At 70.4% G+C, this 53174-nt stretch carries 71 protein-coding genes (2 of these 71 cut by a window edge); 22 read left to right on the top strand and 49 right to left on the bottom strand.

Features of this window, described 5'->3' with window-relative positions; translation table 11 throughout:
• From ACZ466_RS18400 to ACZ466_RS18390, 3 genes are all read right to left on the bottom strand, one after another.
• Nucleotides 1–902, bottom strand: partial view of a hypothetical protein gene (locus ACZ466_RS18400; protein ID WP_378280429.1) — the 5' portion only. 169 nt of this gene lie to the left of the window's left edge; only the first 902 of its 1071 coding nucleotides appear in the window; it begins with the start codon at nt 900–902; its stop codon lies beyond the left edge, outside the window.
• 160 nt (nt 903–1062) lie between these two features.
• The gene (locus tag ACZ466_RS18395) at nt 1063–1827 is read right to left on the bottom strand and encodes a crotonase/enoyl-CoA hydratase family protein (protein ID WP_378280427.1); all 765 of its coding nucleotides are present in this window, start codon (nt 1825–1827) and stop codon (nt 1063–1065) included.
• Nucleotides 1828–1835: 8 nt separating this feature from the next.
• Nucleotides 1836–2609 carry an SDR family oxidoreductase gene (locus ACZ466_RS18390; RefSeq protein ID WP_378280425.1) on the bottom strand — a complete coding sequence of 258 codons (774 nt, stop codon included), beginning with the start codon at nt 2607–2609 and terminating at the stop codon, nt 1836–1838.
• A gap of 135 nt (nt 2610–2744) precedes the next feature.
• Between ACZ466_RS18390 and ACZ466_RS18385 the strand changes: the two genes are divergently transcribed.
• Nucleotides 2745–3593, top strand: a complete 849-nt coding sequence (locus tag ACZ466_RS18385; protein ID WP_378280424.1) for an SDR family oxidoreductase — start codon at nt 2745–2747, stop codon at nt 3591–3593.
• Between the two features lie 111 nt (nt 3594–3704).
• On the opposite strand, the gene ACZ466_RS18380 is transcribed toward ACZ466_RS18385, so the two are convergent.
• The 7 genes from ACZ466_RS18380 to ACZ466_RS18350 all read right to left on the bottom strand — a co-directional run bounded on the left by ACZ466_RS18380 (nt 3705) and on the right by ACZ466_RS18350 (nt 8695).
• Nucleotides 3705–4073 carry a metallophosphoesterase family protein gene (locus tag ACZ466_RS18380; RefSeq protein ID WP_378280422.1) on the bottom strand — a complete coding sequence of 123 codons (369 nt, stop codon included), beginning with the start codon at nt 4071–4073 and terminating at the stop codon, nt 3705–3707.
• Nucleotides 4070–4462: a metallophosphoesterase family protein gene (locus ACZ466_RS18375; protein WP_378280420.1), complete on the bottom strand. Its 393-nt coding sequence runs from the start codon at nt 4460–4462 to the stop codon at nt 4070–4072. Before ACZ466_RS18375 ends, ACZ466_RS18380 begins: the two co-directional genes overlap by 4 nt.
• Complete coding sequence (locus ACZ466_RS18370; RefSeq protein ID WP_378280418.1) at nt 4459–4776, bottom strand: BON domain-containing protein; 318 nt, start codon at nt 4774–4776, stop codon at nt 4459–4461. Before ACZ466_RS18370 ends, ACZ466_RS18375 begins: the two co-directional genes overlap by 4 nt.
• Complete coding sequence (locus tag ACZ466_RS18365; protein ID WP_378280417.1) at nt 4773–5171, bottom strand: hypothetical protein; 399 nt, start codon at nt 5169–5171, stop codon at nt 4773–4775. Before ACZ466_RS18365 ends, ACZ466_RS18370 begins: the two co-directional genes overlap by 4 nt.
• 1043 nt (nt 5172–6214) lie before the next feature.
• Nucleotides 6215–6610 carry an SCO5389 family protein gene (locus ACZ466_RS18360; RefSeq protein ID WP_378280415.1) on the bottom strand — a complete coding sequence of 132 codons (396 nt, stop codon included), beginning with the start codon at nt 6608–6610 and terminating at the stop codon, nt 6215–6217.
• A 119-nt stretch (nt 6611–6729) separates the two neighbouring features.
• A complete protein-coding gene (locus ACZ466_RS18355) occupies nt 6730–8118 on the bottom strand; it encodes a family 1 glycosylhydrolase (protein ID WP_378280413.1) in 1389 nt (462 codons plus the stop codon).
• A gap of 331 nt (nt 8119–8449) precedes the next feature.
• Nucleotides 8450–8695 (bottom strand): hypothetical protein, encoded by a 246-nt coding sequence (locus ACZ466_RS18350; RefSeq protein WP_378280411.1) that lies wholly within the window; start codon nt 8693–8695, stop codon nt 8450–8452.
• Between the two features lie 277 nt (nt 8696–8972).
• Here ACZ466_RS18350 and ACZ466_RS18345 point away from each other — a divergent pair, with 277 nt between their 5' ends.
• Nucleotides 8973–9515 carry a C40 family peptidase gene (locus ACZ466_RS18345; protein WP_378280409.1) on the top strand — a complete coding sequence of 181 codons (543 nt, stop codon included), beginning with the start codon at nt 8973–8975 and terminating at the stop codon, nt 9513–9515.
• Nucleotides 9516–9628: 113 nt separating this feature from the next.
• Here ACZ466_RS18345 and ACZ466_RS18340 read toward each other — a convergent pair whose 3' ends face one another.
• Nucleotides 9629–10717, bottom strand: a complete 1089-nt coding sequence (locus ACZ466_RS18340; RefSeq protein ID WP_378280407.1) for an alkene reductase — start codon at nt 10715–10717, stop codon at nt 9629–9631.
• A 120-nt stretch (nt 10718–10837) separates the two neighbouring features.
• Here ACZ466_RS18340 and ACZ466_RS18335 point away from each other — a divergent pair, with 120 nt between their 5' ends.
• Nucleotides 10838–13738 (top strand): LuxR C-terminal-related transcriptional regulator, encoded by a 2901-nt coding sequence (locus tag ACZ466_RS18335; protein ID WP_378280405.1) that lies wholly within the window; start codon nt 10838–10840, stop codon nt 13736–13738.
• An 18-nt stretch (nt 13739–13756) separates the two neighbouring features.
• On the top strand, nt 13757–14653 hold the full coding sequence (locus ACZ466_RS18330; RefSeq protein ID WP_378280403.1) for an ADP-ribosylglycohydrolase family protein: 897 nt from the start codon (nt 13757–13759) through the stop codon (nt 14651–14653).
• Here ACZ466_RS18330 and ACZ466_RS18325 read toward each other — a convergent pair.
• Together ACZ466_RS18325 and ACZ466_RS18320 are read right to left on the bottom strand one after the other, a co-directional pair.
• Entirely contained in the window at nt 14643–15350 is a 708-nt protein-coding gene (locus ACZ466_RS18325; protein WP_378280402.1) for a dienelactone hydrolase family protein, read from the bottom strand. The two genes, ACZ466_RS18330 and ACZ466_RS18325, sit on opposite strands and share 11 nt — an antisense overlap.
• 16 nt (nt 15351–15366) lie before the next feature.
• On the bottom strand, nt 15367–15780 hold the full coding sequence (locus ACZ466_RS18320; protein ID WP_378280400.1) for a PaaI family thioesterase: 414 nt from the start codon (nt 15778–15780) through the stop codon (nt 15367–15369).
• A 24-nt stretch (nt 15781–15804) separates the two neighbouring features.
• Between ACZ466_RS18320 and ACZ466_RS18315 the strand changes: the two genes are divergently transcribed.
• A complete protein-coding gene (locus tag ACZ466_RS18315; RefSeq protein WP_378280399.1) occupies nt 15805–17070 on the top strand; it encodes a cytochrome P450 in 1266 nt (421 codons plus the stop codon).
• A gap of 27 nt (nt 17071–17097) precedes the next feature.
• Nucleotides 17098–17538 carry a hypothetical protein gene (locus ACZ466_RS18310; RefSeq protein ID WP_378280397.1) on the top strand — a complete coding sequence of 147 codons (441 nt, stop codon included), beginning with the start codon at nt 17098–17100 and terminating at the stop codon, nt 17536–17538.
• 667 nt (nt 17539–18205) lie between these two features.
• On the opposite strand, the gene ACZ466_RS18305 is transcribed toward ACZ466_RS18310, so the two are convergent.
• Nucleotides 18206–18403 carry a DUF397 domain-containing protein gene (locus ACZ466_RS18305; protein ID WP_378280395.1) on the bottom strand — a complete coding sequence of 66 codons (198 nt, stop codon included), beginning with the start codon at nt 18401–18403 and terminating at the stop codon, nt 18206–18208.
• A gap of 32 nt (nt 18404–18435) precedes the next feature.
• Nucleotides 18436–19374, bottom strand: coding sequence for a helix-turn-helix domain-containing protein (locus tag ACZ466_RS18300; RefSeq protein ID WP_464043885.1), 939 nt, complete (start codon nt 19372–19374; stop codon nt 18436–18438).
• Nucleotides 19375–19506: 132 nt separating this feature from the next.
• Between ACZ466_RS18300 and ACZ466_RS18295 the strand changes: the two genes are divergently transcribed.
• From ACZ466_RS18295 to ACZ466_RS18225, 15 genes are all read left to right on the top strand, one after another.
• Nucleotides 19507–19821 carry a hypothetical protein gene (locus ACZ466_RS18295; RefSeq protein WP_378280391.1) on the top strand — a complete coding sequence of 105 codons (315 nt, stop codon included), beginning with the start codon at nt 19507–19509 and terminating at the stop codon, nt 19819–19821.
• 216 nt (nt 19822–20037) lie between these two features.
• Nucleotides 20038–20229, top strand: a complete 192-nt coding sequence (locus ACZ466_RS18290) for a hypothetical protein (RefSeq protein WP_378280389.1) — start codon at nt 20038–20040, stop codon at nt 20227–20229.
• Entirely contained in the window at nt 20226–20489 is a 264-nt protein-coding gene (locus ACZ466_RS18285; protein WP_378280387.1) for a hypothetical protein, read from the top strand. The genes ACZ466_RS18290 and ACZ466_RS18285 overlap by 4 nt, the downstream gene beginning before the upstream one ends.
• Nucleotides 20490–20636: 147 nt before the next feature.
• Complete coding sequence (locus tag ACZ466_RS18280; RefSeq protein ID WP_378280385.1) at nt 20637–21104, top strand: DUF1707 SHOCT-like domain-containing protein; 468 nt, start codon at nt 20637–20639, stop codon at nt 21102–21104.
• Between the two features lie 34 nt (nt 21105–21138).
• Nucleotides 21139–21285, top strand: a complete 147-nt coding sequence (locus ACZ466_RS18275) for a hypothetical protein (RefSeq protein WP_378280383.1) — start codon at nt 21139–21141, stop codon at nt 21283–21285.
• Nucleotides 21282–22436: a DUF2637 domain-containing protein gene (locus ACZ466_RS18270; RefSeq protein WP_378280382.1), complete on the top strand. Its 1155-nt coding sequence runs from the start codon at nt 21282–21284 to the stop codon at nt 22434–22436. The genes ACZ466_RS18275 and ACZ466_RS18270 overlap by 4 nt, the downstream gene beginning before the upstream one ends.
• Complete coding sequence (locus tag ACZ466_RS18265) at nt 22436–22687, top strand: hypothetical protein (RefSeq protein ID WP_378280381.1); 252 nt, start codon at nt 22436–22438, stop codon at nt 22685–22687. The genes ACZ466_RS18270 and ACZ466_RS18265 overlap by 1 nt, the downstream gene beginning before the upstream one ends.
• A gap of 1 nt (nt 22688) precedes the next feature.
• Complete coding sequence (locus tag ACZ466_RS18260) at nt 22689–23003, top strand: hypothetical protein (RefSeq protein WP_378280380.1); 315 nt, start codon at nt 22689–22691, stop codon at nt 23001–23003.
• Nucleotides 23004–23012: 9 nt separating this feature from the next.
• Complete coding sequence (locus ACZ466_RS18255) at nt 23013–23384, top strand: hypothetical protein (protein WP_378280379.1); 372 nt, start codon at nt 23013–23015, stop codon at nt 23382–23384.
• Nucleotides 23384–25684: a DNA translocase FtsK gene (locus ACZ466_RS18250; RefSeq protein ID WP_378280378.1), complete on the top strand. Its 2301-nt coding sequence runs from the start codon at nt 23384–23386 to the stop codon at nt 25682–25684. Before ACZ466_RS18255 ends, ACZ466_RS18250 begins: the two co-directional genes overlap by 1 nt.
• 307 nt (nt 25685–25991) lie before the next feature.
• Nucleotides 25992–26132, top strand: a complete 141-nt coding sequence (locus ACZ466_RS18245; RefSeq protein ID WP_378280377.1) for a hypothetical protein — start codon at nt 25992–25994, stop codon at nt 26130–26132.
• An 8-nt stretch (nt 26133–26140) separates the two neighbouring features.
• Nucleotides 26141–26428 (top strand): PadR family transcriptional regulator, encoded by a 288-nt coding sequence (locus tag ACZ466_RS18240; protein ID WP_378280376.1) that lies wholly within the window; start codon nt 26141–26143, stop codon nt 26426–26428.
• Between the two features lie 26 nt (nt 26429–26454).
• Nucleotides 26455–26955 carry a hypothetical protein gene (locus tag ACZ466_RS18235; protein ID WP_378280375.1) on the top strand — a complete coding sequence of 167 codons (501 nt, stop codon included), beginning with the start codon at nt 26455–26457 and terminating at the stop codon, nt 26953–26955.
• Complete coding sequence (locus ACZ466_RS18230) at nt 26952–28055, top strand: tyrosine-type recombinase/integrase (protein ID WP_378280374.1); 1104 nt, start codon at nt 26952–26954, stop codon at nt 28053–28055. The genes ACZ466_RS18235 and ACZ466_RS18230 overlap by 4 nt, the downstream gene beginning before the upstream one ends.
• 14 nt (nt 28056–28069) lie before the next feature.
• On the top strand, nt 28070–28444 hold the full coding sequence (locus ACZ466_RS18225; RefSeq protein WP_378280373.1) for a DUF6221 family protein: 375 nt from the start codon (nt 28070–28072) through the stop codon (nt 28442–28444).
• 72 nt (nt 28445–28516) lie between these two features.
• Here the strand turns inward: ACZ466_RS18225 and ACZ466_RS18220 are convergent, their stop codons facing one another.
• Together ACZ466_RS18220 and ACZ466_RS18215 are read right to left on the bottom strand one after the other, a co-directional pair.
• Nucleotides 28517–28825 carry a hypothetical protein gene (locus ACZ466_RS18220; RefSeq protein WP_378280372.1) on the bottom strand — a complete coding sequence of 103 codons (309 nt, stop codon included), beginning with the start codon at nt 28823–28825 and terminating at the stop codon, nt 28517–28519.
• Between the two features lie 31 nt (nt 28826–28856).
• Nucleotides 28857–29114 (bottom strand): GntR family transcriptional regulator, encoded by a 258-nt coding sequence (locus ACZ466_RS18215; RefSeq protein ID WP_378280370.1) that lies wholly within the window; start codon nt 29112–29114, stop codon nt 28857–28859.
• 272 nt (nt 29115–29386) lie between these two features.
• On the opposite strand from ACZ466_RS18215, the gene ACZ466_RS18210 reads away from it, so the two are divergent.
• Complete coding sequence (locus ACZ466_RS18210; RefSeq protein ID WP_378280369.1) at nt 29387–29758, top strand: hypothetical protein; 372 nt, start codon at nt 29387–29389, stop codon at nt 29756–29758.
• A gap of 599 nt (nt 29759–30357) precedes the next feature.
• Here ACZ466_RS18210 and ACZ466_RS18205 read toward each other — a convergent pair.
• From ACZ466_RS18205 to ACZ466_RS18050, 32 genes are all read right to left on the bottom strand, one after another.
• Nucleotides 30358–30741, bottom strand: coding sequence for a hypothetical protein (locus ACZ466_RS18205; RefSeq protein WP_378280367.1), 384 nt, complete (start codon nt 30739–30741; stop codon nt 30358–30360).
• 147 nt (nt 30742–30888) lie between these two features.
• Complete coding sequence (locus tag ACZ466_RS18200; protein WP_378280365.1) at nt 30889–31677, bottom strand: CHAP domain-containing protein; 789 nt, start codon at nt 31675–31677, stop codon at nt 30889–30891.
• Nucleotides 31677–31832: a hypothetical protein gene (locus ACZ466_RS18195; protein WP_378280363.1), complete on the bottom strand. Its 156-nt coding sequence runs from the start codon at nt 31830–31832 to the stop codon at nt 31677–31679. The genes ACZ466_RS18200 and ACZ466_RS18195 overlap by 1 nt, the downstream gene beginning before the upstream one ends.
• Nucleotides 31829–32143, bottom strand: coding sequence for a hypothetical protein (locus ACZ466_RS18190; RefSeq protein ID WP_378280361.1), 315 nt, complete (start codon nt 32141–32143; stop codon nt 31829–31831). The genes ACZ466_RS18195 and ACZ466_RS18190 overlap by 4 nt, the downstream gene beginning before the upstream one ends.
• Before the next feature lie 13 nt (nt 32144–32156).
• Nucleotides 32157–32384, bottom strand: a complete 228-nt coding sequence (locus ACZ466_RS18185; RefSeq protein ID WP_378280359.1) for a hypothetical protein — start codon at nt 32382–32384, stop codon at nt 32157–32159.
• 66 nt (nt 32385–32450) lie between these two features.
• Entirely contained in the window at nt 32451–33623 is a 1173-nt protein-coding gene (locus tag ACZ466_RS18180; RefSeq protein WP_378280357.1) for a hypothetical protein, read from the bottom strand.
• A complete protein-coding gene (locus ACZ466_RS18175; protein ID WP_378280355.1) occupies nt 33620–34240 on the bottom strand; it encodes a hypothetical protein in 621 nt (206 codons plus the stop codon). The genes ACZ466_RS18180 and ACZ466_RS18175 overlap by 4 nt, the downstream gene beginning before the upstream one ends.
• A 46-nt stretch (nt 34241–34286) precedes the next feature.
• Nucleotides 34287–34826 carry a hypothetical protein gene (locus ACZ466_RS18170; RefSeq protein ID WP_378280353.1) on the bottom strand — a complete coding sequence of 180 codons (540 nt, stop codon included), beginning with the start codon at nt 34824–34826 and terminating at the stop codon, nt 34287–34289.
• Nucleotides 34826–35152, bottom strand: coding sequence for a hypothetical protein (locus tag ACZ466_RS18165; RefSeq protein WP_378280351.1), 327 nt, complete (start codon nt 35150–35152; stop codon nt 34826–34828). The genes ACZ466_RS18170 and ACZ466_RS18165 overlap by 1 nt, the downstream gene beginning before the upstream one ends.
• 10 nt (nt 35153–35162) lie before the next feature.
• Nucleotides 35163–36956, bottom strand: coding sequence for a hypothetical protein (locus ACZ466_RS18160; protein WP_378280349.1), 1794 nt, complete (start codon nt 36954–36956; stop codon nt 35163–35165).
• A gap of 3 nt (nt 36957–36959) precedes the next feature.
• Entirely contained in the window at nt 36960–37442 is a 483-nt protein-coding gene (locus ACZ466_RS18155) for a hypothetical protein (RefSeq protein ID WP_378280347.1), read from the bottom strand.
• Nucleotides 37439–38131, bottom strand: coding sequence for a hypothetical protein (locus tag ACZ466_RS18150; protein WP_378280345.1), 693 nt, complete (start codon nt 38129–38131; stop codon nt 37439–37441). The genes ACZ466_RS18155 and ACZ466_RS18150 overlap by 4 nt, the downstream gene beginning before the upstream one ends.
• Nucleotide 38132: 1 nt before the next feature.
• Nucleotides 38133–38489, bottom strand: coding sequence for a phage tail fiber protein (locus ACZ466_RS18145; protein WP_378280343.1), 357 nt, complete (start codon nt 38487–38489; stop codon nt 38133–38135).
• An 11-nt stretch (nt 38490–38500) separates the two neighbouring features.
• Nucleotides 38501–42052, bottom strand: coding sequence for a hypothetical protein (locus tag ACZ466_RS18140; protein ID WP_464043884.1), 3552 nt, complete (start codon nt 42050–42052; stop codon nt 38501–38503).
• Between the two features lie 207 nt (nt 42053–42259).
• Nucleotides 42260–42487: a hypothetical protein gene (locus tag ACZ466_RS18135; RefSeq protein ID WP_378280340.1), complete on the bottom strand. Its 228-nt coding sequence runs from the start codon at nt 42485–42487 to the stop codon at nt 42260–42262.
• Between the two features lie 68 nt (nt 42488–42555).
• Nucleotides 42556–43152: a hypothetical protein gene (locus tag ACZ466_RS18130; protein WP_378280338.1), complete on the bottom strand. Its 597-nt coding sequence runs from the start codon at nt 43150–43152 to the stop codon at nt 42556–42558.
• Nucleotides 43153–43176: 24 nt separating this feature from the next.
• Nucleotides 43177–43665 carry a phage tail tube protein gene (locus ACZ466_RS18125; protein ID WP_378280336.1) on the bottom strand — a complete coding sequence of 163 codons (489 nt, stop codon included), beginning with the start codon at nt 43663–43665 and terminating at the stop codon, nt 43177–43179.
• Nucleotides 43666–43674: 9 nt separating this feature from the next.
• Nucleotides 43675–43914, bottom strand: a complete 240-nt coding sequence (locus ACZ466_RS18120; protein WP_378280334.1) for a hypothetical protein — start codon at nt 43912–43914, stop codon at nt 43675–43677.
• Between the two features lie 15 nt (nt 43915–43929).
• The gene (locus ACZ466_RS18115) at nt 43930–44259 is read right to left on the bottom strand and encodes a hypothetical protein (protein WP_378280332.1); all 330 of its coding nucleotides are present in this window, start codon (nt 44257–44259) and stop codon (nt 43930–43932) included.
• Nucleotides 44260–44326: 67 nt separating this feature from the next.
• The gene (locus tag ACZ466_RS18110) at nt 44327–44758 is read right to left on the bottom strand and encodes a hypothetical protein (protein WP_378280330.1); all 432 of its coding nucleotides are present in this window, start codon (nt 44756–44758) and stop codon (nt 44327–44329) included.
• On the bottom strand, nt 44755–45198 hold the full coding sequence (locus ACZ466_RS18105) for an HK97 gp10 family phage protein (protein WP_378280328.1): 444 nt from the start codon (nt 45196–45198) through the stop codon (nt 44755–44757). The genes ACZ466_RS18110 and ACZ466_RS18105 overlap by 4 nt, the downstream gene beginning before the upstream one ends.
• The gene (locus tag ACZ466_RS18100; RefSeq protein WP_378280326.1) at nt 45195–45623 is read right to left on the bottom strand and encodes a DUF6093 family protein; all 429 of its coding nucleotides are present in this window, start codon (nt 45621–45623) and stop codon (nt 45195–45197) included. Before ACZ466_RS18100 ends, ACZ466_RS18105 begins: the two co-directional genes overlap by 4 nt.
• Nucleotides 45623–46021 (bottom strand): hypothetical protein, encoded by a 399-nt coding sequence (locus ACZ466_RS18095; protein ID WP_378280324.1) that lies wholly within the window; start codon nt 46019–46021, stop codon nt 45623–45625. The genes ACZ466_RS18100 and ACZ466_RS18095 overlap by 1 nt, the downstream gene beginning before the upstream one ends.
• Before the next feature lie 19 nt (nt 46022–46040).
• Nucleotides 46041–46283 (bottom strand): hypothetical protein, encoded by a 243-nt coding sequence (locus ACZ466_RS18090; protein WP_378280323.1) that lies wholly within the window; start codon nt 46281–46283, stop codon nt 46041–46043.
• On the bottom strand, nt 46283–46594 hold the full coding sequence (locus ACZ466_RS18085) for a hypothetical protein (RefSeq protein ID WP_378280322.1): 312 nt from the start codon (nt 46592–46594) through the stop codon (nt 46283–46285). The genes ACZ466_RS18090 and ACZ466_RS18085 overlap by 1 nt, the downstream gene beginning before the upstream one ends.
• A gap of 2 nt (nt 46595–46596) precedes the next feature.
• On the bottom strand, nt 46597–47781 hold the full coding sequence (locus tag ACZ466_RS18080) for a phage major capsid protein (RefSeq protein WP_378280320.1): 1185 nt from the start codon (nt 47779–47781) through the stop codon (nt 46597–46599).
• Between the two features lie 19 nt (nt 47782–47800).
• Nucleotides 47801–48178: a capsid cement protein gene (locus ACZ466_RS18075; RefSeq protein WP_378280318.1), complete on the bottom strand. Its 378-nt coding sequence runs from the start codon at nt 48176–48178 to the stop codon at nt 47801–47803.
• A gap of 1 nt (nt 48179) precedes the next feature.
• The gene (locus tag ACZ466_RS18070; protein WP_378280317.1) at nt 48180–49484 is read right to left on the bottom strand and encodes a hypothetical protein; all 1305 of its coding nucleotides are present in this window, start codon (nt 49482–49484) and stop codon (nt 48180–48182) included.
• Nucleotides 49485–49517: 33 nt separating this feature from the next.
• Nucleotides 49518–50063, bottom strand: coding sequence for a GIY-YIG nuclease family protein (locus ACZ466_RS18065; protein WP_378280315.1), 546 nt, complete (start codon nt 50061–50063; stop codon nt 49518–49520).
• Nucleotides 50064–50202: 139 nt separating this feature from the next.
• Nucleotides 50203–50760, bottom strand: coding sequence for an HNH endonuclease signature motif containing protein (locus tag ACZ466_RS18060; RefSeq protein ID WP_378280314.1), 558 nt, complete (start codon nt 50758–50760; stop codon nt 50203–50205).
• Nucleotides 50761–50829: 69 nt separating this feature from the next.
• Nucleotides 50830–51873 carry a phage minor head protein gene (locus tag ACZ466_RS18055; RefSeq protein WP_378280312.1) on the bottom strand — a complete coding sequence of 348 codons (1044 nt, stop codon included), beginning with the start codon at nt 51871–51873 and terminating at the stop codon, nt 50830–50832.
• On the bottom strand, nt 51873–53174 hold the 3' portion of the coding sequence (locus tag ACZ466_RS18050; RefSeq protein ID WP_378280311.1) for a hypothetical protein. The gene runs 318 nt beyond the window's last position; 1302 of the gene's 1620 nt are visible here — the last part of the coding sequence; its start codon lies beyond the right edge, outside the window; it ends in the stop codon at nt 51873–51875. Before ACZ466_RS18050 ends, ACZ466_RS18055 begins: the two co-directional genes overlap by 1 nt.

Genomic DNA, 53174 nt, shown 5'->3' with positions numbered 1-53174 from the left:
TGGGTGCGGGTGCCGGTGGTGATGGGGAGCATGACGACGCCGCCGCTGCCGTCCGGGGAGAGGCCGATCCCGGCGGCGTTCAAGGGGGTGTCGATGGTGCGCCAGGACGTGCCGTTCCAGTGCAGCAGGGCGTTGGTGACCTGGGCGTTCTGGCGGACCCGGAGGGCGTACACGTTGGTGGGCGAGAGGGCGACGATGCGGTGCAGGGTGCCCTGGTAGGCGGGGACGCCCATGTTCCCGGGGAGGTCGTGGCGCTTCCAGGACGTGCCGTCGTAGTGCATGACGAGTCCGGTGACGGCGGTGCCGTTGGAGGTGGTGCCGGCGAGCCACACGTCGTTCGCGGAGCGGACGTCGACCGCGGTGATGGCGGAGCTGGGCGGGAGGGGGACGCTGGTGTCGACCCAGGCGGTGCCGTTCCAGCGCATGATGGCGCTGAGGCCGCCGGCCGCGGCGTCGACGCCCGCGACGGAGTAGGCGGTGCCGTCGGGGGCGGCGGAGACCTGGGTGGGCAGGCCGACGAGGGGGTAGGGCACCTTCGTCCAGGTGGTGCCGTTCCAGTAGAGGCCGGTCATGCCGGTGAGGGAGTAGCCGACGACCCAGGCGCGGTTCGCGTTGCCGACGGCGATGTCGGTGGGGATGAAGTCGGCGGGGCTGGTCTGTGTGGCCCAGCCCGAGGTCGTCCAGCGCAGCAGCCTGGTCTTGGGCGTGAACAGCGAGCCGGAGGAGCCGACGGCCCAGCCGACGTCCTTGCCCGCGAAGTCGACCCGGTCGAGGGTGCCGTCGTAGGCGGTGGCGGAGGTGGGGACGTCGCCCCAGGACGCGGCGTGCGCGGGCGGTGCGAGGGCGATCGCGGTGCCGGCGGCGAGGGCGGCGGCGGACGCGAGCAGGGTGTTCCTCTTCATCGGCACTCCCAAGATCACCACAAGGTGTGCACGAGAGTAGGGGAATACTTACTCGCTAGTAAGAGGAGCGCCCCACCCGGCCCCGGCCGGATGAGGCCAGCCCGCGAGGGACACGGAACGCCCGGAGACGCGGGGTCTCCGGGCGTTCGCGAGGCGTCGCCTACTCGCCCTTCCAGACCGGCTTGCGCTTCTGGGCGAAGGCGGCCGGGCCCTCCTGCGCGTCCTTGGAGGTGAAGACCGGCAGGGTGATCTCGCCCTGCTTCTTCCACGCCTCCGCGACGTCCCAGTCGGACGACTCGACGATGATCTTCTTGGTGGCGGCCAGCGCCAGCGGGGCGTTCTCGGCCACCTTCAGCGCCAGCTCCTTGGCCGCCGCCAGCGCCTGCCCCGGCTCGGTGAGCCGGTTCACGAAGCCCAGCTCGGCCATCCGGTCGGCGCTGTACTTGTCACCGGTGAGCGCGATCTCCATGGCGATGTGGAACGGGATCCGCTGCGGCAGCCGCAGCAGCCCGCCCCCGGCCGCGACCAGGCCGCGCTTGGGCTCGGGCAGCCCGAACTGGGCGTCCCGGGACGCCACCACCATGTCGCAGCTCAGCGCGATCTCGCAGCCGCCGGCCAGCGCGTAGCCCTCGATCGCGGCGATCAGCGGCTTGGTGGTGGGACGCTCCACGATGCCGCCGAACCCGCGGCCCTCCACCATCGGGTTCTCGCCGGTGAGGAAGCCCTTGAGGTCCATGCCCGCGCAGAACGTGCCGCCGGCGCCGGTGAGCACGCCGATCGAGAGGTCCTTGCGGTTGTCGAGCTCGTCCATCGCGGCCGCGATGCCCTGCGCGACGGCGCCGTTGACGGCGTTCTTCGCCTCGGGACGGTTGATGGTGATGACGAGGACGGCGCCATCTTCTTCGGTCAGGACAGCGTCGGTCATTCAGCGCCTCACTTCGGCTGGAAGCGGATGCCACCGTCGAAACGGATGGTCTCGCCGTTCATGTAGTCGTTCTCGATCAGGGACTTCACCAGGTGCGCGAACTCCGAGGCCTTGCCCATCCGCTTGGGGAAGGGCACCGGCGCGTACAGCTTGGCCTTGAACGCCTCGGCGGCCTCGCCCTGGCCGTAGATGGGGGTGTCGATGATGCCCGGGCAGACGGTGTTGACCCGGACGCCGAGCGCGGCGAGGTCGCGGGCGGCCGGCAGGGTCATGCCGACGATGCCGCCCTTGGACGCGGAGTAGGCGACCTGGCCGGTCTGGCCCTCCAGCGCCGCGACCGACGCGGTGTTGATCACCACGCCGCGCAGGCCGTCCGCGTCCGCGGGGTCGGTCTTGCCGATCGCGGCGGCGCCGACCCGCATCAGGTTGAAGGTGCCGATGAGGTTGACCCGGATGACCGTCTCGAAGGCGCCCAGGTCGTGCGGCTCGCCGTCGCGGCCGACGGTACGGGACGCCCAGCCGATCCCGGCGCTGTTGACGACCACGCGCAGCGGGGCGCCGGTGTCGACGGCGGCCTGCACGGCGGCCCGCACCTGGGACTCGTCGGTGACGTCGGTCTTGACGAAGACGCCGCCGACCTCGCCGGCCAGCGCCTTGCCCTTGTCCTCGTTGAGGTCGGCGACGACCACCTTGACGCCTTCGGCGGCCAGGGCGCGGACGGTGGCCTCGCCGAGCCCGCTCGCACCGCCGGATACGACGGCGGAAACTCCGTTCAGGTCCATGGACAGCACCTTACGTGAGGGACCGAATGTGGTTCGGGCCGATGTTACCCAGGCGTCATGCGGGGGGTCACGTTTGCCCCCTCACCTCCAGGGCATGCGCGACGCGTACACCCGTCCGCCCGGGAAGGACCGAGGATGAGCGAGCCGCCCGCACAGAGCCAGACCTACCCCGGGCGCACGGCGGATATGGCACCGGAGCCGCACGACGAGATGCGCGGCTACGAGGGCCGCGGCCTGCTGTCCGGACGCCGCGCGCTGATCACCGGCGGCGACTCGGGGATCGGCCGGGCCGTGTCGGTGGCCTTCGCCAAGGAGGGCGCGGACGTCGCGATCACCTACCTGAGCGAGGACGACGACGCCCGGCACACCGCCGGCCTGGTCGAACGGGAGGGCCGCCGCTGCTTCACCATCGGCGGCGACCTGGCCGAGGAGCGGCACGCCCGCGAGACCGTCGCGCACGCCGCCCGCGACCTGGGCGGCCTCGACGTGCTGGTGCTGCACCACGGCACGCAGGAGCCCGTCAAGGACGTCCGGGAGATCGACGAAGCGCAGCTGCGGCGCACCTTCGAGGTGAACGTGCTGTCGCTGTTCTGGATCGTCCAGGAGGCGCTGGAGCACCTGGGCGAGGGCTCCTCGATCGTCATCACCGGGTCGATCAACGGGCTGCGCGGCAACAAGACGCTGATCGACTACTCGGCGAGCAAGGCCGCCGCGATGACGCTGGGGGAGTCGCTGGCGCAGAACCTCATGGACAAGGGCATCCGGGTGAACTGCGTGGCGCCCGGCCCGGTCTGGACGCCGCTGATCCCGGCGACGTTCGACGAGGAGCGGGTCGAGGGCTTCGGCAAGCAGGCGCCGATGGGACGCGCCGCCCAGCCCGACGAGATCGCCCCGTCGTACGTCTTCTTCGCCTCCGACCGGATGTCCTCGTACTACACGGGCCAGACACTGGTCCCGGCCGGCGGAGAGATCCACCCCGGCTGACCCCGCCGCAGTGGAGCCGCGGCCGCAGCGACCCGGGGGTGCAGGAGGTCGTCGGCTACCTGGGCAACACCCCGGCGGATCGTCGAGCCGCGCTACGGGACGGCGGCCCCGCTACCGCCCGCGCGCGCTCGCTCCCGCGAGCTCGGTCGCGTCCGCGAACCCGTCGATGCAGTAGACCGCGTACGCCTGCCGCAGCACCGGCAACGCGACGTTCCTGACCCGGACGCCGCCCGGCGTCTCCCCCTTCTCCGTGCCCTTGTGCGCGTGGCCGTGCACCGCCAGCGTCACGTCCGAGGTGTCGATCGCCTCCGCGATCAGGTAGCTGCCGAGGAACGGGAAGATCTCCGGCGGCTCTCCCGCCAGGGTGTCCTCGACCGGGGAGTAGTGCGTCAGGGCGATCCGCACGTCGGCGTCCAGGCCGAGCAGCGCGCAGCCGAGCCGTCCCGCGAAGTCCTTGGTGTGCCGGACGAACGCCTTCATCTCCGGCTCGCCGAAGTCGCCGGCGCACTTGCCGGCGAACCCGCCGCCGAAGCCCTTGCCCCCGCGACGCCCAGCCGGACGCCGCCGCAGTCGACGATCGTCCCGTCGCCCTCCAGCACGGTGATCCCGGCGTCCCGCAGCATGGCGGTGATCTCGTCCTGGGTGTCGGAGTGGTAGTCGTGGTTGCCCAGCACGGCGATCACCGGGACCCCGAGATCGCGCAGCTCGCCGGCCGCCACCCGGCCCTCCTCGGGCGTGCCGTGCCGGGTCAGGTCGCCGGCCACCAGGAACACGTCGGCGTGGTCGGGCAGGGCGCCGAGCCGCTCCCGGTAGGCCCCCGCCACCTCCGGGCCGACGTGCAGATCGCCGACCGCCGCGACTCGGATCATGACAGCGTCTCCTCCCCGTCCGGCTCCCGTACCGGGGTCACCGACACCTCGTTGCGGATCGTGCGGCCCTCCGCGGCGCCGCGGGCGGCCTCCTCGACCTCCCGGCGCCGCTCCTCGGTCACCACCTCCCCGCGCAGATAGACGACCTCGCCCCGCACGTCGACCTGGATGCCCAGCTCATGGGCGCGGGAGGAGAGCCGCTCCTGGCTGTGCGCGGCCAGATAGCCGGGCGCCCCCCACCGTCCGGCGCCGCCCGGGCTCTCGGAACGGACGGGGCCGGATCCTCGGTCCTGGTGTCCCTTCGGGTCGTTCACAGGAATCCCCCTTCGATGACGTCGAGCCTCGCCAGCAGCGTGAGGAACGCGTAGGCGTAAGGGGAGCCGGCGGTCTCCTTGCCGACGTGCGGCCAGTCGACCTGCTCTCGCAGCGCCCGGCACACGTGCAGGAAGTCGCCGAAGTCGCAGGAGGTCTCGGTGAACGCCAGCAGCCGCATGACCACCAGGTCGGTGGCGGTCAGCACCGGCATGAGCACGGCCTCGACCGACAGCGGGTCGGCGCGGCCCAGCAGCGCCCCGTCGACCGGGCGGCCGGACGGGGTGTGGATGAGATCGATCAGCCGCTCGCCGTCGTAGGCCTTGGCCAGCCAGTTCTCCGGGCTGTCGTGGCGCCGCATGCCGACGGCGGACAGCGCGTCCAGCGCGGTCTCCACATCGTCCTGCCGCAGGACGAAGTCGACGTCGTGCGTCGAGACGGCCGCCCCGCGCGCGTAGGCGGCGAACCGCCGGCCAGCGCGAACTCGATCCCGGCCTCTTCCATGGCGGCGGCGGCCCGCTTCAGGCTCCGCAGCAGGCCGTCCTCGGCCGAGCGGGCGCCCGAGGCGCCGGCCCCGATGTGCGCTTCCTCCACAGAATCCCCTGGTTCGTCGGTTTCGCGGAGGCGGTACCCGTATTACCCGGTGTCATTCGAGTCGCACCTCCACGTCCGCTCCCTGTGACCGCGCCCCGGGCAAGATCAAGAGGGGATGGAGCGGAGGCGTGTGAGAAGGGCGAGAGCGGTGCCGCGCGAGACAAACCGGGGCCCGACGAGACGAGCCGTCCGGCACCAACTGTGCGGGCCGGGAAGACCGCCCGTGACGATGCCTGCGGGACCGGAGAACGCGGTGCAAGCCGTGCGATGGGAGACGTGCGCTGCAAAGCGCCCGGCAAGGGACCTGCCGGACCGGGCGTGCGGCGGGGCGTGTGGAACGGGACCTGCTCGACGAGCATGCGGGACGGGGCGTGCGGCACAGGGTGTGCGGCATGGGCGTGCGCGACGGGGCTTGCGGACGGGGCGTGCTGGAGGGAGCTGCGGGACGAAGGATGCGCAAGGGGGTGCGGGACAGCGCACTAGGCGTGCCGGTTGGGGCCTGCGATGCGAATGCGTGCGTGGCGAAGCATGTGGGACGAGTCGTGACGGGACGGTGACGAGGCCATGGCAGGGCGTGCGGGACCGAGGCCTGCGGTACTAGGCGTGCTGGTTGAGCCTGCGGTGCGAAGCGTTCGGGACGGGACGAGGCCATGGGAAGGCGTGCGGGACGAGGCTTGCGGGACGACGCGGGCGAGTGGAGGTTGCGGGAGGGAGGCATGTGAATCGGGGCGTGCTGGCGAGGCGTGTGGGGTGGTGGGATGGGGCGTGCCCGCCCCCAGCGGCTTGGGGCGGGCACGCGCGGTGGGCAGGGCCCGGCGGTGGCGGTGGCCGTCGGGCGTGGGCGGGTCAGCAGTCCACGAGCTCCGGGGACTGGTTGAGCAGTTGCGCGCGCGGCGACACGAACGTGGCATGGCGTTCGGCGGTGCCCGCCGCGCCCGGCACGAAGGCCGCCACGCGGTGACAGTTCTGGAACGCCAGCCGCACACCGAAGTGGCGTTCCAGCGCGGCCCGCATCGCGTCGCTGGCGAGCGCGCGCAGCAGCTGGCCGCGTGCCTCCTCGTTCGGCGGCGGTGTCTGGTTGTCGGCGAAGCCGTCGTCGGAGGCCCGCGTCCGGACCACGACGTCCTCGATGACCTGCCAGGCGTACGGCAGCGAGTCGCGCACGCACGCCACGAACGCGGCGTCGTCCACCTCTCCGGCGCGCGCCTGCTCCAGCAGCCTGTCGTCCACAGTCAGGGACATGACCGTTCTCCCCTCTCACCCTCTTCGTGCGATCGGTCAGGGACCAGGCTTGCACGAAAATGATATTCATTCCATAGCGTGGAGGTGGGAGATTCTCTCCCTTTTCGGTCATTCCTCGATCAGTACAGGGCGCGGTACGGGGCGGGCGGGGCGGGCGTCCGGCCGAAGCAGGTCGCGACCGGGTCCTCGATCGAGCACCACGCGGGGCGGCGCACCGGCACGTACCCGGACGGCACGCCCCGGTTCGCGATCAGCGACCGGTAGGCGGCGACGCCCTCGGTGGGCCTGCGCTCCAGCGCCGGGTCGGTGAGCACGTCCACCCGGTAGAGGCCGAACCGCGGCCGGTAGCCGCCCCACTCGTAGTTGTCGGTCAGGCTCCAGTGGTTGTAGCCGATCACCTTCACCCCCTCGGCGAGGGCGCGCTGCACCCAGTAGAGGTGGTCGCGGATGTGGTCCGCGCGGGTGTAGCCGTCGGGACGGGGCCTGCCGCCGTCTGACGGCATGCCGTTCTCCACGATGTAGACGGGGAGGTGCGGCAGCCGGCGCTGGTAGTTCTTCAGCACGTGGTACAGCCCGTCGGGCTCGGGGTCGATCCGCCAGAACTCGCCGGTGAGGGAGTGGACGGCGGTGACGTTCTCCAGGCTCGCCCCGTAGTAGTAGTCGATCCCGATGAAGTCGATCTTGTCGGTGACGTCGTTGAACAGCGCGGCGTCGAACAGCCCGTTGAGCACCGAGCCGTAGGCCACGTTGTTGGACACCGGCGCCCCGGGGTCGACCCGGTGGATCATGTCGTAGGCGGCGCGGTGCGTCCGGATCAGCGCGTTCCGCATGGTGACCAGCTGGACGGGGTTCAGGGGGCGCGACATCGTCTCGTGGTAGATGTACTGGCTCGCCTCGTTGAAGGTGATCCAGATGACGCCCTGGCCGCGGTACCGCTCGACCATGGACCGCGCGTGCCGGAGCCAGTCGGACGGGGTGCGCGCGTTGTCCCAGGCGCCCTGGTCGGCCACCCAGCCCGGGTGGACCCAGTGGTCGAGGGTGAGCATGGGGCGCATGCCGGCGGCCCTGATCCGGCGGACGAGGTCGTCGTAGTAGGCCAGTTCCCGCTGGTCGCGAACGCCGCGGCGCGGCTCGATCCGGGCCCATTCGAGGGAGGCGCGGAAGACGTTGGCGCCGAGCCCCCGGGCGAGCCGGACGTCTCCGGGGTAGCGGTGCCGGAAGTCCACGGAGTCGCGGTAGGGGTCCTTGACCCCGGCCGCCTTCCTCTGGACGTACCGGGTCCAGTTGCTGTCGGGATACGAGCCTTCCGACTGGAAGCCCGAGGTGGACACCCCCCACATGAAGCCGGAGGGGAACTTGGCCACCGCCGGACCCGCGGCCTCGGCGGCCCCGGCGGGGGAGACCGCCGTGAGGGCGGCGGCGGAGGCGATGGACAGGATCCTGACGAGGACGGAGCGCGGGAGCGGGACGTGCCCTGCCCCGTGCGCTCGACCGGCCTTACCGAACACGGGTTCTCCCTCCGGGAGCGACAGGGATGTGATTTGGATCACATGTCCGGGAGGGGGTTCTGTCAAGGGCCGCCAGATGTCCATATCCGGAAGGCGATAATCCGTTTCGGCCTCCGATCTCGGCGCGGCCAATGTGTCGATCATCACAGATCGCTAAATGTGGTCACCGGAATGTATAAGGACAATAACCGGAAGTGACCATCCCATTCCCCGTCCGGTAGGCCGGAGGCGCGGGTTCGAATCGCCGCCAATCACCGTCGAAACGGGGTCCCGGACAGGCTCGGGTTACCAGTTGGCAAGGGTCTGAACGGCATTGTGCGGCAATAGTGACTCAGATCACTTTTTCCAGGAACGAACCGGAAAAAGTGCTGGCAGTGCGCTTATGTCGCAGATCTTTCGGACAGCTGTCCACCCCGGTTGATCTCCCCGAGATTTGCCGGGCGCCGAGATCCGTGGCTACCTTCATGCCGTTCCGAAGCGGCACAGGCGCCGCCCCAGATAACAGAACATCCACGCCGTCGCGCGAACGCGGCAGGGCACCCGGGTCCCGGACAAGCACATGGGTCTCGAGACGCACCGCCGCCACGCAACCCCCCGCGCGCACGGCCGGCCGCGTCCGTGCAGACGAGAAGCACGGAGCCGGAGAGCGCCCAAGGCCTGCGCCGCCCCTCGACATCCCCCCGGGGCATCGCCGTGCCGGAAAGCGCCGCAGTCACACACCGCCGGGCGGAGCCCCGCCCGCGGTGAGGGCTGCCCGGTAGGCACCACCCGCGAGGTCAGGAGCCGTCCTGAGTACGTCCCGTAACCCCTCGAAGACCAGCAACCCCTCGAAGACCCGAGCCTCCTTCAAGACCGTGCCGTTCACCGGTGGCATCGCGCTGACCGCGACGTCGGCGCTGGGGGTCTCGCTGCTGGCCGCCGGCCCCGTGACCGCGGCCGCCGCGCCGCCGGCCCGTACCGCGGCCGCTCCGCAGCAGGTGGCCCTGGTGAGCGCACAGGCCAAGGTCTCCCAGGCGCGCAAGGCCAAGCAGAAGCAGCGTGCGGCCAACGCCGTCTCCTACGCCTACAAGCAGATCGGCGACCCCTACCGCTACGGCGGCACCGGTCCGGGCTCGTGGGACTGCTCGGGGCTGGCCGGCGGCTCGTGGCGCAAGGCGGGCGTGAAGCTGCCCCGGACGACCACGCAGATCTACAAGGCCGTCAAGCACAAGGTGTCCTGGAAGGGCGCCGTCAAGGGTGACCTGCTGTTCTTCTACTCCGGCAAGAGCCACATGGGCGTCTACGTCGGGAACGGGTACATGATCCACGCCCCCAGCTCGGGCAAGCGGGTCAAGAAGATCAAGCTCAACGGCTACTACAAGCGGAACTTCAGCGGGGCCGTCCGTCCCGGCTACTGAGGTCACCGGAACGCGACCCGAGCAAACCGAGCAAGGCACTGACGACGCGGAGGCGCGCCGTGGGCTCCACGATGCCCACGGCGCGCCTCCGTGCCCCCGTCGCGGTGCCGAGCTCAGGCTCCTACGGCCTCTTCCAGGGTGGGGTAGTCGGTGTAACCGCGGTGGTCCCCGCCGTAGTAGCTCTCCTGGTCGGCCTTGTTGTACGGGCCGTCGGCCTTGATGCGGGCGGGCAGGTCGGGGTTGGCCAGCCACAACTCGCCGAACACCACCGCGTCCGCGACGCCGTCCCGCAGCGCCTCCACCCCGTGCTCGGGGCGGGACGGGAAGGCGTCCGGGGTCGGGTGCGGGTTGAGCAGGAGCGTCCCGGGCCACTCGGCCCTCAGCCGCTTGGTCAGCTCCCTGTTCCCCATCTCCATGATGTGGACGTACGCCAGCTCCAGCGGAGTGAGCTCGCGCAGCAACGCCGTGTACACCTCGGCCGGGTCGCTCTCGGAGATGTTGTTGGCGGTGGTCCCCGGGGAGACGCGGAAGCCGACGCGTTCGGAGCCGACGGCCTCGGCCACGGCCCGCGCGGCCTCCACGGGGAACCGGATCCGGTTGGGGACGCTGCCGCCGTAGGCGTCGGTACGGCGGTTGGTGCCGTCGGCCAGGAACTGGTTGATGAGGTAGCCGTTGGCGCCGTGCAGCTCCACACCGTCGAAACCCGCGTCGATGGCGTTGCGGGCGGCCGCGGCGAAGTCCTCGACCGTCTGCGCGATGTCGTCCACGGTCATCTCACGCGGCTCGGGCTGGTCCAGCATGCCCTCAGGGGTGAACAGCTGCACGCCCGAGGCGATCGGGGACGGGGCCAACGGCAGGGCCCCGTCCGGGTAGAGGACGGGGTGGCCGACCCGTCCCGAATGCATGAGCTGGACGAAAATGCGCCCGCCCTTGGCGTGTACGGCGTCGGTCACCTTGCGCCAGGCGGCGACCTGCTCCGCAGAGTGCAACCCGGGCGTCCATATGTACCCTTGGCCGATCTCGCTCGGCTGGGTGGCCTCAGTGATGATCAATCCGGCCCCGGCGCGCTGCGTGTAGTACTCGACGGTCAGCTCGGTCACCTGGCCGGCCTCCGGCGCGCGGCTCCGTGTCATCGGAGCCATGAAGACGCGGTTGGGCAGCTCCAGCTTGCCGACGTTCACGGGCTCGAACAGTTCCTTCATGACGTGCTCCCAGTGCAAAAGGTCGAGACGCGGGGCGTTCTGCCTGGGCTCGAAGGTACGGAGGGAAACGCGCCCACCGAATCCGTACGGTTTCCGTAGTCGGCCCCGTAGTTTTGAAGGGTGCTCTACGGGCGTGAAGCGGAACAGGCTCAGATCACGCGGGCCATCTCCCAGGCGCGGGATCTGCGGCGCAGCCGTGCCCTGGTCGTGCGCGGCGAGACCGGCATCGGCAAGTCGGCACTGCTCGACTGGGTCGTCCAGCACGGCCCCTGGACGGGCACGCAGTGCCCCGCCGACGGCGACTGCGGCGGTATGGGAGGGCTGTGGCTGCTGCGCGTCACCGGGTACGAGACCGAAGAGGACATCGTCTTCGCGGGGCTGAACCAGCTGCTCTGGCCCGTACGGGACCGCCTGGACTCCCTCCCCGAGCCCCAGCGCACCGCCCTGCGCGGCGCCCTCGGCCTCACCACGCCCACAGAAACCGAGAACGGGGCACGTGAGAACGGGGGAGGCACGCGCGGGCAGGACCGCTTCACCGTCGGGCTGGCCGTCCTCACCCTTCTGGCCGACCTCGCCGAGGGAGGGCAGGTGCTCTGCCTCATCGACGACGCGCAGTGGCTCGACACCGCCTCGTCCGAGGCGCTGCTGTTCGCGGCCAGGCGGCTGGCGGCCGAGGGCGTGGTGATGCTGTTCGCCGCCCGTGACGAAGGCTTCGAGGCCCGCGGCCTGGAAGAGATGCCCCTGGAACGGCTCGGCCCCGCCGACTCCGAACGGGTCCTGGCCCAGCACGGCGACGTCCCGCCCGCCCTCCGCGACCGGATCGTCCGCGAGTCGGCCGGAAACCCGCTCGCGCTCATCGAGTTCGGCGCGGCGCGTGGGCGGCGGTCGAACGAGACCACGCCGCTGCCGCTGGCCGACCGGGTGACCGCCGGGTTCCGCGACCAGATCGCCCGGCTGCCCGAGGCCGCGCAGTGGATGCTGCTGCTGGTGGCCGCCGAGGGGCGCGGCGACCTGACCAGCACGCTCGGCGCCGCGGAACGGCTCGGGGTGAGCCTCGCCGACCTGGACGAGGCGGAACGGGCCCGGCTGGTGGAGGTGCGGGGCCGCTCCATCGTGTTCCGGCACCCGCTGATCAGGGCCGCGGTGTACCAGGGCGCGCCGCTGACCCGGCGGCTGCAGGCGCACCGCGCGCTCGCCGAGTCCTCGCGGGAGCCCGAGTGCGGCGCGCGGCACCGGGCGGCCGCCGCGACGCGGCCCGACGAGGACGTCGCGGCCGGGCTGGAGCGCGCGGCCGAACGGGCCCGCGACCGCACGGGCTTCGGCACCGCCGCCCGGCTCTACCGGCAGGCCGCCGACCTCACCCCCGATCCGCGCGAGCGGGCCCGCCGGCTGGGCGCGGCGGCCGGCGCGACCCTGCAGGCCGGGGCGGTCGAGGACACCGAGGAACTCGTCCACATGGCCGAACGCCTCACCGACGACCCCGCCGAGCACGCCCGGCTGGTCCAGGTCCGCGCGGCGGTCGAGTTCGAGCGCGGCGACCCGCGCGCCGCGGCGAGGATGCTGGCCGACCACGCCGCCCGCGCCTGGACGCCCGGCCCCGCCGGCACGGGGGGCACGGCGGCCTCGGACGGCGGCGCGGCCTCGGACGGCGCGGCCGAGGACCGTACCGCGGTCCTGCGCACCGCGGCCGCCTACGCCTGGATGGGCGGGGAGACGTCCGTGCTCTGCCAGGCCGCCAAGCTGCTCCCGTCCACCGACAGGGCCGTCCAGGGGATGGCGCGGCTCATCAGCGGCGACTACGCCGAAGGGCTGCCGCTGCTAGCCGAGGCCGTCGCCGCGGCCCGCGCCGGCGCGAACGCGTCCCCGGCCGCCGTCCGCGCCTCCGTGGACGACCGGGTCCGCGCCGTCCAGGTCACGCTCGCCGCCCTGATCGTCGGGGACGACGACGCCGCCCTGGAACTGGCCTCCGCCGAGGCCGCCCACTGCCGTCGGCACGGCATGGCCGGCGCGCTGCCGGGCGTCCTGGAGGGTCTGGCCCAGGCGCAGCTCGCCACCGGACGGCACCAGGACGCGGAGGCGACCGCGGCCGAGGCGATCGCCCTCGCCCGCGACACCGGCTTCCAGCGGCGCGCCGGACGGCTCGGCCTCGTCCTGGCCAGGATCGCCGCGATCGAGGGCGACCAGGGCCGGCTGGAGGAGCTCGCCGCCGCCGCGCCCGGCCCCGACGACGCCCTCACCGGCGCGTTCGGCCTGCTCGACCTGGGCCTGGGCCGGTACGACGACGCGCTGCGGCGGCTGGAGCGGATCGGGCTCGACCCGCACCGTCCCACCGCCGACATCATGATCTCGGCCGCCGACCAGGTGGAGGCGGCCGTCCGCGCGGCCCTTCCCGACCGCGCCCGCTCCGCCCACGACCGCCTCCGCGCCTGGGCCGACGCGGGCCGGCAGAGCTGGGCGGGGGCCGTCGCGCTGCGCTGCGAGGCGCTGCTGAGCGACACCGAGCGCGAACCGTACGAGCGGGCCCTGGGCCTGTACGAGCGTGCCCTGGAGCTGCACGAACGGGCCGCCCGCGAGGCCGGTCCCGCCGGGCGTGGCGGGCGGCCGTTCGAGAAGGCCCGCACCGAGCTGCTGTACGGCGAGTGGCTGCGCCGGGCGCGCCGCCGCTCGGACGCCCGCGTCCCGCTGCGCTCCGCCCTGGAGACCTTCGAGCGGCTGCGGGCCGCGCCGTGGGCCGAGCGCGCCCGCGCCGAGCTCCGCGCGACCGGCGAGAGCGGCGCCGCGGCCGGCGGGCCCCGGCGGGACGCCGCCCCCGACCCGCTCGACCGGCTCACCCCGCAGGAGCTCCAGGTCGTCCGGCTGGCCGCGGACGGCGTCAGCAGCCGCGAGATCGCCGCCCAGCTGTTCCTCAGCCCCCGGACCGTCGAGTACCACCTCTACAAGGCGTATCCGAAGCTCGGCGTGTCGTCCCGCAAGGAGCTGTCGCGGCTGCGCGACGACCTGGAGCCCGCCGCGGCCCGCTGATCCTGCACAATGGCCACGATGCCGCTCTCCGATCCACGCGAGCGCGCCCGCGCCTCGCTGCTGGGGCTGGCGCTGGGGGACGCCCTCGGCTCGCAGTTCTTCGTCCCCGCCCACCGTGCCGCCTTCGAATCACGCACACCGCCCGACGGGTCGCCCTGGCAGTGGACCGACGACACCGAGATGGCCTGCTCCGTGGTGCACGTCCTGGAGCGGCACGGGCGCGTCGACCAGGACGCCCTGGCGGCGAGCTTCGCGCGCCACCACGACTTCGACCGGGGCTACGGGCCGTCCACGAACCGGTTGTTGCGCCTCGTGCGGGAAGGCGGCGACTGGCGCGAGCTGTCACGCGAGCCGTTCGACGGGCAGGGCTCCTGGGGGAACGGCGCCGCGATGCGCGTCGCCCCGCTCGGGGCCTGGTACGCCGAAGACCCGGCGGAGGCGGCCCGCCAGGCGGAACTGTCCGCCACCGTCACGCACCCGCACCCCGAAGCCGTCGCGGGCACCGTCGCCATCGCAGCGGCCGCGGCGATCGCGGCCTCCACCCCTGGACGCCTCGCACCCGGCGTGTTCCTGGACGGAGTGCTGGACCACGTCCCCGAAACCCGCGTGCGCCAAGGCATCACCGAGGCCAGACGCCTGCTGACCATCCGCGACCCGGGCACGGCCGCGTCCGTGCTGGGCAACGGCCGGCAGGTCGCGGCCCACGACACGGTGCCGTACACCCTGTGGGCCGCGTCCCTGCATCTGGACGACTACGAGGGCGCCTTCTGGACGACCTCCGCCGCGGGCGGGGACGTCGACACCACGTGCGCGATCGTCGGTGGAATCGTCGCCGCACGCGTGGGCGTCCAAGGGCTGCCCGCGGCCTGGCTGGCCACGTGCGAACCCCTCCCCGCCTGGGCCGCTACCGGGTAGGGAGGTGGCGGGCCAGGAACTCCTCGGTACGGCGCCAAGCGCGCGCGGCCGGCTCAGGGTTGTAGAACATCGGGGCCTTGCGGTTGTGGAACGCGTGGCCCGCGTCTTCCTCGACGTGCATGTCCACGTTCGCGCGCCCTGCGACGGCCTTTTCCACGGCCGCGACCTTCTCGCGAGGGATGTAGGGGTCGGAGCCACCGAAGTGGAACTGCAACGGGCACTGGATGCTGTCGAGCAACTCCAACTGGTCGGGAACGCCCGACCCGTAGAACGACACCACCGCCGAGACATCGTCAGCGCGCGCGCCGAGCAGGTAGGCGAACGTGCCCCCGAAGCAGAAGCCCAGGAGCCCGACCGGACCCGTCATCTCAGGAAGCTTCCGCAGACGCGCCAGCGACGCCTCCAGGTCTTCGAGCCCCTTCACAGGGTCGAACCCCGAAGACAACTCGATGGACTTCTGCAGGCCCTCGTCATCGTGCGCGGCGGCCCATCCCGGCTGGAGCCGCCAGAACAGGTCGGGCGCGGCCACCACGTACCCCAGCGCGGCCAGGTCTTCCGCGACCGCCTTCATATAGGCGCCGATGCCGTAGACCTCCTGGACGAGCAGGATCCCCGGCCCGCCGGCCCCTCCCTCCGGAGTCCAGACGTGCAGAGCGAACTCGCCGTCCGCCACAGCGACCGACTCGGTACGAGTCAACGACATCTCCTCCAGATCAACCCATGATCGCGTACACGGTGGTGGCGTGCGCGGCGGGCTCGTCCTCGCCCTCCGCCGTCATCGTGACGTCGGCGAAGGCCAGCGTCCGGCCCAGCTTGGTGATCCGCACCGCCACCAGCACGTCCCTGCCCACGACGGGCCGCTGGAACGTGGTGCTCTGCTGCACGGTCGTCATCGGCACGAACCCGTCCCGGGCCCCCGACACCGCGATCACCGTCGCCGTGTCGGCCGCCGCCATCAGCGCCTGCCCCGACATCCCGCCGCCCTCCCGGGCCAGCCGGTCCGACCACGGCAGCCGCAGCACCGCCCGCCGATCACCGACCTCCTCGACCCGCAGGCCCAGGTCGAGCACCCACGGTGCGAAGTTGTCCCGGAGAATCCTGTCGCCGTCCTCGGCCTTCACCGTCACCTCGCCATGATGCACGCTGGAGCCATGCGTGAGGAGATCTATCTGCCCGCCACCTACGCAACGGGCGTCCCGTACGGAACGTTCCGGCGCCTCCGCGCGGAGTCCCCGGTCTGCCGGATCCCCGAGCCCGCCGTGGGCCCCTGGCCGCCCGGCCCCGGCTACTGGGCGGTTTTCCGGCACGCCGACGTCAAGCACGTCCTCCGCACCCCGGAACTGTTCTCCTCCCACCTCGGCGCCACCCAGCTCCGCGACCCCGACACGCCCGCGGACCTGGAGTTCGTCCGGTCGATGATGCTCAACCAGGACCCGCCCGGCCATTCCCGGCTGCGCCGCATCGTCGCCGCCGCGTTCACGCCCCGGGCCGTGCGGGCGCTGGAGTCCACGATCGAGGACCGCGCCCGCGCACTGATCGGCTCCGCCCGCGGCGAGCTCGACTTCGTCGACGTGGTCGCCGACCTGCCCGTCTGGACGCTGGCGCACATCATGGGCGTCCCCTCGCAGGACCGCCGCCTGCTCTACGACTGGGCATCGCGCGTCATCGGCTACCAGGACGACGAGTACGCGGGCCTCTCCACGGCCGCCGCCGAATCCCTCAGCCCCATGGGCCGCGCCGCCGTGAAGCAGACCCCCACCCTGCGAGGCCCGGTGAACCCCCGCTCACCCGCCGCCCTCCGCGACATGTTCGCCTACGCCCACGCCCTGGCCGACGCCAAACGCCAGAAACCGGGCGACGACGTGATGTCGCGCATGCTCTCAGGCGGCCTGACCGACGCCGAATTCGAGAACATGTTCTTCCTTTTCGCCGTCGCGGGAAACGAGACCCTCCGCAACGGAATCCCGGGCGGCCTCCTCACCCTCCTGGACCACCCCGACCAGTTCTCCCGCCTCCGCGAAAACCCGGAACTCCTCCCCTCGGCCATAGAGGAGATGCTCCGCTACTGGCCCCCGGTCATGGACTTCCGCCGCACCGCCACCCAGGACCTGAATCTCGCCGGACAGGACATCAGGGCAGGCGACAAGGTCGTCGTATACCACGCCTCCGCCAACCGCGACGAAACCGTATTCCCCGCCCCCGACACCTTCGACATCGCCCGCACGCCCAACGACCACGTCAGCTTCGGTTTCGGCCCCCACTTCTGCCTCGGCGCCCACCTGGCCCGCGTCCAGATGCGCGCGGTCTTCCGCGAACTGCTCCCACTCCACATCGAAAGAACAGGACCTCCGACCCGCCTGACCTCGAACTTCCAGAACGGCCTCAAACACCTCCCCGTCCGCATCTCCGTGGCATGATGCGGTTCGTCCACCAAGGGGGGCCCTTTGCACCGCCGAATCGCCATCGGCACGACCGCGATCGCCCTCGCCCTGGTGGCCGCGCTGGTGTACGCGGGCCTCCGCTCCTCCCCCGAACCCCCGCCCCGCAGCCTCTCCGGCAAGGTGACGATCACCGACACCAAGGGATTCAGCTGGGACCCGGGCACCTGCACCGGCGGGGGACGCTTCGCCGACATCGTCGAGGGCGCCCCCATCGTGATCAGGGACCCGGACGGCAGGACGCTGGCGGCCGGAAAGCTGGGCAGCGGAATGCCGGAGAAGCCCACCCGCGACGCGTCCAGCCAGACCGCGGCCCACTGCACCTTCCTGGTCCCCGCGGCGGCCGTCCCGTCCCGCCCCGCCTACCGCGTCCAGATCGGCCGCCAGCCCCCGTCCGAGGTCGCGGGCCCGGACATCGAACGCCTGACCCTCCGTTTCGGCTCCTGACCGGAACTACTGAGATGCAGGGAGCCGCAACCTCCCTCTAGACTCGATCCCGACCCGGACGGTCCGGAGCCACCCGACCGTCCCACCCCAGACGGGAGAGACCACCACAAGATCAGCAAGCCCCAGGGTCGCTAGCTCAATTGGCAGAGCTCCGGACTTTTAATCTTCCTCCTGTTACCCATGGGCTGTCATCTGTTTGACCTGGACCGCAGGATTTCCGTACCACCCATGAGCTACACAATCCGTAGCTGAGGTGTCAGCGGACTTTTGGGCCCGCCTCTGATCTTCAAGGAGGCGCTCCCGATGCTCCCCAGCAACCGCTCCCCGTCCGCGGTTGATCTCGCCGATGGCCACGTGTTCCCCGACCTCAACGGTCCCCAGTCCCTCGGCCGTGCTTGCGTGGTCTGCTACGTGTCCTTCGTCAGCGTGGACCGCGCTTCGGTGCCCGAGCACGTGGTCGTCGGCCGGTCTGGTTCAACGGGCTTGGAGGTGTCTGCGTGTGTGGTGCGGTGTGCTCCGCTGGTGGGGTATGTGGCGCCGGTTGGGGAGCAGGAGGGTCTTTGGTGAGCGGGTGCTCGTCGGTATGGTGGGCGGCGGCTAGGTACTAGGTACAGCGGAGCCCCCGGGGAACTGGCATCATCCCCGGGGGCTCTGTCTTGGCTGGGTGTTACAGGTCGCCGGCGCGGATGCGGTCGGCGAGGGCGGCGAACCCTTCACGGCTCACGGCGAGGACGCCGGCGGCCGGGTTCTTGGAGTCGCGGACGCCGACGCGCTGGCCGAGGTCGGCGACCTCGACGCACTGCCCGGACTGCCCGGAGTGGGAGCTGGTTCGCCAGGCAGGCTGGGATGGCTGGGTGTGCGGCATAGGTACTGGCTTTCGTGTAGTGGGTGGACAGGTCAGGTCTCCGCCTTGATGGCGGCAATCATCGCCAGGCTATCGCCGGGGCTCAGGGCTGCTGCTCCGAGCCGTTGGAAGGCGAGTTTGAACCGGGCGACGTCCTCAGGATCCTCCAAGAGCAGCTCGCCCGCGTTGTTCTCGGAGTAGACGGCATCGGGGTCGAGCGGTTCGGGGAATTCAACGATGACGAACGGGCCGCCGAATCCGGCGTGCGCGCCGCGGGTGAACGGCACTACCTGGACGGTGACCTTGGCGAGCTCGGCCAGGTCGAGGAGGTGCTGGAGTTGGGCGCGCATCACGTCGGGGCCGCCGACCTGCCTGCGTAGTACGGCTTCGTCGAGGATGGCCCACAGGCGGAGCGGGTCGTGGGCGCGGGTGAGGAGTTCCTGGCGTTCCTTGCGGACGGCGATGCGGCTGTCGACCTGCTCTTGGGTGACTTCGAGTGGCCCGTTGAGGACGACGGTGCGGGCGTAGTCCTCGGTTTGCATGAGGCCGGGGACCATGAGGGCTTCGAAGTTGAGGATGGTGGCGGCTTCGGCTTCGAGTCCGATGTAGGTGGTGTAGGACTCGCTGAGCATTTCGCGGTAGGGGTGCCACCAGCCGCGTTCGCGTCCTTGCCGGGCGAGGGTGAGCAGGTAGTCGCGGCGGCGTTCGTCGGTGACTTCGTAGAGGTCGAGCAGGTCGGTGATGTCGCGTGGGTTGGGGCGTTGCCAGACGCCGCGTTCCATGCGGGCGAGCTTGCCTGGTGTCCAGCCGAGGTGCTTGTCGACCTGGACGGCGGTGAGGCTGCGGCCCTCGCGGAGGGCGGTCAGTTCCGCTGACAGGCGTCGGCGGCGGAGGGTGGGGCTGCGCCTGGGCTCGGTCATGGCGTCCTCGTGCGTTGCGGCTGGTGGGGTGATCGTAGCGGCATCACTTGTGCCTCCCGTGGATACGGACATGGGACCACCAATCCGACTATGCGAATTCGCCTATGGTATTTTCGCATGGGCTAGTGCATGCTGTGGAGGTACCTAGACCTCGAACTTCTAGCCGCACCCTGTCCGGGTGTGGCGACTAGGAGTGATCCCTCCATGACCGTTCCCGAGGCAACAGCCCCAGAGACCGCAGCGATGCCGATGGACATCTCCAACGCCGACGACCGCGCTCAGCGACTCGCCTACCTCCTCAAGGGCGTGATCCGCGAACTCACCGGCGGGTGGGGCGTCTGGTGCTCCGACACCGGCGTCCTCTACGCCACGCGCGACCGCACCATCACGCAGGAGGAGCTGGAGGACGGCCTGTCGCGGACCCTGTACGCCGACAGCCCGACGGCGCTGGTGGAGCGGCTGCGGCAGGAGATGCACCTGGAGGCCGGCCGCAAGGTCGACCGCCCGGCCGGGCTGTAGCCCCGTGTGGGTGTCTTCCGCGGAGCCGCCGCGTGCCATCTGGCTTGGGGAAGCAGGCACGCGGCGGCCCCACGGAAGACACCCGGAAGCCTTCGGCGGGCGCGGCCCCACACCAACCGTGTCCGCCCTTCCCGCGGGTGCGTGGCCGGGACGCTGGGAAAGTCGTCCCGTTCCGGTCACGCACCCACCAAACCCCCGCTGACCAGGAAGACGACGATGAGCAGCAGCACGGGATCAGACCCAGGCCGCGGCGAGTACACCACCATCGAGCGCACCGACTGGGCCCTGGCGGTCCAGGCCTTGACCTCCAACGACGAGGCCCTGCGGGACCGGGCGCTCCACCGGCTGCTGTCCATTGCCCCGCCCGGCTGGGGCGCCGACGACGAGCTGCGGGCAGGCAGGCCATGAGCGGAACCATCAGCGCCAAGATCTGGGACCGGACGCTGGAGTTCTTCGAGCCGTACCCCGAAACGCTGCCAGGCTTCTACAACGCCAAGGACGCCGACACGGGCGAGCGCGTGGCGATCCTGAGCCTCCTGCCTGACGACTGCTGGCACTGCGTCCGAACCGACCTGGGCGAGGACGAAAGAAAGCCCGTGGTCTTCGACGAAGTGGTCGGCGGTGTCGCGGGGGCGGCCCGGCTGCTGTTCGGCCAGGAAGAAGAGTGAGACCGCCGCGTCCCCGGGCGCCCGTCCGGCAGGGCCGGAGGGCGGAACCCCGTGGCCTGGGGCCGCGGCCCCGAATGTAGGACGCCCCCTGGTCGTGCGACTGCAACGCCGACCAGGGGACTTCATCGGAAACGGAGCTTCCGACGCATGACGAACCGTAGCGATTACCCGACAGTCACAGAAGAACCGCCCTACCCGTTCTGGATCCGCAACCCCCACGTCTTCGGCGTGGTCCTCATCGGAGGCATGGTCGCCCTTGGCGGCACCCTCGGCGTGCTGCTCGCCACCGAGGCCACCATGCCGCTGCTGATCCCCATCGGCGGCTGGGCGGTCGCCGGATGGCTGGGCCTGCGCGGCTGGCACCGCCGCCACATGGAGCGCGCACTCGCCAAGCCCCGCCGGGACCCCGCGATCCAGGCCGTCTACACGGCTCTCCAGGGCGCCGACGACGAGCGGATCGGCCGCCCCCAGCGCGACGCGATCGCCGACGCCCTCGCGTACTACTACGCCTCCGAGCACCTCACGCCTGCGGATCTGGAGGACCGGCAGCAGCGGCTGATGGTCTCCCGCACGCGCGCCGACCTCCAGCAGCTCGTCGCCGACCTGCCGCTCTAACCCCGCCGCCCCTCGGACCGAAGGAATCACCCCGATGGCGAAACTGCCCGGCCAGGACACCGAGGCGGCCCGCAAGTTCCGGGCCCTGCGCGACGCCGGATACGACGGCCCCATCGACCAGGACGGCAACAAGGCCGAGACCGGCCGGGCCGCCGAGATCCTCAAGGACATGCGCAAATGACCGAACCCACCAAGCGCCGCGTCACCGGCCGGCACGTCGGCTACACCACCGCCCTCGCCGCCGGCGTCGCCGTCTTCGCCAGCGGCACCGCCACGAGCTTCGCCAACCTCGCCCGCTACGCCCGCGAACACGGCTGGATCTGGGGCCCCGCCCTCCCTCTCGGCCTGGACCTGGGCATCTTCGCGCTGCTGCTGTTGGACTGGCTGCGGCCATCGGCATTCCTGCGCACCTCGGCGTGGGTGCTCACCGCCGGGACCGTGCTGGCCAACTACGCCGTCACCGACGGCGACCGCACCGACCGGGCCCTGCACGCCATTGTCATCCTGGTCGCGGTCATCATCTTCGAGGCGGCCCGGCACCTGCGGGACGACGATTCGACCCGCATGGGCAAGATCCGCCTGTCCCGGTGGGCTCTGTCCCCGATCCGCACGGCCCGCCTGTGGCGCCGCATGGTGCTGTGGGAGATCACCTCCTACAGCGAGGCGCTGACCCGCGAGTCCGCGATCCTGCACGCCAGGACCGTCCTCACGGCGCACTACGGCAAGCAGTACTGGATCACCGCCCGCCGCAAGGTCCCTCTCACGCTGCGGCACCAGCTCGCGACCGGACAGATCCCCTCCTCAGTCCTGCTGGGACTCGACACACAGGACGCGGTCAGAGCGTGGGTCCGCGAGGCCCTCGCCGAACTGACCGCCACGCCCTCCCCGGACCCCGTCGAGGGGGCGGGGTCCGGGGAGGTCCCGGCCGAGGACTCTGCGGCGCCCGAGCCGAACCGGTGGGACCTCATCTGGGACCTCCAGGACTCGCTGCGTCCCGACGGGGTTCCGGCGGAGGTTTTCGCGCAGGCGATCGGGCTGGCGCGGCACCACTTCGAGCAGGTGGGGACGCATATGCGGAACGAGGACTTGGCGGAGCGACTCAGGATCGCCAAGGCCCGCGCCAATGCGATCGGGAAGGTGATCCGGACCTCGCATTCCGAGGGGCCGGACCTCCAGGTCCGAACCCAGGACTCCGATCAGGTGCCCACCCCCGCCGTTGAGGCGTCGGCCGCGGAGGGCTGGGACCTGGGCGGGGAGTCGGGTCCCGAGTGGGGTCTGACCGGCCCGCTGACCAACGGCAGGGCGCTGGCAACGCGGGCCGGTGAGTCCTGATGCGCTTCGACTCCAGTCCTCGCCGCTACAGCGCGGTCCGAGCGCGCTGGCACAAGGTCCGCGCCACCGTACGAGGCGCCGCCGCGGTCCTCGGCTGCCTCGCCACCGCAGCCGACCACCTCGCCACCGCAGTCCTCGGGATCGGCCCCCTGTCGCCCCGGGTCCGCCGCCTAGGCCAGGTGCTCGCCGCCGAGTACCGCGCCGGCTACCTCGGTGCCATCACCATCCGCACCGACGAGGAGGCCCGCTGAGATGGCCCGCCGCAACATCACCGAACTGTCGGAGATCGAGTTCCGCGGTTCGCTCGGCGAGGCGTTCGCCCGCTACGGCGAGGAACTGGAGTCGCTGGGCCAGCGGTGGGCGTTCGAGTTCGAGCTCGCCGCCGGGGACGCCGAGGCCGCGATGGCGAGCCTGCACGGCCAGTGGTGGCTGCTCGGCCTGGACGTGCGGGTGAAGGCGCACCGGGTCGCCAAGCGGCTCAAGCGCGCCTCGGAGGCCGCCGACGGCATGGGCAAGCAGGGCGCCAAGTTCGTGCGCGCCTACGAGAAGAACTTCCTGAACGAGTGAGGCAGAGGCATGGGGACTGGTGAGCAGCGGATGAACGAGATCGGCGAGATCGCGTTCCGCGGCAGGGTCGGGCAGAACGTCGCCGACTACGCCCGCGCCAACCAGCGGTTCGCGCACGACATGGCGCAGGAGCTGGTGAACGGCGCCGAAGCCGCGGCCAGAGCGATGCGGAAGTTGGACGGGCATCCGGGCCTGTTCGGCGTTGACGTGCGGCTTCGCGCCCGCAGGGTGGCGCGCAAGCTCCGCAAGGCCGAGAAGCTCGCGCTCGGTGTCAGCGCGGAGGTCGTGAGGTTCAACCAGCAGTACCGCCGGGAGTTCCTGGAGCCCCGCTCCACCGGGGGCAGCAAGAACCGGCGGTGGCACGGGGGGGTCGATCTGTGATGGCGCGTAAGCAGCAGTTGGAGGTGGCCCAGCAGGAGGGCCTGGAGCGGATCGTGGTGTCCGCGGTGTCCAAGGTTGGCGTGCTGGTGCCGCCGTGGATCGTGCTGGTGCTGCTGTACGTGGTGGGGGAGGTCTCACATCAGGTGTGGGGTGAGGCGCCGGCGGTGACGTGGACAACGATGGCCGGTACCGCGTTGACGATGCTGCTCACTGCCCTGACCTGGGCGGTCTCGCACCATCGCAGCATGCTGGGCCGTTGGCATTCCACCCTCACCACCGGGGGCGCCGGCATGTGGTTCGTAACCGCGAACATCGTGGGCGTCACGCATCCGGTGACCGGCGGCATGGCGTTCTTCGGTGGCGGCGCCCTCGCGATCGCGTGGAACATCCGCGCGGTGATCCGTCAGAGCCCGGCCGAGGACGGCAACATCGACGCGCTCGGGTCGATGTTCGACAGGGCAAAGGCGTCGTTCGGGCTGTCGGGTGCGAAGGTGAAGACGACCGAGGTCAGCGAGCACAAGGTCAAGGGGCAGATGGCTCTCCCGGCCGGGGAGAAGACCGTCGAGGATGTGCAGAAGAAGACCGAGTACATCGAGTCGGGCATGCAGTTCCCGCCCGGCAGCGTCGTCATCACCAGGGACAAGACCGATGCGTCCAAGGCCAACATCACGGTGACAAATCCGCTGGTCATGGACTCGCCGATCCCTTGGCCGGGACCGTCACGACCAGGCGGTAGCATCGCCGATCCTCTGCGGGTGGGGATCTTTCAGGACTCCGACCCGATGGAGATGCGGGTCCCCGGTAACAACCTGCAGATCATGGGCGCCAGCGGCAGTGGCAAGAGCATGGGCGGCGGCTGGAACACTCTCGCCGAGGCCATGAGCAGGCGCGACGTGGCGATCTTCGCCGTCGACCTGTCGAAGGCCACCCAGACACTCGGCCCCCTTGAGCCGGGCCTGCATCGTCTGCAGACCGGCAAGGCCGGTATCTCGAAGTTCATTCGGGACCTGCACGAGGAGATCCCCAAGCGGACGAAATGGCTGGGTGACCACGACTACAACGACTGGGAGCCCGGCTGTGGCCTGCTGTACTGGCTGGTGCTGTTCGAGGAGATCGCGAAGATCTTCGATGAGCTCGGGAACAAGGACCAGGAGCTGATCGAGCAGATCACCAAGGAGATCAGGTCCGCAGGCGGCCGGGTCATCATGTCGTTGCAACGCAGCACGCACGGCGAGATGCCGACCATCATCCGCTCGCAGATGGCGTTCATGTGCTTCGGCCTCAACGCCTCCTCTGATGCCGAGTACGGCCTGTCAGAGCGGCAGCAGCGCGCCGAGGTCAGCCCCGAGATGTGGGGCGCGGGTCGCAAGGAGCACCAGGGCAAGGCGTACCTAGACGCCGATGGCGTGGACGACCAGCACTTCGCGATGCCGGGCCGTACGTTCGCGTGGGGTTCGACTGCGAAGGAAGCGGCGACGAATATGCGGGCGTACGCCGAGCAGTGGCCCGCAGCGAGCAAGGACATGGACGAGTTCACCGCCCGGTTGGCCCGTCTCCCCGAAGGCGCGGCTGTGAAGGTCCCGCAACTCCCGCCGCCGGCATCGCCTGGTGCCGCGCCGCGCCCCAGCGACGGCGACCAGGCCGACGACCGCGACGACGATGAGACCGAGGTCGATGAGGCGTTCGCCGAGCTCCTGGCCCAAGCCGCCGAAATCGTCACCGTGACCCAGCACGCGTCCACGCAGATGCTGCAGCGCAAGCTGAGGATCGGGCACGAGGTGTGTCTGCGGGTGATGGAGGCGCTGGAGCGGGCGAAGATCGTCGGCCCCGTCGGCGGCGACGGCGCCCGGAAGGTTCTGATGTCCGTCGACGATGCGCGCGACGTCATCGACGAGCTGCGCGAGGAGGGCGACCCGGTCTCCGAGTACGTCCGCACTGAGGACCCGGACCCGACCATCACCGCCGGCCCGAGCGACCCGGTCATCGCTCCTTCGCCGGAGGAGAACCAGTTGGAGACCGAGCCGTTGGTGGGCGGGCGGATGTCGCCGGAGGCGGCTCGGCGGTTGGTTACCGACTGGGTTCGGCACCGGCACGCGACCGACCGGGTGACGTTCAAGGCGACCGACTCCGAGTTGCAGGCCATTCGGGAGCGGACCGGTAACGAGTCGCGGACGTGGATCAACAACGTGCTGGACCGGCTCCACCGGGATGGGGTGCTGGAGAAGGAGGGCTCTGGCCGGGGCACCACCTTCAAGATCGTGAACGTGGGCGCTCTCGACGACGCACCGGTCCCGGCATGATCGCCGGGGCTGTGACGAAGTGGTTCGTCACGGGCGGGGGGCTGGGGGGAGGGTTTCCCAGGTCAGGGCTTTGTCACGGGCCTGTGACGAAGGCCGTGACGAGCCGTGACGAAGGCTCTGTGACGACCGTGACGAACCGGCGTGACGAACTTCCTGCCCCCGCGTGGGATCCCCCAATCAAGATCGTTAACGCGCTTGCGCGCAATTCCACGCGCAGCCGTACGCGCGTACGCGCACGCGTGCGCCCGCCCAAACGAGGAGCGGCCATGACCCCCCAGATACTCCCCCGTCCCGCCGGCGGTGGGCGGTGAGCGCCGGCGCAGGCATCACCGTCCTCGTCGCCGCGGCAACCGGGCTGCTCATGTACGTCGGCACCCACCACATCCCGGCGTCGGTCGGCACGGGAGTGGCCGTGCTCGTCGTGGTCTGGCTGGGAGGCCGCTCATGACTGTCCGGATGACGCTGCAGACGCGGCTGCTGCTGTCGGCGTTCGATGGTGAGGACCGGGAGTGGTACGGCCGCGAGCTGGTGGCGGCGACTCGTTTGCCGCAGGGGACGGTGTATCCGATGCTCGCCCGTCTGGAGCGGGCGGGGTGGGTGTCGGGTCGGGTGGAGTCGGCAGGTGAGCGGGGTGGGGAGGCGCGTCCGCCGCGACGGTATCTGCGGTTGACGGAGGCGGGTGTGGTGGCGGCGCGGGCTGCGTTGGTGTCGCTGCCGTCGAGGGTTCTGGAGGCCGCCTCGTAGGCGGTCAGTGAGGAAGGGAGCAGAGCATGAGTACGACAGCAGCGCGGCCCGCGGTGGAGGCGTGGCCGGAGGGCGTCATCGCCCGGTACCTGACCGTCGGCGGCGCCACCGTCGACACCGGCGCCTATGAGAAGACCGACCGCGACACGACCCTGCAGTCCACGTGCTGGGGATGCCGGGAGAGCACGCTGAGCTCGGACGGCCTGTCCGCCTACGCAAGCTCCGAGGAGCGATTGGCGGCGGCGCTGCGGGCTGCGCGGCAGTGGAGCCAGGCGCACGCCGAGCGGTGCCGCGCCCTGCCCCACCCGTTTGGACCCTTCGCCGACGAGATCGGTCCCCGGCGGGTGAGTGGCCGGTACTACAGCCACGTCAGCGGCAATGAGTACGAGGTCCTCGACATCCAGACGGAGCGGTCGTTCTGGCCGCCATGGCAGATCACCGTCCGACTGCTTACTGGGGATCGGGTGGGTGATGTGGTGTCGCATTGCACAGCGTGGGATGCCAAGCGGGATCGGGTCCTGTCGTGAGTGATCACCTGTCGACGCGGGCGCCCTCCGAATCGGATTCGGGGGGCGTCCCCGTCTCCGCGCCTGAGACTGGCGTCTCACCGTTGATAAGTTCCCTTATCAACGGTCAGCAGAATCCGGCTCTAGAGGAGCATTCGGACTCGGGTCTCACGCTCGCCGAGACGGAGCGTCTCGCCCTCCTCGACGCCGGAGCCGACCACTACGCCCAGACGCTCCGCCCACCGAACACGGTCCGGGCCTACGAACGCGCCTGGCGACGGTGGGACGAGTTCTGTGACATCGTCTCCCTGCCGCCGGACACGGTGTCCCGCGGAATGCTCGCCGGGTTCGTCCGCTGGCGCTGGCTCGCCGGCGACTCCCCCGCCACCATCGACACCACCCTCGGCGGCATCGCCACTGGCCTCCGCGACCGAGGCGTGCCCGTCGACCGCGACGTCACCCGCAAGGCCCGCGAGATCCTCCGCCACGAAGCCCGCCAGGCGGCCGAGGCCGGCGAATTCCGCCGCGGCCGCGGGCAGGCCCCCGCGGTGACGATTCCCCAACTCCGGGAAATGTCGGCCGCGTGCCCCGACGACCTGGGCGGCTTGCGCGATCGGGCGCTGCTGGTCGTTGGGTTCAGCATCGCAGCGAGGCGTTCCGAGCTCGCCGGGCTGCTGGTCGCCGACATCACCTTGGAGCAGAACGGCCTACGGGTGACGACGCGGTTCGGGAAGAAAGGTGGCAGGTCAGTGGGGGTTGCGCGGGGGCGCAATACCCTGACCGATCCCGTGCGGGCATGGCTGGCCTGGCGGGAAGCCGCGGAATCGGAGCCGGCAGATCCGGCGCTGCGGTGCGTCGACCGGTGGAATCATCTGGGCGGGGCGATGTCGCCACGAGCTGTCGGTGAGCGGGTCACCGTGTGCGCGGAGAGGGCCAGCTTCGAGGACATCACGGGGCACAGTCTGCGGGCCGGTCTGGCGACGTCGGCGCGGCGGGCGGGGAAGCCGATCGAGAAGATCGCCGACCAGGGTGGGTGGGCTCGGAACTCGGCGGCGCTGCTGGAGTACATCCGGAGCGTGGACCAATGGGAAGACAACGCGACCGCAGACATCGGACTGTGAAGGAGACTGACGCGATGACCCTGGTGGAGTTCCTCAAGGCCCGACTCGACGAGGACGCATGGAACAACCGCATCGATCCCAAAGAGTCGTGGCAGGTCGAGCACAACGACGACGCCGTCTCGCCCTCCAGGGTCGCCTTCCCGCCCTCCCGGGTCGTCGGCCGCGGCCACTACCTGCTCTGGGACGCGCCAGAATCGATCGCCGCCCACATCGCCCGGCATGATCCTCGGCGCGTGGCGGCCGACGTCGAAGCTAAGCGGCGGCTTATCGAGCAGCACACCGGCTACTACGGCGGTGGGGACGATGAGTTCTGGCCGGTGCAGACCCTCCGTCTACTTGCGCTGCCGTACTCCGACCATCCCGACTACCAGGAGGAATGGCGCCCCTGAGACCCCTCAATCCCGCTCCGAAAAGAGGAAGCCGCCCGCCCGCTCAACACGAGCAGGCGGGCGGTCCCATGCTCACCGCAACCCGGACGGCGGCGCCTCCCCGCCAGCCGAGCGCACAATCGCCGTCACCGCCTCACGCCCATACACCGGCTGCACCACCCGCCCTCGTTTCTCGAACGGCCGCGCCACCGTGAACCCCGCCCGCGCAATCACCTGCCGCAGGAACTCCAGCTCGCCGGGCGGCACGAAGATCCGCACCTCCCAGCCCTTGTGATACCGCCAGCCCTCCGCGCGCAGCCGCTCGGGGATCGGGCCGCGGACGTAGCCGTGCAGGGAGTAGTAGAGGCCGAGGGTGAGGATTGCGGACTCCTGGGCATCCATGCCGGGATGCTAGACGTGACCAGCAAGCTTGTCAGGAGCCGGCGGGCTCCTCGTCTTCCGGCTCCGAGACGAACGTCCCTCGTTGCGGCACGGTGTAGACCCACCCCTGCTGGCGCATGTAGGCGACGGCTCGTCGGGCTGTGACGCGGGCGACGCCGAACTCCTGGACCATGGTCGACTCGGACGGGATGCGCCGTCTGGGGGCGATCTGCCCGGCATCTATGCGCGCTTTGATGATGTGCGCTATCTGCTGGTAGACGGGCACGTCGGCGTCATGATCCACGGTCACGCGGGACAACGTAGAGGTACCTAAACGATCAACGTTGTTGATCTACGTATGCAGTCGTAGGTAGACGTAGGCATACGAGTTGCCTAGCCTCGAAGGAACCACACCCGTCTGTTAGGGGTGGTCAGGTCAGCGCCCCGGCCCCTCGCGTTTGGCTGGGAACCACGGGCCGGGGCGCGCGACCAGCCGTGGCCGGGGCGGGCCAGCCGGTAACCCCCGCGGGCCGGCGCGCGTCCCACAGGACACCAGCCGTCCGCTCACCCGGGAGCCCCCTGATGCGTCTCGCCGTCGCCGCCGCCCTTCTCGCCCTCGCGCCGCTGGCCGGCTGCAGCGGAGGTACGGACAGCGCTGGAGGGGTGACGCCGTCCCCTACTCCGACCCCGTCGCCGACGGTTCAGCTCGACTCGCATGCACGGTTGGCGTGTGAGCAGCTCGACCAGGCGGTGCGCAAGCGCGCGGAGGGTGGGAGTGGGGCGGAGTTGGAGGCCGGGCTGATGGAGTTCAGGGCGGTGACGTCGGCGAAGCAGACGGAGGTGGTTGGCATGTATGACCTGGCGAAGAACTTCACTGGGGAGAACGAGACGGGTGATCGAGTGGAGCGGGAGTTGCGTTGGTGGTGTCAGAAGAACTGGGCGCCTGGGCGGTAGCTAGTGTGCGGGTGTGTTGCGCCGGTTGGGGTGGCCGCCGCCGATGTGGGGCGGCTCGTACCGCACGCTGGTGATGCCGTACGCGTGGCAGGTCCAGCACTGCAGGGATCTGTGGCCTTTGTGTGCGGCCCATGCTGGCGGGCAGGTGCACGGCGACCAGCCGACGAGCACGTCGCCCGGGGTGAGCGGGTGGCCGTACGGGCAGGTGGGGGACCACATCCGCCCAGCCTGCGCCATACCTGCTGGTCAGGGCAAGACGAAACGGCCCGCCCCCGAAGGGACGGGCCGTTCGGCGTCCGGAGTCGAACCGGAGTCCATGCCGGATAGTCCCCGACCGCTCTGTACCCCTTGAGCTACGCCCGTGCGCTGGCAACGTGGCCGCGGAAACGGCTGGTGTCGCCTCGCCCCCGTGATCAGCGGGGAACCGGCCAGCGCAGTTGGCCTACGTCAATCGTAAGCGACGGCACCTGACCTGCTTCTAGAACAAGCATCCCACCCGAGATGCTTATGAAATAAGCACGAATGCAAGACGCCCGGACGTGCAAGAGCGCCCGCCCTCCGCCGAAGCAGAGGACGGGCGCCCACACCCGGACCAGTCGTCACGTCCCAGGCGGCCCCACCGGCGTCACCTTCCGCACCCTGCTCCCGTCCGGCGCCACCGGGGCCGTCACCTGCGTCCGCAGCCACGCGGCCAGCAGCGCGGTCAGCAGAGCACCCGCCGTCGCGATCCGTTCCTGCGACAGGTCCCACCCGAAGCTCACGCCGAGCTGGAGCACGGCGGTCAGGAGCCCGGCGGCCGCGGCGACGATCTGGTCGCGAGCCACCGACAGGGCGACGAGCAGGCCCATGGCGGCGGTGGCAGCGGCGTTGATGAGCGCCTGGTGCTCCTCGTTCAGGTCGACGCCCCAGGCGACGAGGAACTGGACGGCGATGGCGACGAGGCCCAGCCAGATGGCCGGGTCGCGGCCGAGGAACTTGGGCATTGCGACCTCCTTGGGTCACAGGACCGGTTTCCGGCCCGATTTCATACCGGCTGATATACCGGCGGCATGTTTGTGCAGGTGAGGGCGAACCTAAAGAATGCGTGTGAAGAATTCACGCCTTCTCTTAAGGTTCCGAACGGGGCTCGGTCAGACGGCGTCCTCGGCGTTGCCACCGTGCGCGATGAACAGCGCCCTGGCTGAGTGGTGGCCGTAGATGCCGTCCTGCTCCAGCTTCTGCCCGCGCTCGTCGCGGTGCTTGGACTGGAAGTCGCGCAGAGCCGCGTCGGTGATCGGGCCGAAGTCGTCACCCGCCGTGGGGATGGAGTAGCCCAGGCCCTTCAGGGCGTCCTGCAGCCAGCGGACCCTCGCGCCCTCCATGCCCCGCTTCAGAAACGGGGTCGCCCACGGCACCCGGACGCGGCGACCGGCGACCGTGGACTGCACGTCCCAGTAGTTCGGCTTCGGGGCGTCGTACTTCGGGCGGCCGTACCCGGCGATGACCGTGTACGACCGCACGCGCCGCAGGCACTGGTCGCCCGTGTTCCCCTCGATGGTCTGGACCCGGCCGCCGCCGAGCGCCTTCTCGATGACGCCCACGTGGTCGATCGCGCCGACCGAGTCGGCGCCGCCCCAGTCGAAGAACACGATGTCGCCCGGCTTGGCCGCGTCCACGTTCGCGGCGGTGCCCTTGTACCAGCGGCCCGCCTTCTGGAAGTCCTGGGCGTGCCACACCGTGTACGCGCGGTCGCCGCCCGGCAGCACCGCGGCCGTGTTCCCCGAGTGCCGCGCCCAGTAGGTCACCGCCATGTCGCACCAGGCCGCGGTCAGGAACTCCGAGCCGTGACGGTTGGCGTACTCGCGGGTGATGACGTTCGGGCGCCTCGCGATGCCGATGCTCGCGCGGGCCTGCCTGAGCATCTCGGCCGCCGTACCCATCAGGCCCCCTCTCCGAGGTAGAGGCCCCGGATGCGCTCGCCGTACAGGCCGCGCAGCACGGCCTCCTCGTCGTCCTCGGTGGCGTTGTGCGCCGCCGGGTCCTCGTCGACGTCCCGCTCCACCAGCTCGGCCTCGCTCATCTCTTCTTCGCTCATCTCTTCGTCTCCTTGCAGCCGAACTGCTGATACAGCCTCTGGTCGGCGGCCAGTTGCTCCCGGCCCCGCGCGGTTGTCGGCGGCGGCTCCGGGTTGATCCGCAGTTCCAGCCACGCGCACACCACCGCGAGGGTCTGCCGCTGCGACGCCTCCTGCGCCCGCTTCTCCCGCTGCTGCTGCTCGGCCTGCCGCTGATCGCCCTGTCGCTGCACGTAGCTCGTGAACGCCACGTTCGCGAGCGTGATCAGCACCGCCGTCACCAGCACCATCAGCACCGACCACCGGGCCCGCAGCGCGCCCGTGGGCGTCACGACGCCCCTCATGTCAGCGCGCAGTGGTAGACGATGAAGGCGGCTGCGAGGAGGGCGGCAGAGAAGGAGGCGGCGACGACGGCGGCTCGATACCGCCAGGCCCGTGCCTCGCCAGGGTCAGAGCCCCAGCCAGACCCGGAAACGCCACCAGCGCCACGTACAGGATCAGGAGCTCGACCGAAGGCTTGTCCTTCAGTGCCTCCAAAATGAACGCGCCGCTGGGCAGCACCAGCAGCAACACGTCTCGCAGGACCGTCACCCACGCCGGGCCACGCCACACCCGATCACATCCTCTCGTTATTGCAGGTCAGGCAACGCTCAGCGACCAACCGTCGGCCGCGAAGGTCGAGACGGTCCCGGCGGTCTGCTGCTGGATGAGCTTGGTCCCGCCGTTGGGGGCCATCGGCGCGACCACCCGCACGCCGCGGGCGGTGCTGGTGGCGTAGATCGCGGGCGTCGTCGAGGGGGTGTGCCCGGCCTGCGCGTCGAACCCGCTGAACTGGGGCGTCATGAAGGTGACGTCGGCCGCGGCCCCGCGGATGAACACCTGCCCGCGGTCGGCCGGCGTGCGGCCCGTGGCGGCCGGGTTGACGGCGTTGCCGAAGAACCACGCCTTGTCGAACGTGATGCCTCTGCCCCCGGTGATGAGGACCGCAGCACCCTGGCACGCCCTCGTGGCGTCCCGGCCGGTGGAGTCGAGTTTGGTGCCGGTGAACGTGAGCCCGCCGTACCCGCCGTCGATCCTGATCCCTGTGGCCTTCTCAGGCGTGATGTACAGCGGGCCCACGTCCGTCCTGCTCATGTGGGGGAAGTGCAGGTAGAACCGGTCCGCGGCGAGCTTCGTCGAGGACAGGTATCCGCCGGTCAGCCAGTAGTAGTTGTCCGACCCGGCCAGGCGGAACTGCGTGTCCGTGCCCTCGTTGCAGTACGTCCGGTCGATGCGGCACCGCAGGTGGCGGGCGTGCATGACGGTGGCGAACCCGACCCAGGCCAGGTCGATGAACGTGGCGTCCTGGACGCGGGGCCCGTTCGCCAGGTCGGTCACCGGCACCTGGAAGTGCGTGGACGCCGAGGCAGCGCGGAACTGGATGCCGGAGATCCAGATGTTTCGCACCTCGCCAGCGGGCACAGCGAACAGCGCCGACCCGCCCACCCGGACCACGCTGTGCGGACCCGTCATGGCGAACTCGCGCTCCCCGCTCCCCAGCGACCCCACGAGGCGCAGCCCTGGGAAGTACGGGTACGGCCCCTTGGAAAGGCTGTACTCACGGTTGCCGAGCACGATGGCCGGCGGCCGCGTCTGCGCCCTGGCGTAGCTGAACGCCGCGGCAAGCCTGTCATCGTCGGTCTTGCCCACGAAGGCATCGAAAGGCGCCCCGTACGTGGCCTCGTGCAGGCCGACGCGGTCGCCGATACCGTCGAGGGCCGTCTCCAGAGACAGGCCGAAGCGGGTGTCGGGCGCCTCGTAAGGGACGGTCACCGAGGCCAGACCTTCAGGCGGCCCTGCGCCCGCCACACGTGCCCCGGATAGGGCAGGTCGTAGCCGGGGACGAGGATGCTGCCGTCGGGGCGCTGGCCGTGGTACTGGGCGATCGCGACCCGCAGGCACTCGTCGGCCTTGACCTCCTCGGCCGTCCAGTGGAAGGTAACGTGCGCGTTGCAGGACCGGTGCCCGGGCGCGTCCGGGATGACGTTCCCGCTGCTGTCCCAAACGAGGTCGTCGTGGTGCAGCGGGGCGTAGTACTCCTGGGAGAACATCTGCGCGGTCATGTTGACCAGGGAGTAGTCGGCGGTCTTGTACTTCAGCAGCCGGATCTGGAACTCGGTCCGCTCGTCGGGCGCCGGCGCCCACAGGTCCCGGATCCACAGGCTGACCGTGCCGTCCACCAGCGCCCCGGAGGAGCCGATGTTCGGGCCCCACACGATGGACACGCCGCCGGCGTCGGAGTGGTGGGACTTGGGGTCCTCCAGGTCCTCGGAGAAGTGGACCAGCAGCGGGTTGCCGCCGATGGCGGGGTCGTGGGAGGGGATGGGATGGATCGAGTCGCCGGTCTTGTAGCCGTAGCGGATGCGGATCGGCTGGAAGGGCAGGGGCATGAGGCACTCCTCACGGAAGATGGTGTCGGCTGGGGAGGCGTCGTGGTCAGAGCGGGATGACGAGCATCTGCCGGTCGGTGAATGTCCCCGTACCGGAGTTGATTTTGTATTTGACGGTGAAGGTGTTCGACCCCGGCGTGAGCGTGGTAAACGTCGTGAACGCCGCCGACCGGAACTGCTGCGATGCGGGCAACCCGTCCATATACAGGTCCTCGGAGTCCGACGCCGCGATCGACGAGGCACCCGACACCTCCACCGCACACCGGGTCGCCGCGTTGGCCAGGGAGTTCTGGATCTGGGCCTCGAAGAACACGATCGCCCGCGTGCCCGTGGTCACGGTGACCTGCGGCCCCACCGTCGACAGGTCGGTGTACGACGACGAGGTGGTGGACTGAGCAACGTTCACCGAGTGCGACCCGACCGTCCGCGCGGCCAACGCGTTCGCACCCGTCGACACGAAGATCTGCCCCGCCGCGGTCGCCTTCGCCACGGCGGTTTCCAGCAGATTGTCGCGGACGTGCTGGTTGAACTGGGCCGCGGTGAACGCGGTGTTCGCCACGGCCGTCATCGGCGCCGTCCACGCCATCAGCGCACCCCCCTCACGCCGTACATCTCTCCCTCGGCCAGCAGGTCCGCAGCCGTCTGCCCGTGCGGGCACCCGGCCCGGACCGCGAGCTCGTGTCCAGTCGGGAACCAGTTCCGCGTCGCGGGCACCGGCCGCCGCATCAACGCCGCCCAGATGTCGTCGGCGTCGGGCGGCCACTCGATCGGCGCATCAAGGCCACACCCGTCCGGGACGGTCGTGCACGAGAACCGTGCCTGCCGCGGCTGCAGCTCCAGGGCGTTCGTGCAGAACTCGCGTGGGCATCCGGCCACCCATCGGCCGTGGTTGACGTAGGCGCGTGCGATCAACAGGGCCCTCCTAGGTGGCGAAGAGGCCGTCGTTGAAGCCCCGCCCGGCCTGGTCGAAGACGAATGTGTTGGACGGGTCGTCGAGCCCCGGAGAGCCGAATACGCCGTCGTTGAAGCCCCTCGCCGAGTCGTTGAAGGTGAACACTCCGGTGGGCTGCACGGCGGCCTTCTCGCAGCCGAACGTTGTCGCCACGAAGCCGCCGCCGGACACCCGGTGCGCGATCTTTTCGATGAAGAAGTCGGTGTCAAGCCCGGTCTCGGCCTCGGTGAGATGGACCCGGTCGGACAGGTCCCGGCCGAACTGCTGCGCCATCCGCAAAGGGTTGCTGCTGTCGGAGAAAAGGATCTCCACGGTTGGCAGTCGCTCGGAGCGGGCGCCGACGATGATCTGGGCTATCGCCTCGGCGTCGGTCACACCTGCCCAGGGCGCCTCGTAGGGCAGCGACCTCTGTCCGTACTTGTCGCGGGAGGCGGTGTCCTCCTGCTGGACCTGAACGGTGCGGCGGACCGCGACCGGCTGGGCAGTGACCACGATGTTGGCAATGGCGATGGCGCTGCCCGGCGCCGTGATCTGCAGGGTGAGGGCCTGGCCGCTGGTCTGTAGCAGTGTGGAGGTCGCCGTGCCGGCCGTGACGATGTCGAAGGTGACGTTCGCGTCGATGACCGGTTCGTTGGTCTGGACGGTCAGTTGTAGCGTCTCGCCTGCGCCGATGTTGCGGAGGTCGGCGGACTCCCAGACCGTTTCGGGCTCTGGTGAGGGGTCGCGCTCGTCGACGGAGATCGCGACATGGTTGACGATGTCTTTCAGCCCGTGGTTGTAGGTGATGCCGGAGAACGCCGGCTCGTAGCCGTTGGCGCCGTCGGTGAGGGTCGCCTGCGATGTGGTGGAGCCGGCGTCGAGGATCCGGTGGTGGCGGTCCCGGAAGACGATGCGGCCGTCTTCGTCGGCGTGGACGATCGCCGCCGGTCCTTCGCTGTTGACCAGTTTGAGGATCGCATCCCAGGCATCAGTGCCCTCTTCCCACCACCAGCGGATGACGGTTGCGCCGACGTCCAGGTCGCGGAGGTCGGCGGGCCAGTCGGCGGCATCGAGGATGACGTTGATTGCTTCGCCGGTGCGGATGCCCGCATACAGCTGCGTTGAGACCTTGTTGTCCTTGAGCTTGGCGAGGGGGTCGAAGGCGACGCAGTCGACCTCGCGGACGTTCTTCTCGACCTTCACTTCGAAGTCATCGAGGTGGCCGCGGAACAGCGCGCGGGTAACGCCGTCGAGTTCAACGGTCGATAGGACTTCGCGGGCGGGCAGGAGGTCGTCGGCGAGGGGGGAGGCGGGGTTGTCGGGGCTGTAGTTGCGGGAGATGTTGTTGAGGGTGAAGGTGGCGCGGCCGGACGCTGGTGGTGAGAGGGCCCGTGCCTGGTCGCGGCCGAACTCGGTGGAGAATCCGCTCTTGGCCAGGACCTGGTCGGTGACGTCTTCGCCCGGTCCGGTGAAGTCGCCGTCGCCGTCCCAGTCGATGGCGAAGCGGAAATGGGCCTCACCGGGGACGTAGCCGGAGCCTGAGCCGGTCAGGGTCGCGGTCGCGGTGATTGAGCCGGCCCCGGTGGCGTGCTTGGTTCCGGCCCCCTGGAGGGCGCCTGTGGCGGTGATGGTGCCGCCGCCGGTGGCGTGCTTGGTGCCGTGGCCGGTGAGGACGCCGGTGGCGGTGATGGTGCCAGCGCCATGCGGCGGGCCGCCCTCCGATGGTGGGAGGGGGCGGCGGCGTCCGTAGTAGACGCGGGAGGGCCGCCGCCAGACGCCGCGCACTGGTCAGACGATCTCTTCGACGACGATCCGGCCGATCGGTCCTGTGATGGAGTCGGCGGGTGTGCCGACCTCTTCGAGGACGAGCCGGGTTCCGGCGTCGGCGACGATCTGTTCCTCCGGGGGCGGCTGGTAGAGCAGGCCGGCGCGCACGTTCCATACGAACCGTGCCAGCTCTGCCGTCGTGCCGCCGGTGAGCTTGGTGGTGTTGCCGGTCTCCAGGGTCGCACCGGATGCCGCGCCGCTGGCTAGCACGGGCTGAAGCGTCGGCGTGGCCCCGCCCGAACCAGAGGTCGGGGAGCCGGTGATGCGCTTGAGGACGAGCGGGATCATCTCTTCCTGCGCGTCGCCCAGCTCGGTGGTCTGGCCCAGCTCGAAGCACAGCAGTTTGACGGGCTTGCCCGTTCCGGCGAGGAGCTCGAAGTAGTCGAGCTGCGTGGTGTGCGCGCCGACGTTGATCGGGGCGGTGTAGCGGCGTCCCATCATCACCTCACGAGTAGGGCTCTGGTCTGGCGGCGCAGCGCCGGGACGGGTGGGGTGGACACGATCGGGCCGGGCTCGCCGGTGGCCGACAGGGCGATGTCAGAGAGGCATCCGGTCCAGGTAGCCGAGTTGAAGGAGCCGATCTCGACACGGTCGCAGGCCGTGCCGACACCGGCGGCCGTCGAGATCGACGCGGTGTCGGACGGCGTGAGGGATGCCGGATTGTCGTAGACGTTGATCACGAGGGTTGCGTTCGTCGCGACGAACTGGACACGGAACCCGACGCGGATCAACTTGCCGGTGGAGATCGCGGCCGTGGTGATCTCGGTGGCGTTGCCTGCGTCAGCCAGGACGAGCGTGCCGTCGTTGCCGTACCGCAGCCTCGCCGTCTGCGACCCGGACGCCACGAACCGGAAGACCCCCGTGGGCGTGCTGGGGTGCGCATGGGACCACAGGTAGAACCGGCCGTAGATTTGAGCGACCGATCCGACGCTGGCTGACGTCCACACCAGTTGCTGCGCGGCCGCCCCGGCGACGACCTGGTAGGCCATCCGGCCGCGGGCGTGCTCGGACTGGTAGGTGATCGTCGGCGTGCCGACGACCGCGTCCCAGGGGTCGCCGGACCCGGACTCGCCGGTGCCGACCGTGGCGCCCAGAACTCCCTGTTCGGCGGTGGCTACGAGCGGGAGGGCCATGTCAGGTCTGAGTGAAGCTCGTGGTGTCGTCCAGGATGTATATGCCCTGGCCGTTGAACGACTCGGGCAACGAGACCACCCCGCCACCGTAGAAGGTGCCGCCGCTGACCACCGACCACGCCCCGAAGTGGGTAACGTCCGAGCTCGCAGGGACGTCGAACGTCTCTGAACCGGCGAGGGTGATCACGCCGCCCGTGGCGGGGTCCCATGCGCCCAGCTGCCGGGCGTAGGCCGGGGATCCGCCCGCCAGCTCGTTGGCTCCTGTAGTCCCTGGGTCGCCGTCGTGGAGGCTGAGCCAGACGGCGACGGCGCCCCAGGCGTCCAGCATCACGTTCTTGCCTGCGGGGCTCAATCCCATGGGTATCCCTTTCAGCCTCGACCGGAGGGCTGCACCGGCAGGCGCCCTTGGCGGCGCAGGCTTTCCAAGCCCTTGGCCAGCCAGTTCTCCGCCTCGATGCGCGACCCGATCACGCCGTGGTTCTCCATCTGGAGCACCACCGTCAAGTTGCCGGCCCCACGGCCTCCACCAGCGCCAGCGCCGCCGCCGGCAACCGCGGCAGACGCGCGGATGGTGGGCCTCACCATCGCCTCCCCAACCCGCCCGGCGTTGACGGCCTCGACCAGGCCAGGATGCTCGGCAGCGCGACGCCGGTTGATGACGTACTCGCCCGCCGTCGCCCGGACCAGGGTCCGGTCATGTCCGGGCCGGCCGGACACCCAGCCGCCGGCCCCATAGCCCGCGATGCCCATGCCGCCGGGGTCCCCGGCGATCTCCAGGGTCTTGGCCTCGACGATGAACGGCCCGCCGGAGGAGTCAACGAACCGGCGGCCAAGCCTGCGTTCGTGCTCGGTGACCGGGCCGCCCTTGGCCTTGCCAGCACCCTTCGGCCAACGCCACTCGTAGCCGCGGGAGGAGCGGACCTCACGGACGCGGGCACCGGTGTACGGGGCCTCGATGATGTAGCCCGGTTTGTCGGAGGCGAGGACGACGTGGTTCATGTGCGGAAACCCGAGCGCACCGGGCCGGCGCCCGGTTGGCGTGGAGTTGGGGTACTGGCTGTAGGTCACCCCGCCGATCGACACGCGCCGCCCGCGCCACCAGGCGTACTCGGTCAAGCCCGAGCAATCGAAGCCCACGGTCCCGGCGCCGCGGCCGATGCCGCGGCTCGGGCCACCCGGTCCGCCACCACCCCAGGAGTAGGGCACGCCGATCTGAGAGCGGGCCGCGGCAACCACGCCGCCGCCGGACATCATCTTCTTGTAGGCGGCGGCGAACACCTTGGCAATGGAGGCGATCATCCCGGCGACGCCGACGTTGATCGGCTCGACCACGTCTCCGACCACACGGGGCGTGGACCGGCGGTCATTGGAGAGCGACACCTTGCCGCCGCGGGCGTAGCCCTGGAGCTGGCCTGCACGGGCCATGGCGCGGAGCCGGTACATCGCGGCGTGACCGCCGACGGCGTCCACTTCCTCCGGCGTCCATACGTGCTCATCGACGCGCAGCATCGCCGGGACGGAGTCACGGGCCCGGGTCGCGCCGGGGACGGAGGCGTAGATGGGGCCGCCGTGGTAGCGGCCCGCCCACTGTTGCTGCTGCTTGGCGTGCCAGGACCCCTGAGCGGTGACGCTGACGTGCGCATCCCGGTTCTTGATCTTGTTCAGTTCGCGCCACAACGCCTCAGCGCGGTCGCGGCCGATCTTCATCGCCGCCGCCGCCCGCAGGAACGCCTCCCGGCTGGTGTTGGTCACCCCGGCCGCATGGCCCGTGCTGCGAGCCAGCGCATCCACCTGCGCCCGCGCCGCCCGGTTGTTGCCCGCCAGCGCGTACAGCACCGGCAACGCATCCCGGATCTTGGTGTTGAACACGCCTTGTGCCGTCGCAGCACCATGCGTACGGGCCGCCTTGGTCCGCTCCTCGTTGGCGGCGGCGCGGACCCGGTCGATGTAGCCCGTGACCGCGGTCGTCCCCGAAGTGGTGGCCCCGGTAAGCCTGACGTAGGCCCGCCACAGCGCCTCAGCCGACGCCTTGCTGCCGAGCATCGCGCTGGCCTGCGTGATGAACGCCTGCTTGGAGATGTTGGTCTGGTTGATGTTGAACCCGGTCACCCGGGCGAGGGCGTCGACCTGCGCGCGGGCTTCACGGTTGCCGCCTGCCAGCGCGTAGAGAACTGGCAGGTACTGGTTGACGGCGGCATTGGCCCGGTTGGTGTCGCCCGTGAGCTGGAATGTCGAGGTGTGGAGCTGCTGCAGGGTGGTGAGCTGCTGAGCGAAGGCGTTCCGCAACTGCAAGCTGGCGGCCGAGGACCCGTCCATGCTGCCCTTGGCCTTGGACATCTGCTCGGCCAGCGTCCGGAAGCCCTCCTTGAGCTGGGTGGTGGCCTGGTAGGCAGCGATGCTCGGGGTGAACTGGGCCTCGAACGCGGCCTGCAGCGCCTTGAGCCGGTCGGTGAGGGTGAGTGCCTTGTTGCCGGCGTCCTGGAGGGCGAACGCCATCTGCTTCATCGGCTGGTTCGCCAGCTCGACCGCGGCCCGGTACCGGTCGAGTTTCGCCGCGGCCTGGTTGGTGATCTTCCCGGTGCCGTCCAGCGCCGTCGACAGGTCCACGCCCGCGGCGTCGGCCATGCGGCGGGCCTGGTCGGCGGTCACGCCGTACCGGATGCCGAGGATGTTCGCGGCCCGGTTGATCGTCTGGATCTTGGCGTCGGTCGCCTCGATCTCTTCCTTCAGCCGCTTCTGGGCATCGCGCATCCGCTCCGCGGACTGCCGCGCCCCGTCGGTGCCCTCTTTGGAGGACTGCGCGGTCTTGACCGACTTGCGCTGTGCCTCGTCCGCGGCGCGGACCGCGTTGACGTACCGGGTCTGGAGTTCGTTGCGCAGCGACTGGTAGCCCTGCAAGTTGTTGCCGGTCGCCCGGTGCTGGATCTTGAGACCTTCGATCAGTTTGTCGGTCTCGGTCTTGGCGTTCGCCACGTGGATCGCGAACAGCACCAGCGCGGCGCCGGCGGCGACGTACAGCGCCGGGCCCGCTGCCATGACGCCGTGCAGGATCTTGGCGGAGCGGGATGCGCCGGCGTTCGCGGCTGAGAATGCGCGCATCCGGTCCCGGGTGCCGCCCACCATGTTCGCCACCCCAAGCAGCGGCGCCCGCAGGAGCAGTGCAGACACGGCGAACTGCGCCAGCATCGGGTTGAGGTTGGCGACCGCGTTGATCGCCGACAGGGTGCCGTGGGTGAGCTGCAGCAGCCCGATGCCGAGCGGCTCGATGTCCTGCAGCAGGTCCAGGGCGGTGTCCCCGGCGGTGACGAGCGTTCCGCCCAGGACGTCCAGCGCCCGAGGCGCCTCCCGCCCAGCCCAGGCGAGGAACTCCCCGCCGACCCGGTCGCTGACGAACTCGTTGATCCTGTTGATGAAGGTCTGGATGGAGCCGGATGTACCACCGACCAGGGTCGCGATCTGCGGCAGCAGCCCCCGCGCCGTGGAGATCATGGAGTTGAACGCTCCGAGCGCCTGCGGCTCATAGCTCTTGGCGAGGGCTCTGTACTCCTGTGTGAGGGCGCGGACCTGGATCGCCGACACCCGCTCCTCGGCCGACAGCTTCGACCAGTTCTCGGCCAGGTCCTCTTGCGCGGACACCACCCGGTAGACCGCGGGCGCGGCGACCGTGGCGAATGCACCGAACGCGACCGCGGCGGACACCGCTGCCGCACCAGCAGATCCTGCGAGGGTGATGAGGGAGACCAGGGTGCCCCGCTGTGCGGTCAGGCCGCGGGTGGCCTGCTCGGTGGAGCGGCGGTTCCGGTTCTGCGACTGGGTGTTGCGATCGTTCTCCTCGGTGCTGCGGCGGGTCTCGTCGGAGTTGCGGCGGGTCTCCTCGGACTGTTGCCGTGACTCCTCGGACTGCTGCCGCTGCGTCTCCATCAGGCGGCGCAGCTCGCGCTCCAGCCGGTCGGCGCCGCCGCGCTGCTGCTCGAAGGAGACGCGGGCCCGGTTGGCGTTGCGTTCTGCCTCGTCGCCGAACCGGTTGACGGCGCGTTCGGCGGCGCGCATCGCGGCGATGAAGGCGGTGACGTCCGCGCGGAGCCGGACGGAGACGGTGCGGTCTGCCATGGGCGCGGGTCACCCCCTTCACCAGGTGCGGTGGACGCGCCACCTCAGCGTGTGGAAGTGCGGAACCTCCGCATAGTCCTTCTGGCCGAGCCTCAGGGCGTCACAGCCGTTACACCGGACGGGGGGCTCGGTCTTGTAGCCACCGAACGCGTCCGGGTGGGTCGTCTCGGAGAGAGGCTGCCCACAGCCGGTGCAGGTGTCGGCCTCGACGTCGAGGAGGGCGATGGCCTCGGCTCGGGACTCCACGTCCCATTCCGGCTCGGTGATGGTCTCCGAGCGGAGCAGCCGCCCGTCCTCTCCGTAGGTGTAGGTCGTTACCCGGCGAGGCTCCCAGCCGAGGAGCCGCCGCCTGCTGATACCCCAGGCGCGGGCCGCTTCGACTTCGGCGCGGTACTCGCCAGAACCGCGGAGGCCGCGGCGGATTTTGGGATGTCGACCCGTTCCCGATTGAGCTGCGCAGGGCACAGGAACAGGTCCATCTGCTGCCCATCGGTGAGGACGTCACACAGGTCCGCGACCTGCTCGACCGTCATCGGCGGGTCGATGCAGCACTTGGAGATCAGCGTGTGCGGGAACGTGTGCATGTTCACCCCGTACAAGGCGTCCATCTGGTCGTCCTTGCGCGGCGGATGCTCGGCGACCAGGTCCCGGTACTCCCGGCTCGGGAGAGCGCGGAACGCGAACGGGTGCGTGTGCTCCCTCATCTCCCGTTCGATCTGCTGAATCTCCTCGGCGACCTTGCGGGCCTTCCCGCCGTCCGCCAGCGACGAGCCCTGCCTGTCCGCCTCCTGCGCGTCCTGGAGTTCGCGTTCCAGGTCCTCGTGGCGACGCTGCAGGTCGCCGCGCAGGCAGAGCGGCACGCTGCCCTCCGGCAGCTTGGCGCTCTTGAGGATGTCCTCGAAAGTGGCCATGGTGCGTTGCCCCCGCTCCCCGGCTCAGGCCGCGACGACGGCGCGAGTGTCGGGCGCCGTGTGGTTGAACAGCTTGATCATGAACGTCTGCGGCGTGTTCAGCTCCGGCGGCTGGTCCCGCTGCGTACCGCACCGGACCGGGTACACCTCGACGCGGTCGTCGGCGGCAAACGTGGTCTCGTGCGCCTTGTCCCGTCGGACGATCAGGTAGCCGAGCTGGCCGGCGACGAGGGTGTTGTAGCCGACGTCCTCGGCCGGGACCTCCTTGCGCTTCACGGTCAGCTCGATCTGGTACTTGGTGGTGCCCGCGTCCTCGGTCTCGCTGCGGCTCGCGAGGGCGGTGTTGTCCACGGCCTCCTGCTCGGCCTCGATCTGCAGCCCTTCCTTGGTGATGAACTCCTGGAGGGCGGTGCCGCCGTTGCATTCGGAGGCGGTGGGCGCGGAGATGGACGCGACGGACAGCGCGAAGATCACGGCGACGTTGCCGTCACCGAGCAGGTCGGCTCCAGCCATGCGGGATCACTACTCCTTGGGGTCGGCCGCACGGCTGCGGCTCTTGCGGGCGGACTCGGTCGTGGTGCTGCTCGGGGACCCCTGGTCGGCCGGGGTCTCCGCCGAGGTGGACGCCGGCTCGGCGGGGAGAGCGGGCTCCTTGGCGGGGATGGGCTCCCAGTCGGGCCAGTGCGGCAGGGCGGTCTCGGCGATGTCGGTGACGACCGAGTGGTCGTCCTTGCGGCGGCAGCGGACGAAGCCGACGGCCATGGCGGGGCTCCTTCTTCAGATCCGGATCGCGGCGATGGTCAGCGACGTCGTGCCGGAGTAGGTGATGGACGCCAGGCCCGTGGAGGCGCGGAAGGTGTCGTCGATCGGCCCGATCATCCGTTCGCCGGCGTTGGGGACTGCGATCTCCAGGTCGTCGACGGCGAGGCCGTTGTAGGTGCCAGGGGTGACGATCGTGACGGTCTGCGGCGACGAATGGCCGTTCTTGACGTGCAGGAACGTGCGGGGTCCGGTGCGGACGGTGTCGCCGCCGCCGCTGGCGGTGACGTAGGTGGGGTTGAGGCCGGTGCCCGCGCGGGTCACGGCCTGGACGTTGAGCTGGGCCAACGGACTCTCCTCCGATGTGTGGGCATGGCTGAGAGCCCGCGGGTGGGCGGGCTCGCGTGAGACGGGGTCAGGTGGATTGGGTGCGCCAGCGGATCTGCAGCACGGCGTAGTGCTCGGGGGGCACGACGGTGTCGTCGCGGGTCGCGGGCCGGTCCACCAGGAGCTCGCCGCGGTAGGACGACCTGCCCGCGATAGCGAGCCGCTGACCCACGAGGGCGACCTTCACCATGTCGGCGAGCGCCTCGGCGCCTTCCTGGGTGGCGCCCACGCAGGTGGCCTGCACCGTGTAGTCGAGGTACTCATACGGCTCCGCCACGTTCCCGTCGGGCGTGCCGGGGGTGGGGAACAGGACGGCGTAGGGGATGTGCTGGGAGTTCTGGTCCTGGCCCTGATAGCCCGCGCCGGGTGGCTTCTCGCCGCGGCCGACCGCGACGTCCGCGACCTGGAGGGCGGCGACCACGGCGTCGGTGTGGGGCCGAGCCGGAGCGACCGGAATCACAGGATGTCCCCGGCGGCCCGCGCCATCGCGGTCACGGCCTGCGGTACGTGCCGTTCGAACGCCGGGATCATGTAGGGCTGTGGCGCGGTGCCCGGGTGCCAGACTCGCTCGCGGAAGTGGTGGGTGCCGTTGGCGACCCAGTGGAGTCTCGGGCCGCCCGGGCGGCGGCGGATCTCATGCGGCAGGGTCCCGAACTCGACGTGCCCTCCGTACGAGGCCGTGGGGCCAGCCTCGAACCCGAGCCGATCAGGGTCGATGTCGACGCCGATGGTGGCGCGCAGGTGGCCGGTGTCGACCGGCGCCCCGACCTGTCCGGAGCGGACGACGTCGTGGCCGATCCTCTCGGTGATGTCCTTGACCTTCTCCTCCACGCGGGGCCCCGCGTCGCCGAGGTCGTCTGCAAGGCGCCGTACCTCCCGGACATCCATCGTGATCCTCACGTGGTGTCCTCCTGCAACTCCTGGGTGAACAGCACGCGCTGCCACTGCTCGGACGAGTAGGACACGTCGATCACCCGCGTCGTGAGCCCCACGAGCCCCGCGTCCTGGGCGGCGGTGATGCGGACCTGGTCGCCGAGGCGGATCGTGGCGGCGTCGTAGGTGATGGTGACCTCGTAGCGGCGCGGCGTGACCTGCCGTTCTCCGCTGGTGCGGTGGCGGCCCTCGTCGGTCGCGCGGGGCACGACCCTGCACGGCCCCGTGTAGATGGTGGTGGCCTCGCTGGGGTCCCAGATGCCGGTCGGCCCGGTGATGCCCTGACCGGTGGCGCGGGCGATGACGCAGGTTGCGGTCATCGCGCTGGTGGCCGTCGGCCGGTGATGGCTGGACCAGTCCGGAGGGATGACGTGCGTGCCGGGGAAGGGCATTACCAGTCCACCGCCTCGGCGCCCTCGGCTGTCCAGCGGCGCTGGAACGGCGGGACCATGTCGACGATGTCGAAGATCCCGCCGCCGTCGGGGTCGTTCTCCTCGTCGTCGTCAGCCTGGCCGCGCAGTGCCGCAGCTTGGGCGCGCAGCTCGGCCGCGAGCTTGGCAGCGTCGGTGGACAGGTCCTGGGTGCGGATGACCTTGCCCACCAGAGCCTCGGACGCGGCGATGGCCTCCAGCGCGCTCGCGGCGGCGCGCTTGATGCGGGGGGTGCCGGCGCCGCGGGCCATGCTCAGGAACGCGGCGATCTGCTCGTCGGTGAGCAGCAGATCGGGTTCGTTGGTGTCGGCGATCAGGAGGCGCACACGACCCGCGTCGGTGGTGTAGTCGATGGGCATTGCGCCTCCTCTCGCGTGGTCAGGTGTCGATGAGCCCGGCGTCCCGGAGGCTGTCCAGGAGCGCGTTGAGCTTGGTCTTCAGCTCGTTGATCAGGTCGGCCTCGGGCTGTCCGTAGGTCGCGTCCGCGTTGGCCGTGGCGACGTCGGCGACGGCCGCGCCCTGGGTGAAGCCGCCGACGTCGCCGAGCTGGGCGGCGGGCACGTGGCCGCTGGAGTCGAGGGTGGCCAGCCCGTTCGGCTGGCCCTTCGCGGTGCTGGCCATCAGGTGGCCTCCTTTTTCGGGGCTCGCTTGCGGGTGGTCTGGGCCCCTGTCTTGGCCGGGGAGGTGCGGGCCGGGCGCCGCGCCGCAGTGGCGCCCGGCCCTTCGCCGCCCCCGGAGGGCTCTGGGGGCGGCGCCTCCCCGCCGCCTGCGGGGGCGGAGGCGGCAGGCTCACGCAGCTCCACCGACCCGTCCGGCCGCTCGGCCGGAGCCAGTGCGGGGAGACGGTCACGGATCTCGCCGAGGGTGTCGAGGATCGCCGCCAGGTAGGAGTCCGTCGGTGTTCTCGGCGTGCGGAGCTGCCTGTCGGTCATGGTCAGGAGCCAGAGCCGTTCGAGGCCGCGGCCATGCGGTAGTCCATGAGCGTGCCGCCCAGGATGTGCCGCACCTTGTGCCGGATCGCGTCGGTCTCGAAGTCGCCGTCCTCCACCGGCACGGACCCGCCGCCGACCCGCAGCGAGTCGGGGGCCTTGACGAACACCTGCGGCTGCTCGTAGCCGCGCAGGAAACCGATCTCCATCGCCGGACGCCCGGCCATGGTGTTGGCGATCAGGTACCAGGCGGTGTTGCCGGAGGTGGTGTCGACGATCGGCAGCCACGGGTTCACCACAACGCTCACCTTGTTCCGCAGCCAGTTGGCGGTACGGAGCTGGTTGTTGCCGGTGCCGTCGCCGCCGCCGGACGCGGCGAGCACCTCCGTGGCATTGATGATGTTGTTCGCCACGACCTCCAGCGCCGGCGGCACGACCAGGTTCACCGACTGGATGAAGATCGGGTTGCCGTCGCGGTCGCGCTGCTGCCCCATCTGGGTCATGCCGTCCTGCAGTCCGTCGACCGACAGGACGGGGTTGCCGGTGACGATGTTGCCGTGGCCGACGGAGAAGAACGTGGAGTTCGGGCCGGTGGACTGGGCGAACAGTTCGGTGACGAACTTGTCCTCCGTCATCCTGGAGGCGCGGCCCAGGGTGATGGGCAGTTCGCGGAACATGTCGAGGTCGTCGTTGACCCGCATCTCGAAGGTGTGGTCGAGACGCCGGCCGCGCTTGGAGACCCGGTACTCGTACTCGCCGGGCACGACGTCGGCCTCGGGGTACTCGCCGCGCTCGGGGACCTCGCCCAGCACGGCGGCGCCGCCGTCGAGGGTGTAGCGCTTCACCGTGCGGAAGTCCCTGACCGTGCCGCGGCGGGTGTACCGGGCCCACTCCGACGGCCAGTCCTGGTAGGAGCCCAGCACCTGCCGGTCGAGGATGTCGGCGAACAGGATGCTGAAGTCCGAGGTGGTCATGGCCTCCTCGAAGTCGAGCATCGCGCGGCGGTTGCCGTGGACGGCGCGCTCGTACAGGCGCCCCGCCTCGACCAGGTCCCGCTGGTAGTTCGGGTTGACCTGCTGCCGTTCGGAGAGCTTGCGGATAGCGTGGCCGGCACCTTCGCGCAGCCAGGACGGGGTGGCCTTCGCGGCGGGGCGGGTGCCCTCGTCGGCCAGGACGTCGAGGTTCGACATTGCTGGTTCCTTCCTGGCCTCAGTAGCCGATCTTCACGCGGATGGTGGTCGTCGCCCCCGAGGAGACGGCCTCCAGCGCGTAGCCGAAGCGGACGCCGTTGGTGGAGTCGGCGTTCAGCTTGTGGGGGGTGGCGGCGGCGTCGTAGTAGACGATCGCGCCGACGGCGATGGCCGCGTTGGTGGTGGTCTCACCCTTGACGGGCAGGTCGAACACGCCGTCGGTCTGGATGGTGGCCATGCCGTCGTCGGCGTCCTCGGTGGTGAGGGCGACGCCGGGGAGCTGGCCGATGACGACGGGGTCGCCGGACATGACGAGGCCGCCGTCGCCGGTGCCGGTGACGCCGGAGACGTTGGCCTCGAACTGGGTGCCGTGCTCGTACACGCGGTTGGTCGCCATGTCAGCGTCCCTTCGCGGCCGCGCTAGCGGCCGACTCGGTCATGCCCAGGGAGGCGAAGACCTCGCCGAGCTCCTTCTCGGTGTCGACTTGGGGCTCGGCCGAGCCACCGAGGCCGCGGACCTGGCCCATGCCGGACTCCTCGGCGAACGCGGTCAGGTAGTCGCGCTGCTCCTGGATCGCGGCCTTGATGTTCTTCACCAGCGCGGCCTCGTCGAGGGCGCCGTCCTCGTTGAGGGGGACGTTGGGGCCGGTGACGGAGGCGATGACCTTGGCGTGGGCGACCTTGGGGAGCGTGGACTCCTTGAGGCTCTCGATCGCCTTGTCGCGAGCGGCGTCGTTGGCGCGGAGACGGAGGTTCTCCCGCTTGCTCTCGGCGAGGTCGCGCTTGGCCTCCTCCAGCTCGCGGGACTGGTCGCCGAGCTTGGCGATCTCCAGCTCGGCCTCGGCCAGGCGCTGCTTGGTCTCGGCGAGTTCGGTCCGCAGGGTCGCGGCCTCGCTCACGTCGGTCGGGGCGCCGCCGCTCGGCGACGTGCCCGTGGGGTCTCCCATTGGAGCTCCATTCGTGTTGGGCAGTGCCGGCGGCGCCGGCGTGATGGTCTCCGCCACAGGGGCGGACGTGGGGGTGCCCGGCTGGTAGGGCACGTCGACCTGGGATCGGGCCCATTCGAGTGCCTTGAAGTCGGGGGGCAGGGTGATGCGCTCGTCGCGGATGGCGGGAGCGTCTTCGGACAGCGCCATCTCGTGGCGTGCGGCTTCGAGGACCTCGACGATCTGGCCGCCCCGCCCTGCTCGGGTCACGAAGTCGACCGAGATGCCCTCGGTGAGCTCGGTGATGATGATGCCCTCGCGTCCCTCGGCCTCGCCGTGCTCGGCGATCCCGGCCGCGCGGATGGACACGCCGATGTGCTCGGCCATGTCGGTGAGGAGCTGCTGGTAGGGGCCGAACACGCGGGCCTCCGCGTGCAGGGCCCCATGTTCGTAGGTGGCGGGGGTGGTGAGCACAGCGGCGAGGTCACGGACGGAACGTTCGGGGCGTTCGACGCCTTCGCTGGCGGTGGGGTGGTCGAGGTACATGTGGGTGCCCGACGGCCAGATCTGATCGTCGGCGGCCTTGCGGAGGACGGCTTCGTTGTAGTGCCCGCTGCTGCCCCATCCGGGGGAGATCAGCTTGATCCGCATCCGTTCGCCGGTCCGCTGCTGCCCGCGGGTGGCCTCGACGAGCGGGATGGACTCGGCGAGGGTCTCCTTCACCGTGCTGCCGGAGCCCCGGCTGTTGGGGTACTTGGCCTCGTCGAGGGTGGGCATGGTGTGCGTCCTCCATCCCGGGCGGGCCGGTGGTCAGGCAGCGTTGCGCTGCTGGTTGCGGTTCACGCGGGAGATCCAGCGGAGGAGTTCAGGCGAGGGGCGGAACCACTCCCCAGTGGCGCGGACCTCACGGAAGCGGTCATGTATCTCGCTCTCGGTACGCCGATCTCCCCAGTGCGTAGCCAGCAATTCCAGCGGGCCGTGTTCGCGCTGGAGGGTGAGCTTGCGTTCATGGAGACGAGCGCTAAATCCGATCTTGATAAGGCCGTCGCCTCGGCGGAGGTAGTAGACGACCGATGGGCCGTCCGGATCCCATCGGCGTTCTTGGCGCTCCTGTTCCGCACGGCTGCGCTCGTGCTCTTGGAACTCTCTGAGTCCGGCCCTGGCCGCCGCCCGGATCGCGGGGACATCTCCACGACCGCCGCTGCTTGCGCTTCGAACGGCATCAGCTATGGCCTTGAGGTGCTGCGCACATACCCACATGCGCGCGAATTCCGCGTCCGCCCACCGGCTGCACCTGGGGCCGCGCCGCCCGCCGTAGCCGATGGTGAACCAGTCGCATTGGTGTGCCTCGCGCATGCGGGCATGGCCTCTCGTGCTGGGGAACGGGTGCCCGGCCTGGCCTGCCACCCGTTCCCCAACGGGACAGGTCAGGCCGGGAGATCAGGGCATGCAAAAGGGCCGCACACCAGGACGGCCCTTCACGCCAGTTGAACTGTCAGATCTTCTTCCGGTGACGACGGCGATCTGCCAGCGCTCGGCACTTGCGGCAGTCGCGGCCAAGGCCATCGGGACGCTGGTAGGTGTTGTCGGCATCGAATGGGTGCCCCAACGAGCACTGCTGCTTCCTGGCGTTCTGGCTGGCGATGGAGTCGCTCCGCAGGTTGTTCACTCGCGGAGTAACTGCCTCCAGGTGAGCCGGATTGACGCAGGCGCGATTGCGGCAGAGGTGGTCCACCTCGAAGCCATCCGGTATCGACCCGACCGCCATGCGGTATGACACGCGATGCGCGTAGGTGACCCGGCTGCCGTCCCAGAACTTGCCGTAGCCGTCTCTGTCTATGAAGGCTTTCCATACCCAGCAAGGGCCCAGGGTGGGGTCAAGCGCTGGGATTGGCCCATCTTGGTTGATCTTGGCGTGGAAGCGTTCGTCAAGACTGGGTGCGGTGTAGTTCGGATCACCCGTCTTGCGCCACTTGCCGTAGTGCTGCGTGCACCAGCCCCGTCCGGCATGGGGCTTGTCGCAGCCATCAATGGAACATGTACGCTCGGTCACGTCGGTCCCCTCCAGCGGGATCGGCCACGCCCCGGGGGTGCTACCAACACCCGCCGGGGTCCTCCTATTTTAGCGGCTGACCAGGTCTTTTATGGGAGTTACGTTCCAGCTCGGACGCCATCCCGGGTTGTCCCTGAGCTGCGCGAAGTCCTCCCACGCGACCGCGCCACGGTCGAACAGTTCGAGTCGCGCCGCCCCCATGATCCGAAGCTGCGTTGCACGGGGCAGCGCCCAGAAAGCGGCCTCCGCGTTCGGGATGTCGTCTTCCGGTTCGTCGAGGTCAATCCCGAGATCGCGCCATGACATCGCTCGGGGGGCGCGGCTGCATCGGCAGTTAACGTGGCCTTGGGGACCGGGCTCTGTGAGCGGGTGGTCGGTTCCGTGGCGACTCCAGCAGGCGATGCACGTGCGGTCCGAGAGTTCTGCCAGCCAGGTCCAGCCTGCGAGAACATCGCGGCTGGCGTCTTGAATGGCTGCTGCTGCTTCCCGGTAGGCGCTGATCGTCTCGGTCCTCGCAATCGTGCTGGCCCTGGTCAGACCACCATTGAAGGCACCCTCCACCTGCTTCACCATCCGCCGGGCCGAGTCGCGAGGGTTCCGCCCGACCTGCACGCCCCGCACCAGTTCCCGCCGCATCGCCGCGTCCGCGTCCCGAGAGAGCGGCCGGGTGAGCGAGATGATGCGCTGCTGGGCGCGGGTGTTGATGGCGTCGATGGCCCGCTGGTGGAACCCGCCCGGCCGCGGGGTCATGGTGGCGCGGCCGGGCGGGAGCTGCGAGTCGATGATGGCCGCCTGGTCGGCGGCGGCCCTCTCGGTGGCTGCGCTGGCGGCGCGGGTGGCCTCGGTGGCGGTGAGTTCGGCGAGGGTGTCCAGGGCTGCGGCAGCGTCGCCTAGGGCTTGCTGGAGGGCGGGGTCGGTCTCGATGGTGCGGCGGCCCGGCCAGTCCTCGCGTCCTGCGAGGAGGGCGTCCAGGGCGGTGGTGAAGGGGGCTGTGAGGGCGTCCCAGGCTCGGACCCAGGCGGCGGTGAGGGTGCGGATGACAGCGTCTACGGCGCGGCCTGCGGCGGTGATGGCGGCGCGGGCGAGGCCGAGGGTCTTCGAGGTGAACGCCATCAGGATCCTCGGGCGTCGCCAGCGTTCTGGTCGTCGTCCGGCGATTGCTCGTCGCCGCCGGTCACCGGCGCCGGATCCTCACCCCGCCGGAACCGGTCCACGGCCACCTGCCCCGCCGTCACACCCGGCGGCACAAACGCCCCGTCCGGCCCCGTCAAATCCTTGAGGATCTCGTCCACGTCCTGCACCCCAAGGGCCTGCAGCAGGAGGCGGGCCACCACGAGGGGCGGCAGGTAGGTGGTCTGGTCCGCCTTGAAGATCGCCTCGATGAGCTGCAGCGGATCGATCTCGTGGACATCCGGCCACACGATGTCAACGGTGGCCTCGGCCCTGCCCCGCAGCTTGAGCTGCTCACGCGCCCCCGTCTGCGTGATCGTGCCGCGCAGCGCACCCTGCGGAGCCCGCACGGAGGAGGCGATGACGTGCCGCAGGATCGCGGTCTTGGCCTCCTTCCACACCGCCCGGCGGTTCTCCGCCATCATCTCCGTCGGCGTATCCAGCGTCTCCGCCGTCGCCCTCGCGCCCGTCACGCCCGGGTCGCCGAGGAGCATCGTCACCGGGACGTCCATTGCGGTCGCCGCCATCGCGGCCAGCGGCCGGCCCGACTCGGAGTCGATCGTGGCGCCGGTTTTGGGGAGCGCTTCGAGCATCATGTCCGGCGGCAGGACCGCGGTCGCGCCGGCGTAGTTGCTCTCCCCTGACGCGGACCGGGACGCCGCCTCGGCGAGCCTGGTCCGGGCCTGTGCCTGCTTGGAGCCCTTGCTGGTGAGCTTCCAGGCGTACCGCGACAGGGCCTTGATGAGCCGAGCCCAGTCCGTCAAAAAATCTTTGTACGCGTGGGCCCAGTCCACGGCCGCGTACGCGTCGCCGACCCCGAAGGCCCAGCCGTCCAGGGCGTTGACCTTGATGTGCACCATCGGCGCGTCCCAGCGCACCTCGACAGGCGCACCGGTGTGACGGTCGCGGACGTTCCGGGGCCGCGTGGTGGGCCGGTAGCCGAGGGCGGGGAAGTACACGACGCGTGGCCGCTGAATGATGCCGCCGCCGGGCGCCTGCTCCTCAATCCAGGTCTGGTGCCGGTAGAACCAGGGGTCCGACTTGTCCTCGGGGTTGGCGATCACGTCGGTGATCTCGTCCCACGGAACCTTGCGGATCTGCACGCGGCCGGTGGTCGGGTTGGTGAACAGCGCGACGAACAGGTTGCCGTCGGTGCCCAGCGACAGTTCGTTCTGCTGGCGGGCGGTAGCGCCGAAGAACGCCCGCTGGTTGCCCTCGTCGTCGAGGAACTCCTGCACCACCTG

The sequence above is a fragment of the Actinomadura rugatobispora genome, from assembly GCF_055379765.1.
Note: the sequence above shows the minus strand (reverse complement) of the source record. Positions and strands in the feature narration are given on the sequence as shown.

Coding starts and splice junctions, on each gene's coding strand:
- ACZ466_RS18150 (WP_378280345.1), bottom strand. CDS start 38,131: ATGGCCCTCCCGCTCGTAGCCACCGCCGAACAGGGAGTTCTGGGCGCC.
- ACZ466_RS18280 (WP_378280385.1), top strand. CDS start 20,637: ATGACGAACCGTAGCGATTACCCGACAGTCACAGAAGAACCGCCCTAC.
- ACZ466_RS18205 (WP_378280367.1), bottom strand. CDS start 30,741: ATGCCCAAGTTCCTCGGCCGCGACCCGGCCATCTGGCTGGGCCTCGTC.
- ACZ466_RS18380 (WP_378280422.1), bottom strand. CDS start 4,073: ATGAAGGCGTTCGTCCGGCACACCAAGGACTTCGCGGGACGGCTCGGC.
- ACZ466_RS18080 (WP_378280320.1), bottom strand. CDS start 47,781: ATGTCGAACCTCGACGTCCTGGCCGACGAGGGCACCCGCCCCGCCGCG.
- ACZ466_RS18210 (WP_378280369.1), top strand. CDS start 29,387: ATGCGTCTCGCCGTCGCCGCCGCCCTTCTCGCCCTCGCGCCGCTGGCC.
- ACZ466_RS18130 (WP_378280338.1), bottom strand. CDS start 43,152: ATGGCCACTTTCGAGGACATCCTCAAGAGCGCCAAGCTGCCGGAGGGC.
- ACZ466_RS18225 (WP_378280373.1), top strand. CDS start 28,070: ATGACCCTGGTGGAGTTCCTCAAGGCCCGACTCGACGAGGACGCATGG.
- ACZ466_RS18200 (WP_378280365.1), bottom strand. CDS start 31,677: ATGGGTACGGCGGCCGAGATGCTCAGGCAGGCCCGCGCGAGCATCGGC.
- ACZ466_RS18235 (WP_378280375.1), top strand. CDS start 26,455: ATGAGTACGACAGCAGCGCGGCCCGCGGTGGAGGCGTGGCCGGAGGGC.
- ACZ466_RS18100 (WP_378280326.1), bottom strand. CDS start 45,623: ATGCCCTTCCCCGGCACGCACGTCATCCCTCCGGACTGGTCCAGCCAT.
- ACZ466_RS18330 (WP_378280403.1), top strand. CDS start 13,757: ATGCCGCTCTCCGATCCACGCGAGCGCGCCCGCGCCTCGCTGCTGGGG.
- ACZ466_RS18390 (WP_378280425.1), bottom strand. CDS start 2,609: ATGGACCTGAACGGAGTTTCCGCCGTCGTATCCGGCGGTGCGAGCGGG.
- ACZ466_RS18290 (WP_378280389.1), top strand. CDS start 20,038: ATGAGCAGCAGCACGGGATCAGACCCAGGCCGCGGCGAGTACACCACC.
- ACZ466_RS18220 (WP_378280372.1), bottom strand. CDS start 28,825: ATGGATGCCCAGGAGTCCGCAATCCTCACCCTCGGCCTCTACTACTCC.
- ACZ466_RS18295 (WP_378280391.1), top strand. CDS start 19,507: ATGACCGTTCCCGAGGCAACAGCCCCAGAGACCGCAGCGATGCCGATG.
- ACZ466_RS18315 (WP_378280399.1), top strand. CDS start 15,805: ATGCGTGAGGAGATCTATCTGCCCGCCACCTACGCAACGGGCGTCCCG.
- ACZ466_RS18170 (WP_378280353.1), bottom strand. CDS start 34,826: ATGGCGTGGACGGCGCCGATGACGGCCGTGGCGAACACCGCGTTCACC.
- ACZ466_RS18395 (WP_378280427.1), bottom strand. CDS start 1,827: ATGACCGACGCTGTCCTGACCGAAGAAGATGGCGCCGTCCTCGTCATC.
- ACZ466_RS18285 (WP_378280387.1), top strand. CDS start 20,226: ATGAGCGGAACCATCAGCGCCAAGATCTGGGACCGGACGCTGGAGTTC.
- ACZ466_RS18095 (WP_378280324.1), bottom strand. CDS start 46,021: ATGCCCATCGACTACACCACCGACGCGGGTCGTGTGCGCCTCCTGATC.
- ACZ466_RS18275 (WP_378280383.1), top strand. CDS start 21,139: ATGGCGAAACTGCCCGGCCAGGACACCGAGGCGGCCCGCAAGTTCCGG.
- ACZ466_RS18090 (WP_378280323.1), bottom strand. CDS start 46,283: ATGGCCAGCACCGCGAAGGGCCAGCCGAACGGGCTGGCCACCCTCGAC.
- ACZ466_RS18265 (WP_378280381.1), top strand. CDS start 22,436: ATGCGCTTCGACTCCAGTCCTCGCCGCTACAGCGCGGTCCGAGCGCGC.
- ACZ466_RS18085 (WP_378280322.1), bottom strand. CDS start 46,594: ATGACCGACAGGCAGCTCCGCACGCCGAGAACACCGACGGACTCCTAC.
- ACZ466_RS18195 (WP_378280363.1), bottom strand. CDS start 31,832: ATGAGCGAAGAAGAGATGAGCGAGGCCGAGCTGGTGGAGCGGGACGTC.
- ACZ466_RS18255 (WP_378280379.1), top strand. CDS start 23,013: ATGGGGACTGGTGAGCAGCGGATGAACGAGATCGGCGAGATCGCGTTC.
- ACZ466_RS18250 (WP_378280378.1), top strand. CDS start 23,384: ATGGCGCGTAAGCAGCAGTTGGAGGTGGCCCAGCAGGAGGGCCTGGAG.
- ACZ466_RS18140 (WP_464043884.1), bottom strand. CDS start 42,052: ATGGAGACGCAGCGGCAGCAGTCCGAGGAGTCACGGCAACAGTCCGAG.
- ACZ466_RS18300 (WP_464043885.1), bottom strand. CDS start 19,374: ATGTCCGTATCCACGGGAGGCACAAGTGATGCCGCTACGATCACCCCA.
- ACZ466_RS18360 (WP_378280415.1), bottom strand. CDS start 6,610: ATGTCCCTGACTGTGGACGACAGGCTGCTGGAGCAGGCGCGCGCCGGA.
- ACZ466_RS18065 (WP_378280315.1), bottom strand. CDS start 50,063: ATGCGCGAGGCACACCAATGCGACTGGTTCACCATCGGCTACGGCGGG.
- ACZ466_RS18125 (WP_378280336.1), bottom strand. CDS start 43,665: ATGGCTGGAGCCGACCTGCTCGGTGACGGCAACGTCGCCGTGATCTTC.
- ACZ466_RS18075 (WP_378280318.1), bottom strand. CDS start 48,178: ATGGCGACCAACCGCGTGTACGAGCACGGCACCCAGTTCGAGGCCAAC.
- ACZ466_RS18240 (WP_378280376.1), top strand. CDS start 26,141: ATGACGCTGCAGACGCGGCTGCTGCTGTCGGCGTTCGATGGTGAGGAC.
- ACZ466_RS18145 (WP_378280343.1), bottom strand. CDS start 38,489: ATGGGATTGAGCCCCGCAGGCAAGAACGTGATGCTGGACGCCTGGGGC.
- ACZ466_RS18175 (WP_378280355.1), bottom strand. CDS start 34,240: ATGCCCCTGCCCTTCCAGCCGATCCGCATCCGCTACGGCTACAAGACC.
- ACZ466_RS18340 (WP_378280407.1), bottom strand. CDS start 10,717: ATGAAGGAACTGTTCGAGCCCGTGAACGTCGGCAAGCTGGAGCTGCCC.
- ACZ466_RS18385 (WP_378280424.1), top strand. CDS start 2,745: ATGAGCGAGCCGCCCGCACAGAGCCAGACCTACCCCGGGCGCACGGCG.
- ACZ466_RS18305 (WP_378280395.1), bottom strand. CDS start 18,403: ATGCCGCACACCCAGCCATCCCAGCCTGCCTGGCGAACCAGCTCCCAC.
- ACZ466_RS18055 (WP_378280312.1), bottom strand. CDS start 51,873: ATGGCGTTCACCTCGAAGACCCTCGGCCTCGCCCGCGCCGCCATCACC.
- ACZ466_RS18120 (WP_378280334.1), bottom strand. CDS start 43,914: ATGGCCGTCGGCTTCGTCCGCTGCCGCCGCAAGGACGACCACTCGGTC.
- ACZ466_RS18070 (WP_378280317.1), bottom strand. CDS start 49,484: ATGCCCACCCTCGACGAGGCCAAGTACCCCAACAGCCGGGGCTCCGGC.
- ACZ466_RS18260 (WP_378280380.1), top strand. CDS start 22,689: ATGGCCCGCCGCAACATCACCGAACTGTCGGAGATCGAGTTCCGCGGT.
- ACZ466_RS18270 (WP_378280382.1), top strand. CDS start 21,282: ATGACCGAACCCACCAAGCGCCGCGTCACCGGCCGGCACGTCGGCTAC.
- ACZ466_RS18375 (WP_378280420.1), bottom strand. CDS start 4,462: ATGATCCGAGTCGCGGCGGTCGGCGATCTGCACGTCGGCCCGGAGGTG.